Raw genomic sequence first — 57,671 nt, forward strand, 5'->3', positions numbered from 1 at the left:
TTCTAATTGCCTCGATGAGTAAATATTGCTCAAATAACCATAGATCAACACTTTTAAAAGCATTCTTGGATGGAAACTTGAGGTGCCCCCACCTTTATAGTTCTGCTCTAATTGGCTTAGTTCCAGCTTGTCTATGACCGAACTTACTACTCGAACTGGATGATTTTTATCTATCAATTCGTCTAAACTCGGTGGCAGAAGGCTTATTTGGTTGGGCGTATAGGGCTTAAATACCACCCGATTTCTTGAGTGTTTCATAGCCCTAATTTACAAAAAAATCTGCCCACAAAAAAGAGGCTGTCCCTTTTGAGACAGCCTCATTTTGGTATATATTTTAACCTTTGCTTTGTGCATTGGTAGGTCTCAATGATTATGAAAAACAAATGGAGCAACTGGACAAAATGGGGAGAGAAGTATCGTGGCTTTTTCTGGACAATCGCCCTCATTCTGTTTGTACTTTATCAAAGACTACCTTCTTTTAAAAGCAATATTTATACTCCAAACATCATACTTTCAGAAAAATTTGAACGACAAAACATAGGACTGAATGTACGTTATAGCCTTCGCTTCAACGAGCAGTTACTTCGACAGAAGCAAACTCAACAATTTATTAATCAACATTTTGCTACTAAATCATCTTCCGAAATACTTGTACTAGGCAAATCCTATCATCAATCCGAAGCGTGGATTTATTTTGAAATTATCAATCCTGTAGCTTCTACTCAAAAGCTGGTTGTAGATGCTAGTCATTTACGATGCGATGCGCTACAGATTTATACAATAGACGAAGGAATACCTACCCTTAGGGGGAGCATTGAGCGTGCTACTCCTCTCTCTGAGCGGGTCTATCCGTTTTATGAGTTTGCGCTTCCTATATCAAGCCCCCCAAACGATACCGTGCGAGTGATGCTTCGTTCGAGTAGATTTACTGGACTTCATGAATTGGATTTACAACTTTCGACCGAGAAGGAATTTAAAGAATATGCTCTGACCAAAAATCTTAAAAATACATTCACAGTTTATTGGTTTTTTGCCTTCGCTGTTTTCATGTTGGTGGTTGGAGGAATCTTTCGCCAAAAAAAACTGATTTATTTAGGGGGCTTTCTTTTTGGGCTTTGTATTATTTATCTCAATAGTGGCTACTTTGTAGATACTTTTCCTTTTGCTTCTCAATCTGCCTTAGGGCCTTCCAACGCAGGAAGTTTTTCGATATTTCTGACCAACGCCCTGTTTCATCCATTTGCTTATCAAATGATGATACACATACCTATTAATCTTCGACGTTATCGTTTTTGGGCTTGGTTTTTGGTGGGTTGTAATATTTCGATGATGTTTCTGATAGTAGCCATTCATGCTTCATGGGCAAATATCGTATATACCAATGCACTTCAGATACTTATCATTGCCAATATGGCGTGGGCACTTTATCATGCATATTTAGCTTATATTAGAGCCAATATTTCTTATTATTTGCTCGTAGAAGCCTTTGTGTTTGTCCCTCCGTTGATAGAATTATTGCTTCGGTATTTTAGATTTTTTAATTCTCCATCTCCATTTAGCGAAATCTTTTTCAACGCCTCGGCTGTGATTCTCTTGGTAGCATATCTTGCCCTCGAAGAACTCAAAAACGAACTTATCCTTAAGCAAAATCTCTTAGAGCGCTTAGATCAACTTCGGCAAAATACCGAAGCGCAACGAAAATCTGAAATAGAGGCAATCGGTCGCAATCTTCACGACCAAGTAGGCAATACCCTAGCTTCAGCACTTGGCTATTTGAATATGAAAAAAGTGAACGTTGCTACGGCCAAAACGCAGATCATGAATGCTCTTACCGAGTTGCGGTTTATTAGTCACAATCTCGTCAAAGATGATGACCGCCCATTGTCCGAAAAAGTAGAATCTTTGATAAGTCGATTCAATGATTTTTCCAGTACCAACTTTTACTTTCAAGATTATAGCGAAAAAAAAATGGATAAAATCCCTCAGCTAACCCAACAAAACATCTATAATATGATTGAAGAATTGATGACAAACATCATCAAACACGCTCAAGCTACTGAAGCACACATTCAGTTTTTTGCCAATGATTCTCAATGGCAAGTAAGCATCGAAGACGATGGCGTGGGTTTTGACACTAATCAAACCTACCAAGGGATTGGGCTTCAAAACATTTATAAAAGAGCCGAGCTAAGCTCCCTTCGGGTTTTGATAGACTCAACAAATGACGGAACTAGTGTAATCATCGAAACAAACCATGCCCACGACAGTACTCATTATTGACGATCATCAGCTTTTCAATGACGGTCTAAGCTTGATTTTGAAAGAATCTGCCTATTTTAAAGTAATAGGTCAAGTATATGATAGTAGGCAAGCGGTATATCAATGTCAGGCTCTGAACCCCAAACTCGTATTGGTTGATTTCAATATGCCTCATTTGGATGGGGTGGCCGTTGTTAGTGCCCTCAAAGCCCAAGGTTTTAAGGGTAAAATAGTAGTAATCAGTATGTATGCCGATACCAAAGAAATCGCCATATTCAAACAATTGGGCATAGACGGATACCTCCCCAAAACTACCCCCGCTTCTGAGCTAATTAAGATACTAAAAAAAATTATGGCTAATGAACGTATCTATGAATCTCTTAATCCTCAAAAAAAACGCTCTATCAAAGGTAGCGTTGCCTCAGAATATAAACTCACCAAGCGAGAAATTGATATTTTAAGAGCCCTGAAAAAAGGAATTACTACTGAGCAAGTAGCCCACGAACTAAACCTTAGTTACTATACCGTAGAAACACATCGCAAAAATATTAATCAAAAACTCAATTTAAAAAGCAAAATTGAATTTTATGAATTTTTACGAAACTTTGAGAGAGAAGACTAAAGAGGCTAAAAAACAACGTGCATAGCCTGTTGATTTTGGGTCATTTGCTTCTGAAATTGTTTCGGCGACTGACCTACTTGTTTTTTGAAAATACGCACAAAATACGCATCATCATCATATCCTAGCTGCTCGGCGACTTCGGCAATGGTGTTTTCTTTTTGAAGCAACAAACGTTTTGCTTCAATCATTACTCTTTTCAAAATCAATGCACCGGTGGTTTGGTGTTGGATTTCTTGGCAGATACGGTTGAGATGCCGGGGAGTCATGTGCATCAAATCCGCATAATCTTTAGGAAGCTTTTTGGTCTTAAAGTTTTCTTCGATCAATCGTTCTAATTTTTTTACTCTCAAAAAATTAAGGTGCGAAGACGGTACCCTTTCTTCCTGATAAATCCGCGTTAGATGAATATAAACCAAGTCAATCAAAGACGTGAGTTTGGGGTATTTTAGTGGCAATAGCTGCTGATATTCGTCATAAATAGCTTTAAACAAAGGGGTGAGCTCTTGAAGCTGAATTTCAGTGAGGTATATCACAGGGTAATTTATTTCCAAATAATAAAAAGGAAAATCACTGAGCCGTTTTGAAAGGTAAGTCTGATTATAGAAGGCTTCGGTATGAAAAAATACATAGCCGTCTACATCTTCCGAAAGTACCCAGCTATGTACTTGGCCAGGGGTAAGCAAAAACACACTACCCGGTCTAACATCGTAAGTATCAAAATCTATGTAATGAATGCCGCTGCCCCTCGTAAAAAGTACCGTGATATAAGTACTATGCTTGTGAGGGGTATTTACAAATTGGTGCTCCTCCAAATGTGGCCTAAGCGCATTGGCATACAAAGCATGAGCCATGCTATCTTCGGCGAATTCGGCTATGCCATAAATAGGGAAATTTTTCATGATACACGCTAATGTCCGTTTAGTACTACTTTTTGGCACTAAATGCCCTGTTTTATGAAGCAATAGGGCTCTATTTTTGCATTGTAAACATTCTCAATAAAGCAATGGCACTCTATCATATGATTCACAATAGATGTCCTAAATGTCATCAGGGACAAGTTTTTAAAACCAATAACCTCTTCAGCTTTCGTCCTACCAAAATGGAAGATGCGTGTCCGCATTGCCATCAAAACTTTGTCAAAGAGCCGGGGTTTTATTGGGGAGCAATGTACGTAAGCTATGCCTTGGCTACCGCCGAAATGGCCCTAGCCTACGTTACTGCCTTATTGTTGGGGGCAAGTCCTTTCGACTTTGTTAATTTGGGAATTTGTATTGCCGTTGTTATCTTTTTATTTCCTTTCAATTTCCGCATGGCTCGCCTGATATGGCTTTATCTGTTTACGGGTGTGGTTGAGTCGTAGCCTAAGAGTAGGCGTACTTTTCCCATTTGTCTATCACAGCTTTAAAGTCAGCCGGCAATTCGGAATCAAACTGAAGCCATTGTTTGGTGCGTGGGTGTTGAAACCCAATCGACTTAGCATGGAGGGCTTGCCGAGGCATGAGCTCAAAACAATTTTCAACAAAAGACCGATAACTACCGCTGGTGGTTCCACGGAGTATTTTATCGCCTCCATATACCGAGTCACTAAACAGCGGATGCCCTAAGTGCTGAAAATGCGCCCTAATCTGGTGAGTTCGTCCAGTCTCTAAATTACATTTTACGAGCGATACATACTTGTAAGATTGCAATACTTCGTAGTGGGTTACGGCATGCTTTCCTTGACTACCATCCACATACACCGACATCACTTTACGATCACGGGCACTTCTTCCGATGTGCCCTACTATCGTTCCTTTACTTACTTTTGGCTCTCCCCACACCAAAGCATAATAGGTACGCTCAGTAGTATGCTCAAAAAACTGACGTGCAATGTGTGCCATGGAGTATTCGGTTTTGGCAATCACTAAGAGTCCAGAAGTATCTTTATCGATACGATGAATCAAGCCCGGACGGGCTTCCCCGTTTCGTCCTGTGGGTAAATGCTGAAAATGATAAACTAGTGCATTGACGACCGTCCCGCTCCAATTACCGTACGCCGGATGTACTACCATACCAGCGGGCTTGTTGAGTACTAGTACTTCTTCATCTTCGTAGACAATATCAAGCGGAATATTTTCGGGGATAATCTCGGTTTCGCGGGGGGGGTGAGGCAGCGAAATCGTAATCACATCAAATGGTTTGACTTTATAGCTTGATTTTATAGCTTTATTATTAACTTTGACCGATTCGGTCTCAATCGCATTCTGAAGCTTAGTACGAGTGACACCAGAAAGATGATGTTTTAAATAATGGTCTATGCGCATGAGGGTTTGGCCTTTATCGGCTACTATTCTATGATGCTCATAAAGCTCTTCATCTTCTTCTGTCAAGTATGGGTTGTTTTCTTGCATTGAAATATTTTTTAAATTTCACAATAAAATTTTTAAGATTGCGTTTCTTGGGCTAATAACTAATCCTAACAATTATAAAAATCTTATGGACTACAATCAAGGACAAAAGAATGACCGTAAAAGCCTTCTCCTTGCTGCATTGGCTATTTTAGCGCTCCTCAACGTGGTGCTAATTTATTTTTTCTACAAAGAACGAGAAAAGAATAAAGAACAAGAAACAGTAATTGCAGCTAAAACGGAAGAGCTTGTCTCTACCAAGATGAAATTAGATTCTATTTCTGCTCAGTTGGATTCCAAAATTGCTGAAATCCAACAACTAGGTGGTCAGGTTGATTCTCTTATTGCTTTGAAACAACAAATTGAACGAGATAAAGCTGCCCTCAAAAGTGCCTCAACAGCTGCCTCGGTCGATGTCTCTAAATACAAACAAAAGATTCGTGAATATGAAGCGATCTTGAACCAAAAAGACCAAGATATTGCTAAACTCAAAGAAGAATTGGGAATTGTGACGGCCCAAAATCAAGAACTTGCCAGCAAAGTAACTGGCTTGGAAGGCGAAAAACAAACCTTACAAAAAAGCTTTGAAGATTCGGTCGGAACTTTGAGCAACAAAAACCGGGAATTGGCCGAGAAAGTTACGATTGCATCTGCTTTGAAGGCCGAGAAAATCGCCGTAAATGCCGTATCGGCTAAAGGGAAAGAACGCGACGGCGGTAGCTACCGTGCCAAGCGTATTGATAAGCTAAAAGTAGATTTTGACTTAGCCGCCAACCCTATCTCTCCCAATGGCGAGCGCGAAATTTATCTGCGTATCTTGGATCCAGAAGGAGCAGTGATGGCTGATATGGCTACTGGCTCAGGTACTTTTGTGTATCAAGGCAGAGAGACTGTTTATACCGCCAAACAAACGCTAGACTATAGCAACGAAGGCTCACAAGGCTCTATTATTTATTCGAGAGGTGGTATACCACTCAAAAAAGGCGAACATACTATTGAGCTTTACTGCCAAGGGTTCCGTATTGGGTCTACGGTATTTAAAGTCAAATAATTCCTTTGTGACTGTGATAGAGAGGATTAGAGTTTATTTTGGGAAATAAATAAAAACTTTTGCCCAAAAATGAACCTCTAGCCCTCTCTTTTTTTGTTATTTGTAAATAAAATAAACTTTTTTCCACGTTTTTTTGTAGAAAACTCAACTATTGATTAGTTTTCGCAGTAAACAAAATGTTACTATAATTTTAAGTACTGAATGGCTCAACAACAACGCAAACCTTTCCGCCCAGTAAGACAAGAAGAACCGTACCGTATCAATGATCGTATCCGTGTACCTCAAGTACGCCTCGTAGGTGAAAACATTGCTCCTGGCATCTATGATATTCAGCAAGCATTGCGCATGGCTGAAGAGCAAAACCTTGATTTGGTAGAGATTTCTCCTAATGCCGTTCCGCCTGTTTGCAAAGTGATTGATTATTCTAAGTTCAAGTATGAACAAAAGAAAAAGCAAAAAGAGATTAAAGCAAACGCCCAAAAAGTAGTCATTAAAGAAATCCGGTTTAGTCCAACTACCGACGATCACGATTATGAATTTAAGCTAAAACACGCCCTCAACTTCCTGAAAGAAGGAGCAAAGGTAAAAGCTTATGTACAGTTTTCTGGTCGGGAAATTGTATTCAAAGAACAAGGCTATAAATTGCTTGAACGTTTTGCCAAAGCACTCGATGAAGTAGGTAAAATCGAATTAGAGCCTAAGTTAGAAGGCAAACGTATGAGCATTATTTTAACGCCTAAAGCGCTCAAAAAATAAGCGCAAGAAGCATTTTATCTTGCATGATATATCGCAAAAGCTGCAAATATCCTTTGCAGCTTTTTTGTGTTGTATCTCATTTTTTATCTGAATAAAATAATCAAAGCAGCTCCTGCCACCATAATAGCAGCCCCTCCAAGTTTGCGCCAAAGCCTAGTTTCTTTGAAAAAATGTACCCCCAATAGTACACTTACCAGCGCCGAAATTTGAAACAATGCCAACGCATAACTCACCTGAATTCCCTCAAAAGCGTAATTGGTCGATAGTTGCATCACCCCTGTGGAAATGGCTAAGGCGAAAAAATGCCATTTATAGGTTCTGACGATTCTTATTTGTACTTCTAATTGGAGCTTTTGTGCAGTCAATAAGAGCAGCAACATCGATACTATAAACCCTCCCACACACCACGACACAAAAGCCACATTGGCATCGGTAAGCAAGATGATTTTTTTGAGAAATAAGGCATCAATCGCCGAAAAAATCAATGCCAAAAACCGATATTGAACTTCTTTTTTTTTGAAAATATCCCAACTAAATCGCTCCGAAGAACCCGATTGGCTCAATACAAAGTAACTTCCTGACACAATCAGCAGCATTCCGACTATGCCCCAAAGGTTGGGTATCTCACCCACTAAAAAAATGCCAAACACTAAGCTTACCAATGATTTATAGGCATTGATGGGGCCTAGTACCGACAGGTCTCCTTCTTGGAGCGATTTGACAAGAAAGAAGTTTCCAGTTACTGCCAATAAATTGAAAATGAGTGAATTGTACCAAAACTCAGCCGGGAGCTGAGGCAATGGATGAAGGAGGAGATACCCAAAACAAGCTACGCTAAGTAACGCGTAGGTAATCATCACCACAAACAATGGGTTGGATTGGCGCTGGGTTAGGTATTTTTGGAAAACGTTTGATAAAGGGTTTACCAAAATCCTAACCCCAATCGCCAATGTCGTAGTACTAAGAATCAGTAACAGCACCTAGTTTGTTACATCAGTTTTAAGTTTTTCGGATCCCAAGCGACCACTTTTTTCTCAAAATAGCTTTTGTTGCAAGCCAATACTGGCGCCGCAGCCCTAAAACCAAAAAGAGGGTCTTCAATCACGGGTTTTCCGGTGAGTATTCCTTCAAAAAAGTTGGCAAAATGGTTTTTGTGCGCATCATCATCGGCGGGCGCTTCAAATTTAATTTCTTGCACAGGCTCCACGGTACGTGTATCGGCAGGGTACTTAGCATCATAAGCAGCGAGGTATTCTTTTTGTTGGGCTTCCGTAAAAGTTCCAAAACTCTCTCCATTGCTATAACCCGGAGCCGCCGATAGCTTGCGTTTAGTCAGGGTAAGTGAATTTCCTCCAAAGGTGATTTCACCTTCATTTCCCACAATACGCGTCACATTTTTGATGGCACCTGCATTGGCAAAATTGACCCTCAATACCATCTGAAAAGGATCTAACTTACCCATAGCAGGGTACTCCATAGTAGCTACCATGACATCGGGTACATCGCGCCCGTCTTTCCAGTAGGCAAGTTGTCCCGAAGAAAAAATGCGATTGGGCCCCAATGAACCTGTTACAAAATGAACTCCCGTAATCAAGTGCACAAACAAATCTCCTGCAACCCCCGTACCGTAGTCGCGATAATTGCGCCAGCGGAAAAAACGAACCGGGTCAAAAGCCCGTTTGGGAGCATCTCCTAAAAAAGTCTCCCAGTCAATCGTTTTGGGAGAGGCATCTGTCGGAATCGAGTACTGCCATGCTCCAATAGCATTGAAGCGGTCGTTGGTAGATTCGATAAAATTAATCATTCCTATATCACCTGCTTCTACCAATCGCTTTGCTTCTTTGAAAGCCGCCCCACTGATACGCTGACTTCCTACTTGCATTACTTTGCCCGAAGCCTTGGCCGCCGCAATCACCGCCGCACCTTCTTCTATATTTTGAACCATTGGTTTTTCACAATATACGTGCTTGCCCTTTTTGAGAGCAGCAATCGATATACGATCATGCCAGTGGTCGGGAGTGACAATCAAAACCGCATCCACATCTTTGCGCTCTAGTACCTCACGATAGTCACGAGTAGTAAAGAGATGATTTCCAAAAACTTCTTTAGCATGAGCCAATCGACCATCATACAAATCCGCCACGGCTACCAGTTCACACATACCTGTCCGAAGGGCGGCATTGGTATCCGAAAATCCCTGTATGCCCATGCCAATGGTCGCAATACGGATTTTGTTGTCGTTAAGACTTTTGATGATATTAAAAGAGGGCGCTACAGCCGTCGAAGCTGTCACTGCTCCTAGTTTTTTGACGAAGTCACGGCGATTGGTTTTCATTTCTTGCATGTACAGGTGAGTCTTTGGTCATACTTTGTTCTAATGTTTTAAAGGCAACTAAGAGTTAGTCTTACTTTGTCGCTGGAGGATTTTACGGAGCAACCAAAAAATAAAAATCACCACCAACGAAAACGCAATAATCGGAAACCAAAAAGTGATAAAACTAAATCCAATAGACACTATATTTTCGACGGTAGCCACCACAGGATTAGCCACTCCTCCGCTTAGTTTGGTAGAAGCAAGCCGCACCATACTCGTTCCTGCTTGAATAAAACCAGCCGTTCCTCCTCCTACCATCAGCCCCAATCCCCATTGAAGCATAGGGTTATTGATTTCAATAAAAGAAGTCGTCAACAAAGTACCTGCCGCAAAAGCGGTAGGCAAGGCGATAGTGTCTAGGAGATTGTCAACCCAAGGAATATAATAACCACCGATTTCGAGAACCGTAGCCGTGCCAAGCAGCGTGATAGCCGTCCACGTACCCATCCATTCGAAGCCTGAGGCTACGGTGACCCAGCCAAAGTGAACCGCAATGCTACTTAGTAGTAAAGGTACAAATACCCTAAATCCCGAACAGGCCGCCAAGCCTATCCCCAGACATAAACTTAGAAAAAACTCCATGCTTAAGTGCTTTCGCACAGTTATTTGTTAACCGTTAATAAAGCCCAAATTTTAAACACTAAGGCACTAAGTACCACTAAGATTTAAATGGTTAACTTTCAGAGATTTATCGTTTATTTTATTTCATACGCAGTTACCATATTCTTGTAGAAATTGGGAACAAGCACTTTCTTTTGCTGAGGAATATACCCAAAATCAGCCGTGTTGATTTTAGCATCTTTGCTGTCGATGAGTTTCCAGGTTTTTCCGGAAGGAGAGACACAATAGATTTCGCCGTGCCAGCACGAAATCAAGTAATTGTCACCATGTCTCAAAATACCGTCGGCAGTTTTGTTGGTCATGGCCCAAGATTCGTATTTTTTGGTATTGTAATCCAACTTCCATAGATTTCCTGTGCCTGCCGAAGCTACTATGAGATAATCTTTTTCGGCAAAAACTCCGTTGGGTGCCTGAAGGTTGGGGTCATCCAAAAACAACTCCAATTTGCCATCTGCATAGCGATACAACTTATGCCCGCGCGAATCGCTCGCAAATACCTCTCCTTTGGGGCTAACGCTGACGTCGTTGAGCATGACGGCATTGGGGGCAGCGTGTCGTTTGATAATTTTACCCGACTTCAAATCTATTTCTACCAAATCTTTCAAATCCGCTACAAACAATGAGTTTTTCACTACTCCCATTCCTTTGGGGTCATTGAGTCCCTTTGCCCATTCTAAGGTTTTGATTTTGCCGTCGGTAGTCAGTACCGAAATAAACCCGTCGCCGTCAGGGGCGTCTACGTTCATTTTGTTGATGTTAGCCACCAGTAGGCGTTTGTTTTGGGCATCATAATACACTGATTCGGGCGTGCGCAAAGTGGTGTCAGATTGCCACACTTGGGTGAGCGATAGAGGTGAGCTATCTTGCGAATAGACAGCCGTTATGCTTCCCATGAGGAGAGCCGATGCAAGAAAAAAAGAAGTTTTCACGGTAAAAAATAGTTAAGAATTACTTAATTTGTCGAATTAAACACTTTCATATTTAAAAGCAATGAACACCATCAAACTACGCAATCTATTCTTCATTACTGCCTGTTGTACCTTTTTGGCCTTTTCAAGTTTTGCTCAAAAGAAAGAAAAACTATTTAATGGCAAAGACCTGAAAGGCTGGAAAGTATATGGTACAGAAAAGTGGTATGTAGAAAAAGGAGAGTTGGTATGCGAAAGCGGCCCTGATAAGGGATACGGGTATTTGGCTACCGAAAAAACGTATAAAAACTTCGAACTTAGCGTAGATTTTAAACAAGGAGCCAACGGCAACAGTGGGGTTTTTATCCGTTCAAACATCGCCGAAGGTAGCACCAAAATCAGTGGATGGCAGGTAGAAGTAGCCCCTCCAAACCACGATACGGGCGGGATTTATGAGTCTTATGGCCGTGGTTGGCTTATTCAAATCCCTGACGATAAAGAAGGGTTTTTGAAGTTTGGAGAGTGGAATACCCTCAAAATTAGAGCCGAAGGCTCACGCGTGCAAACTTGGCTCAATGGCCATGAAATGGTGGATCTAACCGACGAAAAAATCGGTGCCGGAAATGGCTCCATTGCCCTTCAAATCCACGACGGAGGAGGGATTAAAGTCAATTGGAAAAACCTAGTAATCAGGCCTTTGTAGATTACTTAGGTCACAAAAATTTAATCTCCATAAAAAAGCCGTATCTTTAGGCTCCATTGGTGGAGTTTGACCTTCCAGTTCTTGGCGAATTGGAAGGTTTTTTTATAACATTTTAATTAATGCTAGATAAACTAATTCGCTAAGAATCAGAATATCTATTTTTATTTTATGACATTTGATTCATTAAATCTGATTGACCCCATTCGCAAAGCCTTACAGGCTGAGGGGTATAGCACTCCTACTCCCATTCAAGCCCAAGCGATTCCGATAGTACTCGAAGGGAAAGACTTATTAGGCTGCGCCCAAACAGGTACGGGTAAAACAGCCGCTTTTGCGATTCCGATTTTGCAATTACTAGCTCAAAAGCCATCTCAACGGCGCGAACGGCGTACCATAAAAGCTTTGATTTTGACCCCAACTCGCGAACTAGCCATTCAGATTGGGGAGAGCTTTGCTGCCTATGGCCGCTTTACCAACCTCAAACATACCGTTATTTTTGGTGGTGTAAAACAGCTTCAACAGACCAACGCCCTCCAAAATGGCGTAGATATTTTGATTGCCACTCCGGGTCGGCTTATCGACCTCATGGCGCAGCGTTTTGTGAGTTTAAAACATTTAGAGATTTTTGTGCTCGACGAAGCCGACCGTATGCTCGATATGGGTTTTGTACACGACGTACGCCGAATCATTGCGGTATTGCCTTCTGAGCGACAATCTTTGTTTTTTTCGGCGACCATGCCTCCCGAAATCACCAAACTCGCCGATTCTATCCTTCACAATCCGGCCAAAGTAGAAGTAACACCCGTGTCTTCTACGGTAGATATTATCCAACAGTCGGTGTTTTTTGTCGATAAAGAAAACAAAAATGCTTTATTGCTGCACCTTCTTCAAGACAAAGGAATTGAAACAGTTTTGGTATTTACCCGTACCAAGCATGGCGCTGATAAAGTAATGAAAATGTTATTGAAAAATAACATCAAAGCAGAGGCAATTCACGGCAACAAGTCTCAAAATGCCCGCCAAAATGCGTTGAACAATTTCAAAACCAAAAGTACACGTGTATTAGTTGCGACCGACATCGCAGCGCGTGGTATCGATGTAGAAGAATTAGCGTACGTTATCAATTTCGAAATACCCGATATTCCTGAGACTTATGTTCACCGCATCGGTCGGACGGGTAGAGCAGGAGCCAAAGGTACGGCTTATTCTTTCTGTGATACCGAAGAGAGGGCCAACCTGAAAGACATCCAAAAATTGATCGCAAAAGTAATTCCGGTTATAGAAGAGCATCCTTTTCCGCTGACTCAAACACCCGGAAATGAAGCGCCTAAATCGCGTAGTAACACTCCTGCTCGCGGCAATCGTCCTCCTAAACCAAAACCTCAAGTAGGAGCTTCTTCGGCTCCAAAGCCCGAACGAAGCAAGAAACCTTGGTTCGCCAAAAAAAGATAAATGATTAAAAGCGCTCCTGAAGCGCTTTTTTATTTGCTACAGAGCGGGCAAGTACCTTGAATGAGTAAATTCATTTCAGTAGAAGAAAACCCTTGTGGTAACTGGACTGACGGAATGTGTATATCGTCCAAACAAGTAGTTTTACCGCACATTTGACATTTAAAATGTACGTGGTCGTGGTGATGTTCATGACTGTGACATACGCCTTTGCATAAAGCATAGCGAAGCCCTTCCTCGTCTAATACCTTATGAATGATGCCTTTATCAACAAAAGTTTTGAGGGTACGGTAGATCGTAACGCGGTCGTAGCGCTCTTGCAAGCCGCTTTCCAAATCTCCGTGCGAGAGGGCAGAATCTTGATGATGAAGTATATCTAAAATATCTTCACGGCAGCTCGTATGACGCAACTCGTGCAAACGTAGTGTATCTTTGGCGAATGTATTCATAATCGGTATCAGTTAACTTTCGAGATGTTATCTGTTACTGTTAAAATGCTTTAAACTTCGCGAAAGTTCGAGACTTTCGTGAAGTTATCAAAATTATCAAATTTAAAATCCAACGTTTCAGCGTTACTATGATTAAAATTGGTATCATCAACGTCTCCGACCGCGCTAGCGCGGGTATCTATGAAGATATTCCGGGCAAGGCCATTGTTTCTACCCTTCAAGAATACCTCATCAGCGAATGGGAACCCGTATATCGAGTTATTCCAGACGAGCAACACCTTATCAGTCAAGCCCTTGTCGAAATGGCCGACAAAGAAGACTGCTGCTTGGTAGTGACGAGCGGGGGCACAGGGCCTGCCCCGCGTGATGTCACTCCTGAAGCTACCGAGGCTGTTTGTCAGAAAATGATGCCCGGTTTTGGTGAACTCATGCGACAAGTAAGTTTGCAATATGTACCCACGGCGATTTTGTCGCGTCAAACCGCTGGTATCCGTCACAAAACCCTGATTGTCAATCTGCCCGGAAAGCCTTCTGCTATTCGTCAATGCCTCGATGCTGTTTTTCCAGCGATTCCTTATTGCATTGATTTGATTGGTGGGCCGTATTTAGAAACCAACGATGCCGTCATCAAAATCTTTAGACCCAAATCATAATTTTTAGCATTATGTTGTTCTGAAAAAAATCAATCTATTTCATCAAACAACACCCCTAACGATTAACGGTGCAGAAGCACCACTTTTCCATGAATCCCTCTGAATTAACTTCTATTTTCAACCATATCAAACATTTACGCGTAGGAGTGATTGGCGATTTTGCCGTAGATTTCTACTATAAACTTCAAACCCACACGGGAGAGTTGTCGGTCGAAACCCAAAAAGAAGTATTTCGGGCACAAAAACCTACCGCTTCTTTGGGAGGCGCAGGCAACGTAGTACAGAATATAGCCGCTTTGGGCGCTCAATCTATAAAAGTATTTGGTTGCATCGGAAATGATATTTTTGGACGAGAAATGTTGCATCTCTTTCAAAACCTTCGGGTAGATACGCAAGCTTTACAAATCATTGAGCAAGGTTGGGATACTTGCACCTACACCAAGCCCATGACGAGTAACGGAGAAGCAAATCGCCTTGATTTTGGAACCAATAATCAACTCTCCGAAACTCATTTCAATCAGATTGTCAGTGATTTAGAATCAAGTCTTCCTGAGCTTGACGTACTCATCATCAATCAGCAATTTGCCAATCCGCTCCTAAACGCCCCACGATTGACGATGCTCAATAGGCTCATTGCTCGCTTTCCGAAGTGTTTTATGTTGGCCGACTCCCGCGACTTCGGGGGGAGCGTCAGAGGAGCTACTCTAAAAGTAAATACCGACGAAATAGCCCGAATCCTGTCTTGCGCCGTATCTAATGATTTAGGAAGTTGTATCACCCAAAGCCGCCAACTCCAAGCTATCACCAAAGCACCCGTACTTATCACCCGTGGAGAGCAGGGGATACTGTACGTGGACAAAGACGAAACTTGTCAAGTAAAAGGTATTCCGTTGCAAGGCCCTCTTGATACCGTTGGAGCAGGAGACACGGTAGTAGCGGCATTTGCGTTGGCGAAGGGTGTTAGATGTAGCGACTTTGTGGCTTTACAAATTGCCAACTATGCCGCTGCCGTTACGGTTCAGAAACTCAACCAAACGGGTACGGCTTGTCTGGACGAAATATTGGCATTGAAAGCTAGCTTGTAAAGAATCGTATTTTCAAACCATTCAATATATATTATTTATCTTAGACCATGACCTCGGAAAAACTTACGGCGCTCCGCCAAGAAATTCAGACGTATCTTTCGGGTAGCTTACTTCCTTTTTGGATTCAACGTACCGTTGACAAGGAAAATGGCGGCTTCATTACTCATTTCGACCAATTTGGCAAGGATTCGGGCGAAGACGAAAAATCTTTGATTGCTCAATCTCGGTCAGTATTTACGTATTCGTCGGCGGTGCGAGCAGGCTATGATACCGACGGCACCCTTGCAGAGATGGCACGCCAAGGGGTGGATTATCTCATTGATAAAATGTGGGACAATGAATACGGCGGATTTTTTTGGATGACCAACCGCAAGGGAGAAGTTACGATTGACGAAAAAATCGTTTATGGGCTTAGTTTTTGTATTTATTCATTGAGCGAATACACCCTCGCTCTTGGCGACCCACGAGGCCAAGAATACGCCGAAAAATGTTTTGACCTATTACAAAAATACGCTGTAGATACGCACTACGGAGGGTATTTTGAGATGTTTACTCGCGACTGGACCCTCAAAGGCCCCGGCTCCGCTGGCGGCGACCGCAAAACCCTCGACGCTCATATGCACCTTATGGAAGCATTCACGACTTTGTATGAGTGTACGGGCAAAGAAATTCACCGCCGCAAGCTCCTCGAAATCATTGAGTTGTTGGTTTCGCGTATTATGCATCCTGAGTATGGCACGGGTGTGCCGCAGTTTTGGGCCGATTGGCGCGTGGCTCCTCAAATTAAATTTGACATCGTATGGGGCTGGGATCGCTTCACCGAAGACGGTCTGAAAGCCGCTGCCGAAGACAACACTAGCTATGGCCACAATGCCGAATTTGCGTGGTTGTTGATGCACGCTTTGGATATTCTAGGGCTTCCGTATGATACTTATGGTGAGCAAATTACCAAATCTTACAGTCATGCTTTGAAGTATGGTGTTGATTGGGAATTTGGCGGCGTGTATGTAGAAGGCTCTCATGCAGGTGAGGTATATGACCGTGAAAAAGAGTTTTGGCAGCAAGCCGAGATGCTCATCGGAATGCTCGATGCTTATCGCTTTTTGAAAGATGAAAAATACCTAGAAGCTTACGAAAACGTTCATCGCTTTGTATTTGACAAAATGATTAATCATGAGTTGGGTGAATGGTGGCCCCTTATGACCCGTGATGGCGCTCCTATTTGGAAGCACATGAGCCACTCTTGGAAAATCAATTATCATGATGTACGTTCGATGATTCAGTCGGCTATTCGCCTCGACAAAATCGTCAGAGGAGTCTAAATCCTTAGCTATAAGCAGTAAGCTTTTTAGATGCTCAATGGTTTTCTGTAGAGAAGACCTAAAAAATGCCTAAAGCATACTGCCAATTGCTACGTAGTTAGCGTTTTTTAATAGTCACGAATATTGCTCAAAACGGGGAGAACTTTCCCCGTTTTTGTTTTTTTTATAACTTGCTTTACAGAATAGAAAAAAGTCTAAAAATAAACTAATCTGTTCATTATCAAAACACTACTCTGGGATTTCTTGATTTTTAAATCTGTTCATTTACTCAGTGGATTGTTTTTTTAAATGACATATTCTAAAACTGTAATATACCGAAGGCGTTCAATCAATATTCATCCTAAAATCACAACTGCTCATATGAACAATTTATTCAGAGGTTTACTAGCTGGCTATGGTGCCAAAAAATTAGGAGGTGGATGCCTCAGTACTATCCTTATTTTCATTGTATTGTGGGTTATTTTGGGGCAGTGCCAATAAGGCCTCTACGCTAATCCATTAACAGATACTCATCAAAATCTTTCTGCTATTTCTACAAAAGCTCCAAATACGCATTGGGAGCTTTTTTTGTGGGTTTACCTTTCAATACAAAATGACAAATATCTTATACCCCATGGTGCAAAGGTCTACAAAGGCAATTTATTCAACAACACAAAGTTGATATTCTACACCGTGATCTGTATCCCAAAGACCTATTCGCAGAATTTGCTTTCTTGATGTTCGTTCACCATGTTAATCATTCTTAAATATTAAACTTGTACTCCACAACTTTTTTGAGTTTTATTTTTTAGGTCTAGGAAGACACGGGTTTGACGAGTGGTGATAAAAATTTATTGATTTAAAAATGTAATGGTACGCGGGCTAATGTCTTCAAATTTCCAGCCATCAGTTAATCCTGCCGCTTCCAATGCTTCTTTGAGCGGCTCGCTGACAACTTTGAATAATTCCCGACTGATGAAATAATCGTGGTATTTATCCAAAACAAAATCGTGAATATCTAATACAGAACCCTTATCAAAAAATTTTATCCTTGTCTTTAAGTAACCATCTTCATTATGAATGCCAAGTTCGGTGGCTGATTGTATAATACCACTTTTCCTATCAGCATAAGTACATTTTTCAAAAGTTATTTTGGTTTCTTCGCCTAACTGAAAAATATAATAGTCAAATTTTTTGCCTCTGTACATCAGTTTGGCGGGATAAAATTTATGAATAGGGAGATTGAAAGCAGCGATAGTTTCTTTGAACTGTTCTGATACTAAAAAGCAATAACTCATTGAGTAATGATTGACAACAAACTTATAAATATTGAGTTTTATCCAATCGAATTTCTTTTTTCTTTCGCCATACAATTCCTTCAACACAAAATGATCAAAAACAGGTACATCGTCAATAAGAGATGTATTATTGATAGATTTTTCGATGGGTTGTTTAAAAAAATTCTTCGTATCACCACCATCAGGGATAAACTCAGCCCCTTGCATTTCGGGGGATAAATAGGCAGAAGGATAAATTTTTTGCCCAGTTCCTATTTCGATTTTTAATTGATAAAATTTCATTGGCAATTGATAGTTAATGAATTGAGAGGATTACCATTTACGCCAGTGGCAGGTGTACCTGTTGCACAAACGCCTACTACCTGTCTTTTAAGGCAACTAATATACTTCTTTATGCTTTCGATAGCGTCAATTTTATCTTACGGCCTCGATAAAGACGAACCTAATCCGCCCCATTGTGGGTAGCAACCACAACGGAGGCGGATATAAAAAAGTAAGACCCTTAGGAGAAGTCAGTTATCAACCTAATCTATTTGTTGAATACTAGTCTTTAGATCAAGATTAGCTTATCTGTTTTGCGTCGGAAATGCAGTCGCTCCATTTTTAGTAAGGTTCATCGTAGCATCAAAGGTCTGGTGAACAAAACTCATTATTGGTAAATTAGTCGGTTTTACAAACCTTTTTCATGCACAGTTCGTTGTGAAGGTAGATAACAAACAGCCCTCAATAGCCGTTGTAACTATCTCCCAAAAGACAATCAATTGACATGGAAAAAGTCGAAAAAATTCGAAAAACATACGTTGAGTACGTACTCGAACAAGGGCAAGCTCCCGCTTCTTTTTATGCTTTCGCCAAAAAACTAAAAATGGCGGAAGGTGACTTGTACGAGTTTTATACTTCTTTTGAAGCCATAGAAATGGATTTGTGGGTTTCGTTTTTTACGCAAGCCCGCACCACTGCCGAGCAAGACCCTACTTATCAAAACTATTCGGTAAGAGAGAAGCTTCTTGCTTTTTACTACACTTGGGTAGAAGTATTAAAGTCAAACCGAAGTTTTGTGGTATATAGTTACCGCAAATTGCCTCAGCCTGTGGCACCCAAAAACCCCCAGCAACTTCGCCCTTTTAAAGAGGCTTTTCTGACTTATGCCCACGATTTGATGTACGAAGGTCGCGAAAGTCAGGAGATTATCGCTCGCCCTTATGTGTCTAATCGCTATCCAGAAGCCGTATGGCTCAATACCCTCTATATTTTAGATTTTTGGGTCAAAGATACAAGCCGTAATTTTGAACTAACAGACACCGCTATCGAAAAAACCGTCAATACAGGCTTCGATTTGATGGGCCGTTCGATTGTGGATACGGTCGTTGATTTGGCAAAATTTGTATACCAAAATCGATAACCATGAAACAACAAGATAAAATCCCCACCTCCAAAGTAGCCCGCGCTACGCAGTTTTTGAAGACAGGTGCCAAAATCGGTGGCAATTATCTCAAATACAACGTCAAAAAGATAATTGACCCTAGCATTTCTCGCGATGAGCTTCACCAAGACAACGCCACGGATGTGTATGCTTCGCTGAGTGAACTCAAAGGCTCAGCGCTCAAAGTAGCCCAAATGCTCAGCATGGATCGTAGCGTATTGCCTCGCCAATACGTAGACAAGTTTCAGATGTCTCAATACTCTGCGCCGCCACTTTCGGGGCCGCTGGTAGTCAAGACTTTCCGTAGTTATTTTGGCAAAGCTCCCCACGAACTGTACGATACTTTCGATATCAATGCTATCAATGCGGCCTCTATCGGGCAGGTGCATCAAGCGTGGAAGTATGGCAAGAAATTGGCGGTAAAAGTGCAATACCCAGGTGTAGCAGATAGCATTAGTTCTGACCTCAAAATGGTCAAACCTATGGCTGTGACGCTTTTTGGTCTTAACGAAAAAGATGTAGAACGCTATACCGAAGAAGTTGAAAGCAAGCTCTTAGAAGAAACTGACTATGAATTGGAATTGCGACGTTCAGTTGAGATTTCGGAGGCTTGTCAGCATATCAAGGGGCTTATTTTTCCGAAATATTATCCCGAATTGTCGTCCAAACGAATTTTGACGATGGATTGGCTCAGCGGGCAGCACCTCAAAGATTTTTTGCAAACGGATCCTTCCCAAGAAGTACGCAATCAGATTGGGCAATTGTTGTGGGATTTTTATGATCATCAGGTGCATCACCTCCGTCAAGTACACGCTGACCCTCATCCGGGCAATTTTCTGATGCGCGCCGACGGCACAATGGGCGTTATTGATTTTGGGTGTGTCAAAGTGATTCCTGATTATTTTTATGACAATTATTTCACCCTCATCAATCCCGATACTATCGAAGATGATGCCTTGGTTGAAAAGATATTTTATAACTTGGAATTTTTGGTCAAAGAAGATGCGCCACGCGAAAAAGCCCTTTTTACTAACTTGTTCAAGCAAATGATTCGTTTGTTAGGCAAACCATTTGCGGTCGATGAATTTGATTTTGGCGACCATTCTTACTTCGATACGGTTTATGCTTTTGCCGACGAACTCGCAAAAGTGGAAGAAATTCGCAATTCGAAAGTAGCGCGTGGTTCTAAAGACGGTTTGTATATCAATCGTACCTATTTTGGGCTTTACTCCATGCTCAACGAACTAGGAGCCAAAATACACACTACTCGCCCTGATTGGCTACGTAGCAAAAAACAATTGAGCTCTGTCGAAGCTTAATAGTCAGGAGATGAGTAGGTTTTTATTTTTCCTACTCATCTTTCCTTTAAGGCTTCAAAGACGGGATAAGTGCTGCCTGATTTGCTCATAATCCCCAACTCTCCGATCGTGCGGAACATCGTAACCGATGCCACTTCTGTATGTGCTAGGTGTGACAAAAGCTTGGCAGTCCATTCTTTGGCAAAAGCTGTAGATTGACGCTTATCTATCTGGTTTTCAATCGATAAAACCATGTCGGCGGCCTGAGTAGCGTAAGGGTTAGCTCTTCTGCAAAGGGCTATAAAAGAAATATGAACGGGTTTTTGATAAATGTTGTACGCACTCTCCACCAAGTATTTTACCGTTTCGGTGTTTTCGAGTAACGAGAGTTCATCAAACGCATGTTCTTGAGGGTCAAATGAGCAGCTCACAAAATCTGCTTCTCCTGCCTCAAATCGGTTACGATTCAATTCCGTAAAATTATAATCTGTCCCGATTCCGATTTTTACCCCAAAAAGCTGCGTTTTGAGTTGGGGAATGTAATCAATAAGTGATTGAGAAGTTACTAGTTTTCGTGCTGACAACAACAGCAAATGCTTGATATGTAGCCTGTTTTGCTGCATTACTCCTATAAAATCAGCCAGTTGAGATTCAAAATCCTCATTCAAAGTCACCACCACTTCCAGCGGCAACCCTAAAAGCAGCGCTTTTTCGGCTTGGTCTGAAAGATAAGAAATCCAATCTTTTTCAAAAAGAGTCAAATCAACCCGATAATGACTTAGCTTCAAAGTTTTGAGTAGTTCAACGCTCTCAGCCGACAATTCGTCTGTTTCGATAGCCGCTGCAATCCCCACATTCACCGCTTCTTGTCGTGACATTGATTTTTGAGGAGCGACCCCGCTTTGCGGTTGTTTGTTTTCTGTTGCCAACCGAAAACTAACGCGCTGCCATACGGTATCGCCTTGCTGCAATTGAACAGGAAATGGCTCAGACAAGGGTGTACAAAAAGTTTTGTAAGAAGCGTCACCCCAATTGCGCTGGTCTTCTGTCTGAAATATATCTCCCTCACAATCAACCTTATATACACACCCGTTGGCTGCTTGCCATTGCATGGATTGAATATCCAAAAAAGGGTCTTGTGGTGAAATGTAGCGCGGGAAATGAGTAGCTGTAGAAGCACCACTTGGGTGAAAAATCGTAACAGGTTGCTCAGCTATGCCTTCAATGGGATGGAGAATACAAAAACCGGCTCGATTTTTTCTTAGAGACTGTAAGGCTTTTCCTTCAATGTTGAATACAATAGTGCCATTTTCATGCCCTTCGATAATAGCTTTCCACTCAAAAACAGGCACTTGATTTTTATCTATATTGTAAGACAAGTAGGATATTGAAAAGTGATTTTCTTGAGTATCTATCTTTTCCTCAATGATTTGAGTCGCAAAAGTCCCCCAATTATGATCGCGTAAGGCAAAGTAAATCATTCTTAATACTTCAGTCCCTTCGTGGGTGATTTGCCGAACAAACCCGTTTTGGTAGAGAAGTCGAAAAGGCCCTGCTTGTAAAAATGGCATCGTAAAAAATTATTGGTTTAGATGCTGCGAAGATAAAAAACTAAAACGACTTCCAAGTTTTTATAAGCTAGACTTTCCAAGTTTTGAATTCGCAGTAACCAATCTTGGAAAGTCTGCGACCTTGACTGACTTTCCAAGTTTTGAATTCTGAGTAACCAAACTTGGAAAGTCTCTGACCCTGACCGACTTTCCAAGTTTTGAATTCTGAGTAACCAACCTTGGAAAGTCTCCGTCCCCTCACCGACTTTCCAAGTTTTGAATTCGCAATAACCAACCTTGGAAAGTCTCCGACCCTGACTGACTTTCCAAGTTTTGAATTCGCAATAACCAAACATGGAAAGTCTAAATCAGGGTTGTTCGACTCTGGTTTTGAGTGCTTGATTCATTTTGACAAAGTTGTTACGAGTCTCACTCCCGATTTGTTTCAAAATAAGCGAGCTCAATAAACCCGAAAAATTTTCGCCATGAACAAGATTTACTTGGTTTGGGGATATTTCTTCGATTTCGAAGTAATGATGCCCATCAAAAAGACCTTTTATCCAAAGCGATCCCAGCCAATCAAAGTATCGGTTGGGTATGACACTTAACACTTTCGGCGTAAACACGATGGTTTTTGCGCCATTTTGTAGGGTATTTTTGAGCTTTGTTCCCGCTTGAAGTTGTCCTTCACTTTGTACGATAAATGGATTCCAGACAGCGTAGTTTCCTAAATCAGAGAGGATATTCCAAACTTTTTCTTTGGAAGCATTGATGATGATTTCGGTTCTAATTGTGTGTTTCATGACTGCAACATTTTGTTTTAATGATGTTGCAAAAGTAGTGTGCCTTAGGCGCTCCTTCCATTAACAATTGTAAAGAAATGAGCCCTCCTAGCGTTTTTGTTGCGCAAGGCGATTGCGGATGCGGCTCATCGATACGGGCGTCATTCCCAAATAAGAAGCGATAATGTGATGCGGTACGCGAAGCAATAAATCGCCGTTTTGTTCGACAAACTTTGCGTAGCGTGCTTCGGGGCTATCTAATAGAAAGGAAGACAAAATCTGCTGCGCATTGATAAAACGCTGTTCGGCTATTTTACGAGTGAGGATATTAAATTTGGGTAGAGTTTCATACAATTCATTCATTTTTTGGTGGGTAATCACCAATAAATCAGTTTCTTCCAAGGTCTCTAGGGATTGAATACTCGGAGCTTGGCGTAAAAAACTGTCGTAACTACTCGCAAACAGGTTTTCGCGAAAAAGATAAGCCGTGATTTCGTCACCGTCATTTTCATAAAAAAGGCGCAACATCCCTTTGTTGATAAAATAAAGTTCGTTGGCTATTTGTCCGTGCTTGACAAGCGGAAACTTGCGGGGCACTTGTTTAAACACAAATGCACTTTCCAAGATTGATTTTTCGCGGTCGGAGAGCGTCACAAATTGAGCGACTAGATGATGTAAAGCGTCAAACATAGAAGGTTGTAAAGGGCATATGTATTTATTGCATCTTAAATGTAAGTGGTTTTAGATAAAGCCAAAATAAAAGCTTTTATTAGACCTCATTTTAGTCCTAAAAAAGTGATATTGTTGATAATCAATACATTATACTTTTTAAAGAACTTGCTGTATTCCCTCAACAAATTTAGGGGGTTTGTAGCACTTCTATTCTCTAAAATTGTACTATTTTAAGTGTGTATTTGGTCTATTGTTGTATTATTCCGAACTTTGCATAAATTTATTAACCAATTACGACCATGAACACACTTAATTTTGAGCATATTATTGGTTATTTTCATAACCTCAAATTGTCGAGCTTATTCCGACATATCAACACCTTCATAGCACGTCACCCCACCATCTTTGAAGCCTTGACTCGCACGGGTCAGCCTTTTGGAGGTAAAGTTTGCTAATGCTTTGCAGGAATTTAGACATTCTAAATTGTCAAAAAATTTAGAGTGTCTAATCCTATAGTTAATCATCGCTACTTATTGGCTCACAAGATAAACCCTACCTATCTAAGAGCAAAGAACTGGTTTTCAAAAGTCGTGATACTATTCCGACATTTTTTTGATGTTTTTCTGGCTTATATTTCAAACTTCCACCAAAGGCCAGGTTAGAAAAAGAGTAGACATCACTTTTTTTAGTCTATCTTCTTCACTCTTTAATTTATGAAATCCATTTCTACAGTACTTCTACTGTTTTTATTAAAGCAGTTTTGTTTCGGCCAAAGCAATGATTTTGTCACTATTAAACAGCGGATTGTCGGGGATTTGATGGCCGTCAAGGTCAGTGATCAAAGTGTCGAGACAATTATGGCTAAGATAAACGACGACGGAAGTTTTCAGGGTATCAATTACACCGATCTTAGTCGTACAGCGAGTTTTCCGCACGGAGGTCATACGCGTGACTTGGTGGTTTTGGCAAAAGCCTACAAAACCCCTTCTTCCAAATTTTATAAAGACAATAAAGTAAAGGCACTGGTGGTCAAAGGATTAGAGTTTTGGGTCAAAAATGACTTTGTAGGGGAAAATTGGCATGACAATCAAATCACTACTCCTACTAATCTTGGAAATTTGATGTTGGTGATAGGGGAGGAGCTACCCAAAGAACTCATCGAAAAGGCCCAACCGATGATTGGGCGCGCCAACATGAGCGCTTCGGGGGCACGCCCTAGTGGGGATAGAATAGTGATTGCAGGAATTTTGGCTAAAAACCTGATTTTTAGGGAGAATTATGAAGAATTTGATAAAATCATAAAAATCATCGAAGGCGAAATCAAGTTTTCGACCGGAGAGCGTGGAATGCAGCATGACTATAGTTTTCATCATCGAGTAGATAGGGTCAACAACACCTCCTCCTATGGATACGGCAAATACGCCAATGCCTATGGCGAATGGTCGTATTATGTAGCAGGTACGCGCTACGCTTTTTCTAAAACTAAAATAAATCAATTGGTAGATTATTATCTTGATGGTATCTACAAACAAATGGTGTATGGCGTATATGAAGATATTAGTGTCAAAAACCGTAGTATTTCCCAAAAAGCAGCCTCTTTTCAACCTTATGGTACCCTCGAAATCGAACGGCTTTTTGTAAGTACAGATTACCGAAAAAAAGAGTTGGAAGAAATCATCAAGCTACGCAAAGGAGAAGCGCAACCTTCGACCTCTTTTGCGAAGTTTTTTTGGCAAACCGAACACTTTGTCTTCCAAAGACCTCATTTTTATACGACGGTCAGAATGTTTTCGAGCCGGAATAGGAATATGGAAGAACCCTACAACGGCCCTGGCAAAACGACTCATCATCGGGCTGATGGCACCAACTACCTGATGCTCAAAGGAGATGAATATCATAATATATGGGCGGTGTATGATTGGCAAAAAATATCGGGTACTACCATTCTTCAGAAAAAACAACTTCCCAGCCCTGAAGAAATTCAGAAAGACGGACTTACTGATTTTGTGGGAGCTGTGACAGACGGGATGTATGGTGCCGTCGTGTTTGATTTTAAAAGTCCTCATGACGGGACTGAGGCCAAAAAATCATGGTTCTTTTTTGATGAAGAGTACGTCTGCTTGGGCACAGGTATCAAGGCCAAACCAAACTTGCCGGTGGTAACCACTCTCAATCAAACCCTGATGCGTAGTGAGGTGAAGATAGCTCAAAACGCAACGGTCAGCACGTTGCCCAAGGGGAATCGTACAGTTGAAAATGTAAAGTGGATTTTTCACGATAAAGTGGGGTATCTATTTCCAGAATCAGCGACTGTACAGGTTTCTAATCAGTCCGAAACAGGAAGGTGGTCTGATATCACTGACCAAAAAAATATCAGCAAAGAACTCGTAAGTGAAGATGTATTTAAGGTGTGGTTTGACCACGGCTCTAAACCTACCAATGCTTCTTATCAGTATATCGTGGTGCCGGGTGTGACGGCGCAGCAGCTAGAGGCGAGTAGTAGTAGCAATCGGGGTATTGAAATTCTGGCAAATACTGCTGATTTACAGGCCGTCAAGCATACTCAATTGAAAATAGTGCAATCTACTTTTTATAAAGCTGGAGAAATAGAAATAGAGAAAGGGCGTAAACTAAAAATGGATAGCCAAGGTATGGCATTGTTGAAGATGAAAGGTGAGCGGCTTCAAGAACTTACTGTAGCAGACCCTTCTCGTAAGCTTAGTCGTATGGTGGTGACCGTATCGGGTATTTACAAAAACAAAGGAGAAGGTTTTATAGCGCTTCCTGATATTTCTCAAAACCAAACCATTTTTTTGATTGACCTGCCACAAGGCGTGTATCTTGGAAAAAGCCTGACAGTGAAGTTATAGAGAAGTAAGATTACCTAACACCAACTCTAAAAAGCGAGAATTCCCAGCCAAAAACGTCGGGAGCTCTCGCTTTTTAATTTACTGATGTCATGAGCTTGAAATTATTTATAATTATTTCAAAAATAAATTGTACTTTATTTTTATTTTATATTTTATTTTTTTAAATTAAACGACAATCATAGAAGCAGGTCAACAGACCATGACTATGGAAAATAACAAGGGTAAGTTCACATTTATTTCATCTAAAACATCTAGATTTATGAAAACTACGTTGTTTGCCCTGTTGATGATTATCGGTGCTTTCAGTGCTTGTAAAGAGGCCGATAGTAAAAATACTTCCTCAATGACCAAAATTGATGAAGAACGTGAAACCAAAGCGATTATGCAAACCATTGAAAACGAAACGGAGTGTTTCTTCAAGGGAGATTACAATTGCTGGAAAGAGAGTTTTGTTCATGCCAACTATGCTTTTCAAGTTTGGAGCAAAGATGGTTATTTTGACCCCAAAATAGGCTGGAATGAGGTAGATGATAAGATAGGACGCTATATTGAGGACAATAAAATAGGAGTAGGGGGAAGCAACAATCCCAAGGTAATTCGAAAGGATATGATTGTGAAGTTTTTTGGCGACGATGTAGCGTATCTCATTTGGAATCAGTACAATAGCGACAAAAAAAAGACACACTATACCCATAGTACCGAAACTCGAATCATGGAAAAGCAAGACGGTAAGTGGAAGATTGTAAACGTGACGGCCTTGTGGGACAGAAATCAGCCTATTCCCTTTGATAGTTTACAGTGAGGAGGCTGTCCAAAAAGTAACAGGTTACAAAATATTCTTTGGTTTCAACCTCACGGCAGCGGCCGACCGTCCCCTAAATCCCCCTCACGGTACGCCGTCGCGGCCTTTCTGGAGAGGGGGACTTTGAAAGCCCTTCTCCTGCCAGGACAGGGCCGCCTGAGCGGAAGGGTTGGGATGAGGTTGAACAGACGCCGAAGATAATTTGGTGATACCAGACTTTTTGGACAGCCTAATTATCTAGCTAGGCTAGTTCTTGGGCCGTAGCGCGGTATTTGACCTCTACATTGTGTAACTCAATAAGAGGCTTTAAAAATTCTTCTAAGTAATTGATGTCAAGCTGACTAGCGGCATCACAGAGGGCTTCTGAAGGACAAGTGTGAGCTTCTACAAACAAGCCATCTACTCCCGCTGCCACGCCTGCACGAGCAAGTACGGGCAGGTATTCTCTTGCGCCACCTTTGCTGTCTTTGGAAGGAATCCCGTATTTACGGATAGCGTGTGTTACGTCAAATACTACCGGATACCCCGTTTTGTTCATATGATAAAAACTGCGAGGGTCTACGATAAGGTCGTTGTAGCCAAACGTATAGCCGCGTTCGGTTAAGATGATTTGGTCGTTGCCACTATCTTCAATTTTTTTGACAGGGTGCTTCATGTTTTCGGGGGCCAAAAACTGTCCGTGTTTTAGGTTGACCACTTTGCCTGTCTTGGCGGCTGCTACCACAAGGGTAGTTTGCATACACAAATAGGCTGGAATCTGTAGCACGTCCACTACCTCGGCTACGGGGGCGCATTGGTCGGGATAATGAACATCCGTGAGTAGGGTAAAGCCGAATTGCTCTTTCACTTTTGCCAAAATTTTCATTCCAGCCTCAAGCCCTGGTCCCATATAATAATCAAGACTGCTGCGATTGTCTTTCATGAATGAAGATTTATAAACAATCTTGATATTTAAGCGCTCTGAGATTTCTTTGAGACGCTCTGCTACGGTCATCATGATTTTTTCGTCTTCAATGACACAAGGCCCCGAAATGAGAAACAACTCATCTGAACCACATTCAATATCGCCTACGCGAACGATTTTCTTTTGCATTGTATTTGGATATTTTGGACTACAAAGTTCGTTTTTTAGGCGTTAATACCGCCAATTTATCCCGAAAAATTATACCTCTCTACTGGTCTTCCCATTTGGATTTGATGCCTACTTTTTCAAACAATTCCGACAAACTTAGCTGCGTTTGACGGATGTCTTGCCAATCTTTTAGGATCACTCCTAAGGTAGATTCAACGAGTGATTGGTCGAGGTAGGTAATGTGCATTTCGGCCAATGCTTGTGCCCAATCCAGAGTTTCGGCAATGCCCGGCACTTTGTTGAGGCGTTGTTGGCGAAGTTGTTGCATAAAACCCGTGATTTGACGCGCCAAAGTAGCATCAATCTGCTCCACTTTAGATTTGACAATGGCCAGTTCCTTATCAAACGGCGGATAGTCAATCCACAGATACAAACATCTCCGTCGAAGTGCTTCTGACAATTCCCGCGTGCGGTTGCCAGTCAGAATGACGTAGGGAATATGAGTCGCTTTGATGGTGCCGATTTCGGGAATAGTGATTTGCCAATCCGACAGCATCTCTAGCAAAAAGCTTTCAAACTCTTCGTCGGCGCGATCTATTTCATCAATCAACAAGACGGGCGCTTTTTCTTGAGTAATGGCTTGTAAAAGAGGACGTTTTAAGAGAAATTTTTCGCTAAATAAGGTTTGTTCAATAGTGGCGGCGGCTGTCTCATGGGTGGTACTTTCTGTCATTTTGAGATAAAGCAATTGATGTTGATAATTCCATTCATAGATAGAATGGTTGGCATCTAATCCTTCATAACATTGCAGCCGAATCAAATTGGTACGGAGTGCTTCTGCCATCACTTTGGCTATCTCTGTTTTGCCGACACCTGCGGGCCCTTCGATAAGCAAAGGCTTGTGAAGCTGCATTGCCAAAAAAACGGACATCGCAATGTATTCGTCGGTGATGTAGCCACGATTAGCTAAAAGTGCTTGTACGGATGATAGGGTATGAGACATGACAAAAACTATTGATAAATCCTATGAGGCTAAACAGACTCCTACTGCGGAAATTGGGACTTGTCGATACCCGGAATGATTCTCAAGGCATTTTTATAATATACTTTTTTGAGAATATCATCGGGTAAGCCCATGCCATACATACGCCAAAAGGCGTGGTATTTTTTATGATAAGGGAAATATTCATCCTCAGTTTCGAGCACTCTAAAGTAAGTGGCGTATTCGGATGGAACCCAACTATCTTTTCCAAACAAAATACGGTCTTGCCATTTTGTGAAAAACTTTTTGGAAGCCCGTGGTTGACGTCCTAATTCGGCAATAACGGCTCCAATTTCGACATACATATTGGGGAATTTGGTCATGAGGCTATCGAGCTTTCGGAGGTCGTTGGGATACCACCCCATGTGGGCATTGATGAAGGTAGTTTTGGGATGACGTGCAAACACCGCGTGCTGTTCACGAATAAGCGAATCAAAAGGTACCGGGTCGGTATCGGTACGTTTGCGACCTGCGTGGGTTTTGAGTTCAAGCCAGCGTTCGTTGTAGCGATCAAGTGGGTCCCAAAAAGACTTTGGATCAGCAGTATGAATAATGACTGGAATACCTAACTCTCCGCATTTGGCCCAAACAGGGTCGAGGCGAGGGTCACTTACGGCCACCCGTTTGCCATCGGTGTCTTTTATACCACTAAAACCAAGGCTTTTATAAACTTTCATGCCTACGGCGCCCGCTTTTACGTCATCTTCGATTTGTTTGGCGGCGCGCTGCCCCCATCCCGGCGAACCAATGCCTTTTAGTTCGGGATTGGTAAAGACCATAAAACGTTTTGGATAATTTTTACGGACATTGGCAATAGCACCCGTAATGGTAGCGGTGCCGTCTTCCCATTGTTGTGAAAAACCTCGACCACTCAAATTGACCATAATACCCATGTTGAGTTTGTCCATTTCACTGATAAGCTCACCCAGATTTTGGCTATCCATCCGATATTGATGATTATGAACATCAATAAAGGGGAATTTGGCCCGGGTCACTTTATGTTCTTCTACTTTTAGGGTAGATACAGGGTCATATTCCTCAAAACCAAGCGGCTGCGTAATGGGGCCATTTGAGAGATTTTGGCCACAAGCTGCTAAGGCAATCAGGCTGGCTAAAAAGGTAAGAGAATGTTTCATGAGAATAGGTTAAAAGGTCAGACAATGAGGTATTTATTTGTAAATTAAAGCTACACAGTGAGCGGCGATTCCTTCTTTTCGTCCCACAAATCCGATATGCTCAGAGGTGGTAGCTTTGATAGATACATCCCCCACATCTATCTGCATTACGCTCGATAGACATTCTTTCATTTGGGGAATGTGGGGATTGAGTTTTGGCTCCTGAAGTACTACTGTGACATCCACATTGCCTACTTCATAGCCTGCTTCTCTAATCATTTCGATTACTTTAGAAAGCAAAATTTTGCTGTCAACTCCTTTCCATTGAGGGTCTTTGTCCGAAAAATGGTAGCCAATATTACGCATATTGGCGGCTCCGAGGAGCGCATCACAAATGACATGGCAGACCACATCAGCATCCGAATGCCCCTTGGCACCGTGGGTATGTGGAATTTGGATGCCCCCTAGCCAAAACGGACGACCTTCTTCGAGCTGATGCACGTCATAGCCAAGGCCAATTCTAAATTTATTCATGTTTTACAGAAAATCGGATTGCTATTGTTTATATGGATTTGGCTAGGCCAATGCTCGGTAATACATCGTTGAGCAATTGGTCTCTTTTAAGATATTTTGTGCTTGCTGTTGGACATCTTCGGTTTGAATCGCCTGAATCTTCTCGGCTTCGTAGTTTACAAGTTCGGGGTTTCCGGCATTTGCGGCATAGGCTAAGTTCATGGCACGGTTGAGAAGTTCGACTTCAGAAAAAGCCAAGGTAGATTCCGCTTGGTTTTTTACTTTTGAGAGTTCTTCTTCAGCAAGTTTGGTTTCCACTAGCTCTTGCAGTATTTCTTTAACCGCCGCATCGGCTTCTTCAAGCGACACATTCGCATTGAGATTGCCTTGTATTACTATTAGTCCTGGGTCGATAGACGCGGTGTTGTAAGCATTGATGTTAGCAAAAAGTTTACGCTCTTTCAGCAGTTTTTGATATAAACGCGCCGATTTTCCTCGCCCCAAAATATCACACATAAGATCGGCGGTATAATAATTATCCTCAAATCGGCCTGGCATATGATAGGCTTTATAGAGCGCATTGAGGGGTACTTTGGCTTCAGTTTCCAAAAATCGTGAAGCGGTTTGAAGTGGTTCTTGGGGCAAATTTCTTACGTATTTAGGCCCGGCAGGGATGTTCCCAAACCATTTTTCGGCAAGGGCTTTGACTTGCGGCACTGTCACATCGCCTGCCACCACCAAAATGGCGTTGTTTGGGAGATAATATTTATAAAAAAAGTGCTTCACATCCTCCAAAGTAGCCTCTTCGATATGGCTAATTTCTTTGCCGATAGTAGCCCAGCGGTACGGGTGCGTGGTGTAGGCTAAGGGGCGCAACTTCAACCATACGTCGCCGTAAGGTTGATTGAGGTACCGTTGCTTAAACTCCTCAACGACCACTTTTTGCTGTACCTCAAGTACTTTGGGGTCGAAAGAAAGACTCAACATTCGGTCAGATTCGAGCCAAAAGGCCGTTTCGAGATTGACAGAAGGAAGGGTAATATAATAATTCGTAATGTCGGGAGAAGTGAAAGCGTTGTTTTCACCGCCTACTTTTTGAAGGGGTTCATCGTAAGAAGGAATGTGTTTTGACCCCCCAAACATGAGGTGCTCGAAAAGATGGGCAAATCCGGTTCGGTTTTCTTCTTCGTCACGAGAGCCTACATTGTACAAAATATTGACGGCTGCCATCGCGGTGGAGTGGTCTTCATGAACATATACTTCTAGGCCATTGTCAAGAATAAAGTGCTCGTAATGAATCATATAGGTTGGTCAGTGAATTTGAATCTCAATCAAAAAGAGTGAAAATACCTCAAAATTGATTTTGATTACAGGGGTAAGTCATTGTTAGGATTGTAAAAAAAAGCTATTTATTAAACTCTTTACTGTTTTTTTAACGTTAAGAACAAAGCTAAAGGTTTCAACCTGAATGCCCAAAAAATTGCAGAATACAGTCTATTTACTTTTTTAGATTACTAGTATTGACAGCCTGAATCCATGAGAAAATTTTTGTTATTTGTTTTGTTTTGTACACCATTTATTTCAAAATCTCAAGTTTTATATGATGCTCCTACGCAGGAGATAGTCTTGAAGGCGATAGATCATATCTATGATTTTGAGTTTGCAGAAGCCGAGCCTTTGATGAAACAAATCAGGGCTAAGTATCCCAATCATCCCCTTAATTCTCTCCTGAAAGCACTTCAGCTACAGTGGCAATACTTGCCCGTAAAAGATAATAAAACCATGAGTGCGCAGTATTTGGCGCTTCTTCAAGATTGTATCAATAAAGCCAAAGCGCTTGAAAAAGATGAGAAGACGCGCCCCGAAGCGGCTTTTTTTTCGATGGCAGGGCATGGGTATATCGCTCTGGTGCACAACTACAACGATGATAAAATGAAAGCCGCCGCCGAAGGCAAAAAAGCCTATAACTATGTGATGGAAGGCTTTAAATACATGGAGCGCAATCCTGAGTTTTATTTTTCCTCAGGTCTCTATAATTATTATGTGATACGCTATCCAGAAGACCATCCAATTGTGAAACCTTTGGTACTTTTTTTTAAAGACGGAAACAAAGAAGAAGGCCTTCGACAAATGGATGTAGCAGCTCGTAAAGGGATGTTTACCCGCACAGAATCGGCCTATTATCTTGCCCGTATTTTGTTAAAACATGAACTTCGCTATGAAAAAGCCAATCAATATTTGACTTCTTTGACCCATAAATATCCCAAAAACCCCATTTTTTTGATGAAACAAACAGAGTCTTTATTGCTTTTGGGCAAGTACGAACAAGCGGAGGATTTGTTGGAGCGTTTCAAGAAGTATAATACCCACTTCTTCCCGATTGCTTGGCATACTTTTGAGGGACTCTTGCAAGAAAAACACCTTAAAAACGATGCGGAAGCTACTAAATCTTATATGGCAGCTCTTCGGCAACCTTTTGATAGTGAATATACAAAAGAGTATCATGCTTTTTCGTATATAGGGCTTGGACGCATAGCAGCTCGCTCCGGCGATCGCCGTAAAGCAATTGCCTATTATAAAAAAGCAGAAGAACTAGCCGAGTACAAAGGGCTGATGAAAGAAATAAAAACGTATTTGAAATAAAAGGCTTAGGGAGTTTGAAGAGCTACCAAAGCGTCAAAATCCTCGCTCAGTTTATAACTCAATCTTTCAAAAATCTCCGCAAAGCGACCATAACGTTCATGGTGCGTAAGATTAGGCTGGTAGGTTTCGACCGACCGAATGGTACGGGCGGCATCTTCCAAGTCTTTAAAAATGCCCAAATGAGTCAATCCCAGCAGTGCTGCGCCTGCACTTGCACTATCATGTTTATCGTTGATATACACCGTTTTTCCGAATACATCCGAAAGCACCTGCGCAAACAAGGGTAAAGTGGCATATGCTCCGTTTATATAAAGATTTTGGATAGAACGATACTGCTGTAGAAGTTTTCCGATACTGTATATCTCATATACAATACCTTCTACGGTCGCACGGATAAAATGACGCCGTTCGTGGGTAATATTGGCTCCAATGTAAGCGCCGCGCGCATTGGCGTTCCAGAGAGGCGCACGTTCTCCGAGCAAATAAGGCAAGAACAAAAGGCCTCCCGCGCCGGCTGGTACTCGCTCGGCTTCCATTAAGAGTTGCTTAATGGTGTAGTCCATATCTAGGTGGATTCCCGATGTACCAAACTGCTGTACAAACCACTCAAATACCACACCGCCATTGTTGGTAGGGCCTCCCGAAATGTACTTTCCTTTGGTAAGTAAATAATTAAAGAAGCGCTGTTGAGAATCTTGGATTACTTGGTTTCCTGCTACCCGCATCGCTCCACTTGAGCCGATGGTGATGGTAGCGTCGCCTTCCGTCACTACGCCAGCTCCTAGGGTAGCTAAGCAGCCGTCACTTGCGCCCACAATTACCTTTGTAGCACTTGTGAGCCGAAAAAGCCTGACATATTCTTTTTTGAGTTTTAGTTCGCCAAAATCAATAGGAACTAGCTCAGAAAGTTGCTGAGGTTTGATACCTGCAAAATCAAGGGCTAGTTTTTCCCACGTAAGCGTATGAATATTAAACAAACCCGTCGAAGAAGCGATACTATGATCAATCACAAGTTGGCCAGTAAGTTGATAAATGACGTATTCCTTGATAGAAATAAATTTATAAACTTTCTCAAACCAAGTGGGGGGGGTATGATTGTGAAACCAGCATATTTTGGCTAGAGGCGACATAGGATGTAAAGGCGTCCCCGTAGCTTCATAGATAAGTTTTCCTTCAGGAGCTTGCTTGAGGGCATTGGCTTCGTTGCGCCCGCGATTGTCGGCCCAAATAACGGCATTTCGGAGCGGGACTCCCTGCTTGTCGATAGGGAGTACACTGTGCATAGAAGCCCCAAATACCAGGGCTGAAGGGTGGTATTTTTTTCCTAATTCATCATTGAGTAAACTTTTGAGAGCATACAATACAGTCAAGAAAATCTGCTCAGAGTCTTGTTCGCTATAATCGGGCTGTGGATGAAAAGTCGGATAAGTGCCTTGGCGCCATCCGATAAGATTGGCTGACATGTCAAAGGCCGAAGCTTTGACTTTGGTAGTACCGATGTCGAGGGTTACAATGCAATCCATTCGTTGAATGAGTGACCGGGTCGCCGGTTCGAAAACATAATAAGTAATTTTAACGTATATTCTACCTTAGGTCTATTATTTCCGTATTCTTTTACTCTTGGCCGCGTTTCCTAAATTGCCCTGGCGTATAGCCGGTCAGTTTTTTAAAGGTAGTAGAAAAATGTTGGGAAGAGTAAAAACCCGTATCAAGGGCAATGTCGGTAAGACTTTTTTGACTTTGCCGAAGCTGCTTCATTGCTTCAGCGATTCGGATATTGATTAAGTAATTAAGAGGCGAAAAACCCGAGAAAGCTTTTACTTTTTCAGTAAAAGCCGTACTTCCTAATCCTACCACGGCGGCCATTTCCTCTACTGTCCAGGGGTGGTCGAGGCTATCGCGGAGCATTTGTTCGAGCTGTGCAAAAGCTTGTGGGAAATCTCGACGCTGGTTTTGTTGCTGACTTAGCTGACGAACGATAGTCACGATAAGCTCGTCAATCAATTGATTGACACGTACTTGATACGCAAATTCTGTTTGTTTGATTTCGTTTTCAATACGTTGAAGCAATTCGTAGGGTTGTTTGAGATTGTTGAGTACTACGGGCGAATGAGATACCAACAATCTCCCCAAGAGTTTTTGGTCGTTGTCGTTGATAGCCGACCACTTTCCCAATGCCAGCTCTTTATGAAGCTCAAAACTTTCGGGCTGAAGCGTAATCCAAGCAAGGCTACCAATCTCCAAAGTACCCGAAGGACTACCGAGCGATTGGCCGGGGCACAATACCACCACATCGTTTGGGTATAAAAAATGGAGTTTGTTTTCGATAATCCATTCAAACTTCCCCTCCAACACGCATAAGACCTTGATTCCGGATTGAATCCTAACAGGCCATTCAAGAAGCTTCACAATAGGATTTTTGAGACGTATCAATTCCTTGATGTGCGTGAATTCGGCCAAAGACGTAAGCTGTTGCACAAAAGGACTCATGGAAGGTAAAGTAGGTTATTAAATTTTTTTAAGAAAATATAAAAATATTGCAAAATTCTACATCGTCTATTCGTAGAAGTTTTTAGAACAATATTGTGTTTTTTTTGCACTTGTTAAAACCCAATTATCTTATCATCCTTATCATAACTAATCATTTAAAGATGAAAAAACGTTTATTCTTGCCAAGAGCTACCCTACTCATGATGGTCTTTTTGGCAATTCAAAGCACTCTTTGGGCGCAGAGCCGCATCAGCGGAACTGTCACCAATGATAATGACAAGTCGGCTTTAGCAGGTGTCTCCGTAGTTGTAAAAGGAACTAACACGGGTACATCTACCGACGGAACTGGAAACTACTCTATCAATGCCCCTTCTGGATCCACATTGGTTTTTAGTTTTATAGGATATGGCACCAAGGAAGTGGCCGTCGGAAATCAGACTCGTATCGACATTGCTTTGGCCGAAACAAGCGAAGCCTTGCAGGAAGTAGTAGTAACGGCGCTAGGGATTAAAAAAGAATCTAAAAAGCTTGGATACGCTACCACTACTATCAATGCCGACGCTCTTACCGAAAACCGTACCCCCAATTTTATGAATACTTTGCAAGGAAAAATAGCAGGGGTCAATATTTCTGGTTTGGGAACAGGGCCGGCTGGTACTTCTAAAATCAGGATTCGGGGACAGTCTTCTATTTCGGGGCAAAACAATCCACTCATTGTAATCAATGGGGTGCCTATCGATAATACAAACTTCGGAACCAACCCCAACAACGCTGGCGCTGATAACTCAATCGCGGTGAGAGGTGGAGGAAATACGTCAGACGGGGGAGATGGTCTTTCAAGTATCAATCCTGATGACATTGAGAGTATGACAGTCTTGAAGGGCGCTACAGCGGCGGCTTTGTATGGTTCACGTGCCAAAGACGGGGTATTGATGATCACGACCAAGACCAAAGGTACAGGCCGTGGGATTGGAGTGACTTTCAACAGTAACTATACCAACGAGACTCCTTTGGATTTTACTGATTTTCAATATGAATATGGTCAAGGTGAAAACGGCGTCAGACCTACAACCGCCAATCCTACTTCTGGCCAATGGTCATTTGGAGAGAAGTTTCAGCCAGGCATGACCCAAGTATTATTTGACGGTGTTACGGTGCCGTATGAGCCTGTTTATAATCGTATTCGTAAGTTTTTTAGAAATGGCTCCAATTTTACCAACACCGTAAGTTTGTCATCTGCTAGTGACAAAGGGGGCTTCAATCTGTCGTTTTCTAATTTGGACAGTAAGGGTATTGTTTCAAACAATAGCTTCAATCGCAAAACTATCAACTTAGGTTTTGCCTATGATTTATCTAAAAAATTGAGCTTTTCGGGCAATGTCAACTACTCTAATGAGTATAACAAAAACCCACCAAACATCGCCAACCAAGACAACTCTATCCCTACCGCTATCTACAACATGGCCAACTCTATGCCGTTGGATTTGCTAGATGCTAAGAAATACGATGCGGCTGGAAATGAGTTTGTTTATTCAAGATTTAGAAACCGTACCAATCCTTATTGGGTATTGGCGGAGCAGTTTCAGAATATTCGCCGCGACCGTATCTTTGGTAACATTTCGGTCAAATACAATCTCTTACCTTGGTTGTTTGTGCAAGCTAGGGTGGGGCAAGACTACTGGTCTCGTGACCAAGATTTCAACAACTTCCCTACCGGCCACGCTTCTTTGGCGGCGGCACCTGCCGGTTTTGTCAACGGAACTTATACCCAAGAATCGCGCAGATTTAGAGAAACCAACGCCGACATCTTGATTTCAGGAACGCAAAAATTCGGTGATTTTGGTTTAGATTTCAATATCGGGGGCAATCAAATGTACCGCCGTTCGGATTTAAACAGTGTATTGGTACAAGACTTTGTGGTAAGAGGACTTTATACGGTCATGAATGGCCGGGTTAAAGATCCTATCTATGGTTTGTCAGAAAGAGCCGTAAACTCAGTGTATGGTTCGGCAGAGTTTTCGTATAAAAACTTCTTGTTTTTGAATGCCACTGCTCGTAATGACTGGTTTTCGACGCTCTCTCCTGAAAACAGAAGCATTCTATATCCTTCAGTATCGGGAAGTTTTGTGTTTTCGCAAGCATTTGATGCCATGCCTAGTTGGTTGAGCTTTGGTAAAATCCGTGCCGCTTATGCGCAAGTAGGTAGTGATACTGACGTTTCTCCTTATTCCAACAACTTGTTTTATGGTATCAATGCCAACCTTTTTGGCGGACAGCCCGTGGGTGGTTCGCAAGGAACAACGGTACCAAACGCTGGTTTGCGACCTATGCGTACCGAAGAAACAGAGCTGGGCTTGGAGTTGAAATTGTTTAACAACAGAGTATCACTTGATGCAGCAGTGTATAACAAAATCACGACTGACCAAATCGTTTCGGCCCAAATCTCCGACGCGTCGGGCTTTGTAACTACGCTGATCAACAGTGGTAAAAGCCAAAACCGTGGTTTTGAAATGTTACTGAATTTGGTGCCTGTCAAATCGACGGATTTTCAGTGGGATTTGACGTTCAATGCTTCTTATAACAAAACCAAAGTAATCAGTTTGATTACTGATACTCCTGGTGAAAGAATCACCGTCGGAACTCACGTGTTCAATGGTGAGCTACGCCAAGTAGTAGGCCAAGAAATGGGACAAATCTACGGATTTGGCTATCGCAGAGATGCACAAGGACGTAAAATCTACGGCGGTAACGGGATTCCACTACGTACTACCGACCTGATTTCTTTTGGCAGTGCTCTTCCTAAATGGATAGGTGGTATCAACAATGCATTTAATTATAAAGGCGCGAATCTATCGTTCTTGATTGATTTCAAACTAGGTAATAAAATGCTTTCAGGAACTAACTTCAACCTCGTACGTCATGGCCTTCATAAAATGACTTTACCGGGTCGCGACGCGGGCGGAATTGTAGGAGAAGGTGTAAACGAGCGTGGTGAGCCTAATACCGTGAAAGCCAATGTGCAACCTTACTGGGAAGTAGTACGCTCATTGGCCTTGGTGGAGCCCGTGATTTATGACGGAGGTTATTGGAAACTTCGTCAGATTACGGCAGGTTATGATTTTGGCAGATTCTTACCAGCTAAGTCGCCCGTTAAAGGTTTGAAATTGAGCTTTGTCGCCAACAATGTTTTGATGCTGAAAAAATGGGTTGACAACATTGACCCCGAGTCTTTTGGGTACTCTTCTGACAACCTCGTAGGGATGGAATCTACTGGTTTGCCTACCACTCGTAGTATGGGCTTTAACTTGAATGTCAAATTTTAGCGAATGAAAAAGAAACGAATGGTAAATGACTGACATTCTTAACAAGAAAAAACACATGAAAAAAATTCTTAAATATACATTAGTGGTCACGGCAATGCTCGGAATGGCGAGCTGTGACAAAGGGTTTGACGAGCTAAATGTCAACAAAACCGCAGCGACGGCAGTTGATCCAGCCTTTATTCTCAACAATGCCCTTATCAATGCTTCTTTTCCGGCGGGTATTGTGCAGTACGAAATGGGGGTTGTTCAGCAGATGGTATCCCCAAACTCGGGGGTTTTGTTGGGGGCCAATTTCAACCAAGACAACCGCGATGCTACTCAGCAAACTTGGCAACGCTATTATCGTAACGTAGTTAGAAATACCGCCGATGCTATTTTATTGGCCAAAGCTAATCCTGCGCGTACCAATTTGTTGAGCATGGCACGTATCACCCAAGCTTATGCTTTTATGGTACTAACAGATACCTACGGAGATGTTCCGTATTTGCAAGCGGGTAAAGGTTTTACGGACCAAATCGTACTTCCCAAATACGATACGCAGCAGGCTATCTACACAGATATTATCAAAGAACTCACCGAAGCATCGGCGGTATTGGACGCCTCCAAGACGATTGAAACCGCCGATGTACTTTATGCAGGTGACGTTGCTAAGTGGAAAAGACTGGGCTATTCGCTCTTGCTCAGAGCAGGGATGCGATTGAGTAAAGTAGATGCAGCGCAAGCTCAGTCTATTGTCCAAAGAGCGGTACAGGGTGGAGTGATGGCTTCTAATGCCGACAATGCCTCTATCAAACATGACCCTAACTATGTAAATGGACCCGGGCAGATGTTGAACTCAACCGAGGCAAACAACTTCTATTTAGCGGCACCTTTTGTGGATTATTTGAAGAAAACCAATGATCCCCGTCTTACAGCTATAGCGCTACGCTATGTAGGAGCGGCTTCTGGCTCAGAGCAAGTGGCTGCGCGCGGCTCCAAAGATCCTGCGCTACAAATTGGAATGCCTTTTGGGTACGACAACAACTCTATCGCTCCCGTAGCGGCAGCGGCTAAGTTGGCAAGTTTTTACGATTATTCTCAGTTGGACCGTACTCGTATGGGAAAAAATACCGCGCCTATGTTTTTGGTAACTTACGCCCAAACCCAACTTTTGCTAGCAGAAGCTGCTCAAAGAGGCTGGACTACTGGTGCAGTGGCCGATTTTTATAACAGAGGCGTAAGAGCTCACATGGAGCAGCTTGCTTCGTATGACGTAAACTCTACCGTGCCTACGGCTGCTATTGATACCTACCTTGCCGCAAATCCGTTGGTGGCTGCTACGGCTTTGGAGCAAATCAATACTCAATATTGGATTGCTTCTTTCTTGAATGGCCCTGAAGCTTTTGCTAATTTTAGAAGAACAGGTTTCCCTAAGCTGACTCCTAATCCCTTTCCAGGCAAAGGAATCAAGGGCGATTTCATTCGCCGCTTGACTTATCCTAACTCTGAGATTTCGGTCAACAGCACGAATGTAAAAGAAGCAATCAGTCGCCAAGGGGCTGATGATTTGGATACTAAAGTCTGGTGGGATAAGTAAATTTAGCTAGGAGTCAAAAGTATTGAGTATTGAACGTTACCTTTGTGTAAACATTCAGTACTCAATATCAAACACCAACCATACACACTAAAATGCAAATTGGATTCGTAGGCCTTGGTAAAATGGGCTACAATTTGGCACTTAACCTACATCGCCACGGTTATGAAGTAGTAGCATATGATGTTGCTACCGACAATATCAAAAATATTTCGCTCGAAGGCGTGTCTCCTGCTTATAGTTTGGAGGAGTTGTGTCAGCAGCTAGAAGGTCGAAAGGTCGTTTGGCTTATGGTACCCGCTGGCAAGCCCGTGGATGATTGTATAGAAGCTCTAATCCCTCATATGGAGCAGCATGATATTATCATTGATGGTGGAAACTCTAACTTCAACGATTCGGTGCGTCGTAGCAAATACCTCAAGTCTAAAGGCATTGACTATCTCGATTGCGGCACGAGCGGTGGCGTAGAAGGAGCGCTGTATGGAGCTTGTACGATGATTGGGGGTGAGGCAGAAGCATTTAACTACTGTGAGTCAGTATTTCGCGATATTTCGGTCGAAAACGGATATTTGTATGCTGGTGGGCCAGGTAGCGGGCATTTTGTAAAAATGGTACACAATGGCATAGAGTATGGCATGATGCAAGCCATCGCAGAAGGCTTCGAAGTAATGGAGAAGTCCTCTTACGGGCTTGATTTACAGCAAGTAGCGCGGGTGTTTAATCATGGGTCGGTTGTAAGGAGCTGGTTGATGGAACTAACCGAAAGTGCCTTTTCTAAAGACCCTAAACTAGAAGCGATTAAAGGCGTAATGCATTCGTCAGGCGAAGGCAAATGGACCCTCGAAACAGCCCTTGACATGGGCATTCCTACCCCTGTCATTGCCCTATCATTATTGATGCGTTATCGTTCTCAACAAGATGACACTTTTACGGGAAAAGTAGTGGCAGCTTTAAGAAATGAATTTGGAGGGCATGCGGTAGAGAAAGCGGTCTCCTAAATTGGTATACTATAGGTGTTGAAAACCCACAAATTTGTTTGTGGGTTTTTTTATTTGTAAATGCCTGAAAAAAAATAATTATTTTGAAGAAACCAAAAACTCAAATAAGTACTAAATTAGAAGGACAATAATACCATTTTTTTTGCTGCTTAAATGAGGCTAAATAATTGATATTCAGGTGATTGTTTCCTGAAAAATCAAAACTTTGAATAATTTGACTCTTTGAATAGTGTATAATTTTTACGATTATGCAGAATCAGAGTTTAAAGAAAAATTTATGAAATAGAATCATTTTTAAGTAATAAGTCGTAATTTTACCGAGGCTAGTTGCCATTTTTTATCAATATTTTATTTTTTCAATGAACACAGGAACAGTAAAGTTCTTCAATGAAACAAAAGGATTTGGTTTCATCGTAGACAGTAACACAGGCGAAGACATTTTTGTACACGTATCAGGTCTAGTTGATAATGTTCGCGAAGGTGACGTAGTTACATTCGAAACAGCTCAAGGCAAAAAAGGCTTGAATGCAACCAAAGTGAAACGCGCGTAACGAGCAAACAACTCGAAAGACATTTCACGTCGACGTAAGGCATATATTTTGTGTCAAAAGTGACGGTGTAAAACAAGGGCAAACGATTCAAATCGTTTGCCCTTTGCTTTGTTTGACATTCTGTAAATACCTTGAAGGCATTATTGGTGTTCAAAACTACTGCTCAAAAGCTGAAGTTTTCCATGAGGTGCCATTCTGTTCTAAAAGCCATACTTGAACATCTTTTAGTTTTTTTACCACTTTAGCGCCTTCTATTACACCAAGTACACTGAAAGCAGTCGCTAAGGCGTCGGCATCAGTACCATTGGGAGCAATCACGGTGGTGCGGGTATGATTGACCAAACCTATGCCAGTTTTAGGGTCTACGATGTGTGAATATCTAATGCCATTATGCTCAAGATAACGATAAGTTTGGCCCGAAGTGGCAATGCCGCAGTTGTGTAAAAACATGACTTTTCGATAGGTTGTATCAGTACCACCAGTATTTATTTCGATACTCCATCCTTCTTTATGGGGCGGGGCATCGCCGATGGTTAGGTCTCCTCCTGCATCTAAGAAGGCTTGGGTGATGCCATAGTGGCGCAATATCAAAAGAGCCCGATCGGCAGCGTAGCCTTTTCCAATACCCCCAAAATCAAGCCTCATCCCTTTTTGTTTCAATAATATCTCTTTAGAATGTGGCCTTAATTTTACCTTTTGATAACCTACGAGTTTTTGGGTGGTCTTTATTTCGGCTGAATCAGGAAATAAACTCCGTCTTATCGCTCTTCTCCAAAGCTGAATCACCGGGCCTATGGTGGCATCAAAGGCACCGTTGGTTTGTTTACTCACTCGAAGGGATTGTTGGACTACTTCAAAAAGGATAGTACTTGCTTTAAACCATTGGTTAGTGCCAGCAGTTGCCGACAATCGATTGGCCTCACTACCATCTAGGTAATCGCTTAAAATAGTATTGAGATAGTCTATTTGTTTAAAAACACTATCGGCTGCGATTTGGGCAATTGAATCGCTAGGAGCATAAAAGATGAGATTAAACTTAGAGCCCATCGCTGTTTTACTGTAGGTATAGCGCGATTGGGCATGTAGCAAAAAAGGAAATAATACTAAACAAAAAAAAAGACTTCTGCTCTTTGTACCATTAATTAAATACATAGTTGTTTGAAATGAAATTAATATTTATTCTTTGAAGGCGCAATTTGAAGGAATTTTAGGTGTCTTTCTGCGTTTTTTTGCAAATTAACAATAACTTTTATTTGTAAAATGAACCTTTTTGCACGGTTTTTGGTAGAAAAGGTATAAAACCCGTCCCATGATTTCCTTGTATTCTGTTTCTGCGGTAGGTTGTTGTTGCTGTTGCCTTGTTGTGTAAGGGTGATAGGTATTTTTATGTATTTCTAATTGAAAATCCAGCTGCCCTTTCCTGTCGGAAGGGCTTATTTTTTATCAATCCATTGAGTGCCATGACATTGACCAAACAAGACAAAACAGCTGCTTTTTTTGAGCGACTTTCTAGCCAAAATGCTCAATATCAGTATTTTTTGCCTTCGCGTGCAAACGTAGGCAAGTTTGTAGAAGAAATGATGGGATTTTTGTTCCCAATCTCGCAAGATTGTGGACATTTGTCTCGCAATGTAGCAGATGCTTACCTGCATCTTCAAAATCGTTTGGTTTGTTTGTTGGAGCCATTAGAAAAAAAACTACCACATGACAAGAACGAAACGGCGGCTCAATTTTTAGCGCAAATACCCTCTATCTACGAAAACTTGCTTCTTGATGCACAGGCTATTACGGACAATGACCCTGCTTCGGTAGGAATAGAAGAAGTGATTGCGGTATATCCAGGTTTCTACGCAATTGCCGTTTATCGGATGGCGCATGCACTTGTAGATTTGGAGATACCTTTGCTACCACGCATGCTTACCGAGTATGCTCATGGTTTAACAGGTATTGATATTCACCCTAAAGCCAATATAGGTAAGTCATTTTTTATTGATCATGGCACAGGGGTGGTGATTGGGGAAACCACCGATATCGGCTGTAATGTCAAAATCTACCAAGGAGTGACTTTGGGAGCTTTGAGTGTCTCTAAGTCGCTGGCCGAAACCAAACGCCACCCTACCATCGAAGACAATGTGGTGATTTATGCCAATGCGACGATTTTAGGCGGAAAGACGGTGATAGGTAGCAATTCCATTATTGGAGGTAATGCTTGGCTAACTGCGAGTGTACCGCCTTTTTCGCAGGTGTATCATAAAAGTGATGTTAAGATAAGACATACCTCCAATTAGCGGCAAGCCATGCAATGTGTAGTAGGCATGGCTTATTAGCGATAAAGACTAAGGTTTATTAAACATCAGTAAACCTCAAAATTTTAGCTTTTCTTCCATGATGTCGAGCTGATGAAGGTGCTTTTTGATGATTTCTTCGTCAAATCGGTCGTCCATTTTGTTGGTTTTGAGGAGCCATTCTCTTTGGAGATTCAAAATTTCTAGGTGCAATACTTTGGTTTTAGAAGTAAGCTCTTGAATATCTTCTGATTGATTTTTTGCTTCCCATTGCTGAAATACACTCTTCCATATTGACGGCTGACTACCTGAGTCTCGGTATTTGGTTTTGATGTGATTGAGTGCATTTCCTGCTAATTCTCTTTGAATGATTCCATGAGCTTCTTCTTCCTCTATATAATCGTTGAAGTTGGGAAGTCCTATTTTTTTGATGAGGGTAGGTAGGGTTAGACCTTGTAAAAGCAAAGTAGTAAGAATAACCACAAAAGTGATAAACAAAATAAGGTTACGTTGGGGAAAAGGACTGCCATTGTCTAGCTGTACAGGGATAGACAAGGCCGCCGCGAGCGATACTACCCCACGCATCCCTGTCCAGCTCATAAGTATGGGAGCTTTGAAGCCAGGATTACGGTCGGCCACTTGAATAAATCTTCCCATAAACATACTCGTAAATACCGCCCCAAAAGAGGAAAGAAACCTAACAACAATAAGAACAGCCGTAATGAGCAGGCCATATCCTATGGCCGACGAAAACGCGATGCCTTCTTGTTTGAGGCCTTCGGTGATTTCGGGCAAATCTAGCCCAATCATTAAAAATACCAAGCCATTTAAAAGAAATACGAGGCTTTCCCAGACATTGTAGCCGCGTAGGCGTGCCGAACTACTCAGAAACTCATACCTCCTTACCGACAAAAACAGTCCTCCACTTACGACTGAAAGTACCCCCGAACTATGAACATCTTCGGCAGCAATGTACATAATGTAAGGAGTAACAAGGGTAATGATAATATCAATATTGGCATTGGTGGGCAAGAGTTGGTGCATTTTCATGATTATCCAGCCTAACGCTAGTCCGATACCTACACCGCCCGCCACCATCCACAAAAAACTCAAAGTTGCTTGTTGTAAGTCAAATTGCCCAGTAGCTACGGCAATCAGTGCAAAACGAAAGATAATCAGCGACGAAGCATCATTGAGTAAGCTTTCTCCCTCTAAAATAGAAGACATACGTCTTGGCACTTTTACAAATTTCAGAATCGCACTTGCACTTACGGCATCAGGTGGAGAAATTATACCACCCAACAAAAAACCTAAGGCTAGCGTAAATCCTGGAATGAAAGAATTGGCAACTATCGCCACACAGAGTGCCGTGAAAAACACTACTAAAAAAGCAAAGCTGCAAATGATGCGTCTCCATCGCCAAAGTTCTTTCCACGAAATAGCCCAGGCCGCTTCGTAGAGTAAAGGCGGTAAAAATATGATAAAAATAAGCTCAGGCTCAATGTGTAAGACAGGAATGCCGGGAATAAAACTGATCAATAAACCTGCTACAACCAATAAAACAGGATACGCTACTTTGATTTTTTCGGCCAACATAATGAGCAGTACAATGGCCACAATCATTGTAAGCAAGTAGGGGAAATTTTCAATCATGGTTTTTTTGAGGGTTCAATCTAGTTTTAGAAAGAAGAAAGGATTCACGCAATACAAATCACTAAAATCTAAAACAAAGTATTTTGGATGATAAACAAATATAAATAAAAAGAGCTGACGTACAAATAAGCACATCAGCCCGATTTTGGCAAAACATATTTTTGTCTATTTCTTATCCCGGAATTTGCTCTACCAATATCGCATTACCTGTACAGTCAAAGTAAGTGCAGGTCATTTTATCGATACAAACGGCCCATTTTTCGATGCCTGTTTGGGCGCACATTTCCACAAATGTCATGTAGTCAGTTTTGCCTTGTTGGTGCTCTTTGAGTTGCATTTGAAACGATTCTTGATGGGTTTGAGAAGCTACCGTAAGCGGCTCGTATTTTGGATAAGTAGAGGTTTGATAGTCGTTTATGCCCCAATAGGTAGTATGACCATCAGATACATACGTCTCATAAAAAGTGACGCCCAATGCCTTGATTTCTTGAATATAAGCCGGAAAATCGGCACCTGATTTTACTTTACTGTGGGCTTCTTTGATTTGGTCTATGCTAAACATTGTTTGTAGATTTTGTTTTTACGGTTACAAAGTTCGCAAGAGACGAAGATGCGGAATTGTAAAAAATCGTTTTTCTACAAGAAGCGTTTAAAATGCTCGGGCGTATCGCCCGTGTATTGTCTAAAATCTTTGATAAAGTGCGCTTGGTCAAAGAAATTGTTTTCATAACAAATCTCAGTCAAAGACTTAACTTGACCAAGCTGGTCTAAAACGGTATTGAAGCGCACAATAGACGCAAATTTTTTGGGAGAAGTCCCTACTATCTTTCTAAACCGTTTTTCAAAAGGACTTTGACTAATGGCCAATTTTTCGTTGAGTTCTTTGATTTTAATGGTGCCTTTGGATTGATAAATCATCCTCACTGCTTCTATTATCAGCTTATCGATTTGTATGTCTTTGAGTTGAGTCAATAAAAACTGCTCGATTATCTCAATTCTTTTTTGGTCTGAATGTACATCAGACAGTCTTTCTTCGGTTTCGTTTACTTTGTTTTTGTCGAAGATATAATCAAGCGAAACACTCTGGTTAAACAACTCATGCGCTGGATGAGCCGCAAAATGAGTAAATCCAATTTCGGTAAAATACACTAAAATAGTGCCGATATGAGGAGCATTTTTAAATAATTTATAACTATCGGTGATACCCGTGACGCCCGCCGAGGCCAATGGGTGCTCTACTTCATTATGAATCGTAAATAATTGTCCTCGATACTGAAATCCTACCACAAGCCCCGAAGAAGGAAATACTTTGTATTCGGATTCCGTCTGATTTTCCGAAATTATGAAGTACTTCACAAAGGGCTTTAATGTATCGATTGGAATGATTTTCTCGAATCTCATGACGATGCTTTTAAAATTACTTGTAAACGGACAGCGGGGTGACGGTATATCCGAGTTTGCGGAGTTGTTGAATCAAGCCTTGTTGATAACACAAATGTCTGAAACCTACCGCCACAAAGCAATTATTGGCTACCAATGCTTTGCTGAGTATTTGTAGCCATTTGGTATTTCGTTCAATTAATAAGGGCGCAGAGATCGTGTTGGTAGAAATATCTTTATCTAATTCGTAATCAATCTCAAGCTTTTTATAGGTATGGATGAAGGTGCAGCCTGAGAGGTCATTGTGGAGCATATTTTTCATGAAATCAATACAATAAGAAGCGTATACGGAGTCTTGAGAATGACTAAAGTTTTGGGAGGCGTGGTTGAGTAATGCCTGTTGTGGGCTGTCTAACGAATACGTTTTTTTGTGTAGATTGAGCGCCGATTTTTCGATATAATGATCCATTAATTCCGTAAAAGGAGTTTCGGTCTCACAAAAGTTGGTCAAGTACAGCCTTGACGTGGTGATGGTAAGAAGCAATGGACTGAGCGTATAATAAGCACTATCATCGGCTTTTTTGATAAAATCCTTGAATATCTTTTCTTGTTTATCATCCAAAATAGCACGCCATTTCTCCGCATTCCACGGATTTTGTGTATGCTGTGAGGCATTGGTAGCTACCGCCGCTTTCTCCTCTACATATACAATATCCGATTGTTGGAGCTTGCTTACAGCATTGGAGAGGGATTGAAAAAAAGAAGGGCTTACTTCATGAAAAGTACCAAACAAAAAAGAGGTATGTGGACTTCCTGATTTGGTGACTTGCCAAAGGAGTGTTTTGGGGGTATTTTGGCCGTGAAGAGCGATTGCTGCCCACAGGTAGATACCCATCAAGATAACTTTTTTCATGTGTGGAATAAATACTAAAAGTATTGTCTGTATTTTCTAACTGTCAAAATGTAAGCTGATTATTAGTTGCTTATGGCATTTTCAAATTCTTTAATTCATACCTTCTAGTTAGACTCAAACGGAAATTTACAAACGCTTTAAAAAACAATTTTCTCCTCTTTGCCCTCCAACCACGTATTGCGTACCGCGCCCGTTCCGTTGAAGCGGTATTGAACGCCGATGATGTCTGTAGGCGCATTCTCAATTTTGGCGGTATAGGCCACTTTATTATTGACAAACAGTTTCATTAGCCCTTGTTTACATTCAATTCTGAGCTTGGTCCAGTCGCTGGGCGTACAGCCAAAACCGCTCAAATCAGCCTTTTTGCTTTCTACATAGTACCCAAAAGCAGCCAATGAAATATCACCAACGCAACCAACGCTCGTAAGGGGTATGATCATAATGTCGTTTTTTGCTTGCAGCAACACCGTTATCTTTTGACAAGCATTACTTCCTTCAGGAGGGCCGCTTTTGAGTTCGGTTTCAAAGGTAAAATTATCCGTCATTATACCCTTAATGTCTTTTTGATTGAATATCCGAACCTTGGGAGGTGTTGGGTGAAGCGGGACATTATACTTTCCCAGCAGTTCTTTGTTGACCTCAACGACGGGCGTTTTTACGATGTCAGATTGTTTAAAATACAAAGGTTCTACGCCCCAATCGGCCTCAACGACGCCAAGCCAGCCGTCGGTTTTGATTTGAATGTCGTGTTCTTTGATGATTTCTTTTCCGATCATCAATTTTGCTCTAAAATAGCCTGGATAATAGTAAATAGACGAATGATGTTTGTGGTTTTTGTTGACCCATACTTTGCGCCGCACGTCCCACGATTGAGAAATAAAAATAGAATCTTGAGGGTTAGCATTGGAAGCATCAAAATCAAAAATCACCGAATTGGGCAATCCTTCCGTAAGTATGGTTTTAGACGAAAAGCTAAAATCGTCAGGGTTGTATTTAGGTTTGCTCGAAAGAAAATAGAAACCAAAAATGCTTAACGAAACAACGACCAATGCCACTAACGCCCACCGTTGACGATTCCAAAAACTTGGTTTTTGAGAAGGCAAAGTCGGTGTCGAAACGGGTGGTATTGCTATAACTTTTGAGGGCGAAGCCTCGTCGGTATTTTCGGTGTTTTTGACCAAAAAATCGCGCCAATCTTCGTAGTCCAGAAACTGTGCAAGGGCGTTGAGGGTAGTCATGGAAGGCTCGCTTTTGTAGCTTACTTTTCCAAAAATTCGTTTCAAGGTCGATACGCTCAACGATACGCCTGTTTTTTCAACAATCTGCTCACTGAGTTTTTCAAAATCATAGTTGTTCCAAATACTGCTTTCGCCCCATTGAAGGCATGCTTCGATTTGGGATTTGAGCTTAAGCATCGGGGGGTGAATGGCTGTTGCGTTCATAAGTAGCAAAAATAAGTCAAAACGGCAATGAAATGAACTTGAACCTAACTTGACACAAGTTTGAACCTTCTTTTATGGCCTCAATCGCAGACTTTTGGAAGTCTTTTTGGCTATCGTGCCCACATCAGAAACTCTGCTTAAAATTTATTCAAAACTAAACAGCTATAGTTACATGAAAAAATTACTTTCATTTATGTTAATGATTGTGTCACTTCAAGGAGTTACACAAAAAAACAAGAATGTTTCTTCTTTAAAAATAACGGATAATTCGAATCTACTGATACCCGAACGCTGGGATTTTCAGGAAGGGAAAGTCACATTTATGGATTATAAGGGTAAAAAGTCCATGAAAATAGGCTCTAGGTCAGGGCAGGTGGTGTTGAAAGACGTGGTTTTCAAGGATGGCACGATTGAATTTGACGTAGAACCGCACCCTGCCGAGTTTGCATCGTCGGTTTATTTTCACCGAAAAGATGCCAAAGAACAAGAAATTGTTTATCTACGTGTACCCCGAATCGGGAGTAAACTAGCCAATCAAGGCATTCAATACGCGCCCTATTTTGATGGAGTCAACATGTGGGATATTTACCCACAATACCAAGCTCCTGCCATGGCAAAGGCGAGTGAATGGAATCACATGAAGTTGGTGATTTCGGGTAAACAAATGAAGGTGTATGTGAACGATATGGTCAATACGGTATTAGAAATTCCGAAATTAGAAGGGACAATCGCTGAAGGTAGCGTCGCTTTTGAGGGAGAAGGTTACATTACAAACTTACAAATTAAGCCCAATGAAACGGAAGGGTTGGCGAGTTATGAAGGCACCGATATGACCAAGCATGATGGGCAATACCTCCGTAAATGGGCCATTACTTCCCCCATTTTATTTCCAAAAGGTACCGAGACGTTTGCCGAAAACTTGCCTGACGCGGAGGCATTTTCTGAAAGTATCGACGCCGAAACAGCGGGTCTGGTCAACCTAACTCGTCGTTTCGGAGCCACGCCTCAGCGAAAACTCGTTTGGCTCAAAACGACGCTCACTGCTTCTGAACCCACTTTTACCAACTTGCAGATAGGCTTCAACGACGAAATTTGGGTGTATCTCAACAATGAAATGGTTTTGGTAGATAAAAACTTGTTCCAACAAGTAGGAATGCGGAAAAAACCAGGGGGAAGGCTTTCTATTGATAATACGGTCGCTAAACTCCATTTGAAAAAAGGTGAAAACGAGCTGCTTATTGCAGTAGCTAACGATTTTTATGGCTGGGGACTGATGGCTCGAATTGAAAATGCCGAAAAAATTGAACGCACCGATGAGGTTTCAAGCATCCTTAATTTAGCGGAAGAGATTAAAAATACACCCCTTGAACCCTACGTAGGGGTATATGCCCAGCCCGCAAGCGATTATAAGTTGACGATTGTACAGAAAGAGGGAAAACTTGTGGCAAAGATGGTAAATTCAGATACAGAATTTAAGATGAAATACATTGGTAATCATACTTTTTCTATTCCTCAGGTTTTTGCCACGATACAGTTTAGACCAACCGAAAATAAATTAAACCTGAAACAAGGCGTGGATGTGAAGGAGTTTGTGAAGCAGTAACGAGAGTTGTAGACTTTCCAAGTTTTGGGTTCTTGTGAGTATAAACTTGGAAAGTTTACTGAAAAAAACACGGGGATAGCAAAACTAATAAACCTAAGAATTATGAAATGCTTTTGTAATGTATTCTACTTCCTAATAGGATTATCTTCTTTGACAAGTTGGTCGCAACAGTCAACCACAGCCTCAAAGCCTAGCTATATTGTTTACAATCGGACTATTGAGCAGATTTTTGAAAACGAAAAGAAAATCGTGCGATTGAGTGAAGGCGCAGGTGCTGGGGTGGCTTGGGTCGAGGGATTGGAGTTTTCTGAGGGAGAAATAGAGTTTGAGGCCAAAGGCAGAGATGTTTTACAAAAAAGTTTCATTGGAATTGCCTTTCACGGGGTAGATAATGAAACGTATGAGACGGTTTATTTTCGCTCTTTCAATTTTCAATCTACCGATTCTGTACGTAAAATACACGCCGTTCAATACGTATTTGAACCCAAATACGGCTTTCAACAACTAAGAAATACCCGAAAAGATGAATTTGAGTCAGCTATCAAGCCCTCGACAATTCAGGCTACAGATTGGTTTCGTGTAAAAGTAGTAGTAAGGGCAAATAAAATTACCGTATTTGTTAATAACTTTAATGAACCGTGTTTGGAGATTCCCTCGCTCAACCTTTCGCCAATTGGCAAAAAAATTGGATTTTGGGTGGGAAATAATTCAAATGGCGATTTTGCGAATCTTAAAATAAAACGAGATTAGGGTGAGGTTATCCCATTACTCAAAACTGATTCCAATGAGAATACTACTTGCTTTGTCTTTTCTTTCACTCTCATTGTTTGGACAAGAGAAGTTGGTGACTGTCAACGGTACCAAGTTTAATGTGTTTGTAAAAGAGTTAGAAAATAGAAAAGAAAATACGCCAATCATCATCTTTGAAAATGGCATGGGCGTTGATTTGGGGAACTGGAAAAAGATTGCCGAGCAAGTTGCAGCTTTTGCTCCTGTGATGACTTATGACCGGGCGGGAATAGGGAAGTCTGAAAAAGTTTACAAAATGCCCACGCCAAAATTAGTAGCTGAAAATCTGCATGAACTCCTTACTAAACTTCAAATAGCGCCTCCATACGTTTTAGTCGGTCATTCCTTAGGTGGTGTTTACAGCAGGGGATACGCGGGCTTTTATCCCAATGAAGTGGCTGGTTTGGTTTTTATTGACCCTGCTGACTTTACAGAAACTAAAAATGACTGGAACAATATTTTTAGAAAGATGGGAGTTCCAGAAAAAAAGATAGATGAGATGTTACAAAATCGTCTTTACCAACCAAGGCCCAAAGTAGATTCTTTGCATTATGGCCCGTGGAGTGAAAGACAAGTTTTGAATGATTTGAGGAAAACAGATTTTGCTGAAATCGCTTCTTTGCCGTTACCCAACGTGCCGATTTACTTTTTTGTGGGTGGTAAATTTGAAGTGCCTATTGAACAAAGAAGCAAAGACTATGACCATGAAACCTTCTTTCATATAAAAAATAATTCTAACATGGAGCGTTGGAAAAAGTTGATTTATTCATCAACCAAAGGGGGAACACTCATTTATCTCACCAATGCAGGACATTATATCCATTGGAATGAGCCTAAATCGGTGGTTAACAACCTCAAAATTTTGATTGAAAGCCTAGAAGAATAAGACTTACCAAGTTTTGGGTACTTGTGAGAATAAACTTGGAAAGTCAGTTTGAGAAATTTGGTTAGCCTTTCCAAGTTTTGGGTACTTGTGAGAATAAACTTGGAAAGGCTATCACAATCTATTTTTTGTCGGTCACTGTTCGGTTGGGGTCGATGGTTTTATCTTTTTCTTGCGAGCCGTTGAGGACGTGAATTATATAATCCGAATCTTTGAAATCATGGCCGATGAGTTCTTTTAAGTTTACTTCAAGGGTATGTTCGTGCAAGCTAGCATCGCAAACTAAATCTTTGGGTCTGTTATAGGCTATTAAAAGGTTGATTTGCATTGGAAATGACTCCATGACGGCACCATCCCACACTACTTTATAATGTTCTTTGTCACAATCTCCCAAAATCTTAATGGTGAGGATTCCGTTTTCGCGCTTTATTTCTTTCAGCTCAAAATAGGAAGTCTGAGTGGCAGAGGTGCGTGCCTTCATGTAGGAGTCGAAAAGCGTTTTGTCTTTAAGAATCTGTTGATTTTCAGGGTCTGTAATGACTTCTTTGTCTTTTGAGCAGGATATAAAGAAGTGGGCTAAAACGAAACTGACAATCACGAAAATGAGACGAGTTTTCATAATATGTATGGCTTTAATAAATGTTTTTTTGTGAAGACACATTTAAGGGAGGATTGGTTGGAGAGCTTACAAAAATTATTAGGTAGACTTTCCAAGTTTTGGGTTCTTGTGAGTATAAACTTGGAAAGTCTGTTTGGGAAATTTAGGTAGGCTTTCCAAGTTTTGGGTACTTTTGAGAACAAACTTGGAAAGTTTATTTCGTCAACAACTTACTTTTAACGACGACCTCCAATACCCTTTCACGTAGGTTGCGGCTGATGGGGATGAACTGATTCTGAATAGAAAGTTCATTGTTTTCGATACTTTCAACCTTGGAAATAGCGACAAGATAAGACTTATGAACGCGTAAAAACGTGCTTGGGTTGAGGTATTCTTCTACCGTTTTGAGGGGTAATAAGGTCATAAATTTTCCCCGAAGGGTATGAATAATGACGTAGTTTTGAAGGGCTTGTACAAATAGAATTTCATCCACCAAAATTTTCTCGTATTTACTTTCGCATTTGATAAACAAATAATCGGATTCAGAATTTTTAAGGGCTTGATTCTTTAATAAATACAAGTCTTTGGCTTTGTTTGTTGCTTTGAAAAAACGATTGAAAGTGATGGGTTTTAGCAAATAATCGACTGCATCAAACTGAAATCCTTCTAAGGCGTAGTTGGGATAGGCCGTTGTCAAAATAACCATGGGGAGATTAGGCTTGATTTTAAGAAAGTCCAAACCTGTCATGTGGGGCATTTGAATATCAAGAAAGATAAGGTCAATGGGTTGATTCTCAATTAATTTGTTGAGTTCGAGTGGATTTTCGGCAATAGCGATGAGTTCGAGGTAATCAATCACCTCAACGTATTTTGCCAAACCCTCGCTTGCCAAGGGTTCGTCGTCTACTATGACACATCGTAATTTCATCGTAGGCTGTCCAAGTGATGGGTTTACAGGTTAATTTTTAAACTAACTTTGAAAATAGCTATTTCTCGTTCTATTTCTAAAGTATGTCGATTGGGATAAATCAAATTGAGTCTCCTTTGTATATTTTTTAATCCAATTCCTGAATTCTCAGTACTTATTTTTTCGTCTCTGCTGTTTTTGATGTACAGATGAAGTACGTTTTCAGGGGTGACGAAAAGGATTAATTTTATAAAATTCGCTTGGGTTTTTCCCTTTGATACGTGTTTAAAGGCATTTTCGACAAAAGGCAACAAAATAAATGGCGAAATCTGATGACCTCGAGCCGACTCATGGTTCAATTCAAACACCAATTCAGTTTGATTTTCGTTCAAACGTAAAGTTTCCAGTTCGATAAAGTTTTCCAAAAATTGAAGGTCTTTGCTCAACAAAATCTTCTCGTCATTGCATTCATATAGTTGATAACGAAGCATTTCTGAAAATGAAGCCAACGACTCCGACGCCAAATCGGGATTTTTGTGAATCAGGACAAAAATAGAATTGATGGTATTGAACAGAAAATGAGGGTTTATCTGCGATTTTAGGTATTTGAGCTCGGTTTCAAGCTGGTCTTTTTCGATTGCAATTCGTCTTTTTTCGGCTTCAAGCCAGTTTTTGCCAAGTTTTATGCTCATTGCCAAAGTCATCGAACCTACGGTAGAAGGAAAAGCCGCCGTAGAAAAAATGACAAACCATTGGTCAGGACGTTTGTTGAACAACTCAAAAAATGTCAGTTTTGAATAATAAGCGTTCAAAAAATAACCTGCCGTAATGAACGCCGTACACACCAAAACGGTGAGGAGTACCGCCAAAATATAGCTGCGATACTTGCCCACATACAAAAACTTAGGAATCAGATAGTATAGAATAAAATAAGCTCCCGCTGCTTGAAAAATAATGTATCCGATGAATTTGACAGGCAATTCTCCTTTAAAAAGATAATTAATTACGCCTTCAAAACTACCCACATTAATCATCATCCAAGCCAGATGGTTGGCAATCCAAAAGGGAATGTGATGAAGTTTATATTTGAAAAACCAATGAGACATTTGAACCATTTTTAGGGCTGAAAATTAGCACTTTATGGTGTACAAATGCCTCACAGATTGATGTAGTGTCGAAAATAATTGACGAAAAGGGTCTATTTTTCTGCTAAGTATAGCTCTAATTGCAGATACAGACTATCACGGTCACTTGGCCTCTTGGCGTTTACTTCTACTATTTTCCCTTTTTTATTGATGATTAAATAGCGCGGCATCAGTATCGTACTATCTTTGGTAGATTGTCGATAGAGGTTGGCGTACTGGTCTTCCCCAATAAAAATATGATTTCCCTCTACGTTGTATTTTTTGATTTGCTCACGCCAGAGGTATTCGTTTCCCTGTGCTACATAGAGGTATTTAATGTCGTTTCTTGTTCGATACTTCTCTTTGAGGGGTTTGGTAAAATTCCTAAATTCTTGTAAGCAAGGTCCACAAGTAGTACCCCAAAAATCCACATAGACAACGCTTCCTTTAAAATGATTGTTATAAACTTCCTCAAACGATGAGGTATTTGGATTGATGGAGATAAGTCTCACATTTTCATTGGAATGGAGTCTATTTAATACAAAGATTTTTATTGATAGCAAACAAGCCACCATTCCAATCGTATAAAGCAAAGGTTTCCAGAGTTTGGGTTTTTCTTGTTTTTGATAACGCCAGAAAAAATAACTACTCCCTCCCATGAAAAGCAAAATCACAAAGCTTTTGAAGTACATAAGGAACATCAAAGTTTGGTTTCGTTCAAAAACTCGGTCTAAGATGTTGGCTTTTTGGGCTTTAGTGAAAGTGTATAGGTTTTGTACAACAATGATTAGTTCTTCTCTTACTTCTTTTTTCCAATCAAGATAGTGGTGTACAATGTCGATTATGAAAAAGGGGATGAGAGCAGCCATAAGGGCAGCTAGCCAGAAATAGGGGGATTTTATCATGAGCGTGTTAAGGTTTTGAAACGCAAGTTTAGCGCAAACAACTCTCGTGAAGTAAAAAGTGGTTTCAAATACCCCAAAAATGGGATAAAATAGGCTAACTCACCATTTTTTACATTTTATCAATCAATTTTGACAGTTAGTCAATCGCTCCATTTTTCAAATAAGCGTCTCATTTTCTTTGAAGAAAAAACAGAAACATGAAAACGCTATTGATTATCCTTCTTTTTTCAAATTTCGCTTTCGCACAAATTACGGGGAAAGTCATTTCCTCCAAACGTGAATCCGTGCCGTTTGTAAACGTTACGCTTTACCAAGTTTCAGATAGCATCTTAGTTACAGGAACCACTACGAATGAAAACGGAAAATATGAATTGTCGAACCTTAAATCAGGTAGCTATTATCTGAAAATCAGTGGAATTGGTTACCAAACGCTTTGGAGTGAACCGTTGGAAGTCCAAACCTCAGCACGAGAATTGATTCTTCCCGATTTGACACTTTTAGAAGAAAACAACACCCTTGAAGAAGTACGAGTATCAGCCAAAAAAGAACTGATTCA

General features: G+C 41.3%; 55 protein-coding genes (1 of these 55 running past the window's edge). 26 read left to right on the forward strand and 29 right to left on the reverse strand.

Going from position 1 to position 57,671, the window contains the following annotated elements; all coding sequences use genetic code 11:
• Nucleotides 1–258, reverse strand: a 258-nt coding sequence (locus G563_RS0114475; RefSeq protein WP_037326525.1) for an IS1182 family transposase, incomplete at its 3' end; no start/stop codon positions are given.
• A 114-nt stretch (nucleotides 259–372) separates the two neighbouring features.
• On the opposite strand from G563_RS0114475, the gene G563_RS0114480 reads away from it, so the two are divergent.
• Both G563_RS0114480 and G563_RS0114485 read left to right on the forward strand, forming a co-directional pair.
• On the forward strand, nucleotides 373–2,280 hold the full coding sequence (locus tag G563_RS0114480; RefSeq protein WP_028665949.1) for a sensor histidine kinase: 1,908 nt from the start codon (nucleotides 373–375) through the stop codon (nucleotides 2,278–2,280).
• Nucleotides 2,255–2,881 (forward strand): response regulator, encoded by a 627-nt coding sequence (locus tag G563_RS0114485; protein ID WP_028665950.1) that lies wholly within the window; start codon nucleotides 2,255–2,257, stop codon nucleotides 2,879–2,881. Before G563_RS0114480 ends, G563_RS0114485 begins: the two co-directional genes overlap by 26 nt.
• 5 nt (nucleotides 2,882–2,886) lie before the next feature.
• Here G563_RS0114485 and G563_RS34770 read toward each other — a convergent pair whose 3' ends face one another.
• A complete protein-coding gene (locus tag G563_RS34770; protein ID WP_051210983.1) occupies nucleotides 2,887–3,780 on the reverse strand; it encodes a helix-turn-helix domain-containing protein in 894 nt (297 codons plus the stop codon).
• A 104-nt stretch (nucleotides 3,781–3,884) separates the two neighbouring features.
• Here G563_RS34770 and G563_RS0114495 point away from each other — a divergent pair, with 104 nt between their 5' ends.
• Nucleotides 3,885–4,241 carry a hypothetical protein gene (locus tag G563_RS0114495; RefSeq protein WP_037326962.1) on the forward strand — a complete coding sequence of 119 codons (357 nt, stop codon included), beginning with the start codon at nucleotides 3,885–3,887 and terminating at the stop codon, nucleotides 4,239–4,241.
• Between the two features lies 1 nt (nucleotide 4,242).
• Here the strand turns inward: G563_RS0114495 and G563_RS0114500 are convergent, their stop codons facing one another.
• On the reverse strand, nucleotides 4,243–5,271 hold the full coding sequence (locus G563_RS0114500) for an RluA family pseudouridine synthase (RefSeq protein ID WP_028665952.1): 1,029 nt from the start codon (nucleotides 5,269–5,271) through the stop codon (nucleotides 4,243–4,245).
• Nucleotides 5,272–5,356: 85 nt separating this feature from the next.
• On the opposite strand from G563_RS0114500, the gene G563_RS0114505 reads away from it, so the two are divergent.
• Nucleotides 5,357–6,319 carry a DUF8428 domain-containing protein gene (locus tag G563_RS0114505; protein WP_028665953.1) on the forward strand — a complete coding sequence of 321 codons (963 nt, stop codon included), beginning with the start codon at nucleotides 5,357–5,359 and terminating at the stop codon, nucleotides 6,317–6,319.
• A gap of 201 nt (nucleotides 6,320–6,520) precedes the next feature.
• Nucleotides 6,521–7,075: a translation initiation factor IF-3 gene (infC, locus tag G563_RS0114515; RefSeq protein WP_028665954.1), complete on the forward strand. Its 555-nt coding sequence runs from the start codon at nucleotides 6,521–6,523 to the stop codon at nucleotides 7,073–7,075.
• Between the two features lie 83 nt (nucleotides 7,076–7,158).
• Here infC and G563_RS0114520 read toward each other — a convergent pair whose 3' ends face one another.
• The 4 genes from G563_RS0114520 to G563_RS0114535 form a co-directional block, all read right to left on the reverse strand.
• On the reverse strand, nucleotides 7,159–8,055 hold the full coding sequence (locus G563_RS0114520; protein WP_028665955.1) for an EamA family transporter: 897 nt from the start codon (nucleotides 8,053–8,055) through the stop codon (nucleotides 7,159–7,161).
• 8 nt (nucleotides 8,056–8,063) lie between these two features.
• Nucleotides 8,064–9,410 (reverse strand): Gfo/Idh/MocA family protein, encoded by a 1,347-nt coding sequence (locus G563_RS0114525; protein ID WP_028665956.1) that lies wholly within the window; start codon nucleotides 9,408–9,410, stop codon nucleotides 8,064–8,066.
• A gap of 57 nt (nucleotides 9,411–9,467) precedes the next feature.
• Nucleotides 9,468–10,031, reverse strand: a complete 564-nt coding sequence (locus G563_RS0114530; RefSeq protein ID WP_028665957.1) for a DUF4126 domain-containing protein — start codon at nucleotides 10,029–10,031, stop codon at nucleotides 9,468–9,470.
• Nucleotides 10,032–10,144: 113 nt separating this feature from the next.
• Nucleotides 10,145–10,999 carry an SMP-30/gluconolactonase/LRE family protein gene (locus G563_RS0114535; protein WP_028665958.1) on the reverse strand — a complete coding sequence of 285 codons (855 nt, stop codon included), beginning with the start codon at nucleotides 10,997–10,999 and terminating at the stop codon, nucleotides 10,145–10,147.
• Nucleotides 11,000–11,060: 61 nt separating this feature from the next.
• On the opposite strand from G563_RS0114535, the gene G563_RS0114540 reads away from it, so the two are divergent.
• Both G563_RS0114540 and G563_RS0114545 read left to right on the forward strand, forming a co-directional pair.
• On the forward strand, nucleotides 11,061–11,681 hold the full coding sequence (locus tag G563_RS0114540; protein WP_084650864.1) for a 3-keto-disaccharide hydrolase: 621 nt from the start codon (nucleotides 11,061–11,063) through the stop codon (nucleotides 11,679–11,681).
• A gap of 168 nt (nucleotides 11,682–11,849) precedes the next feature.
• The gene (locus tag G563_RS0114545; protein ID WP_028665960.1) at nucleotides 11,850–13,133 is read left to right on the forward strand and encodes a DEAD/DEAH box helicase; all 1,284 of its coding nucleotides are present in this window, start codon (nucleotides 11,850–11,852) and stop codon (nucleotides 13,131–13,133) included.
• A 29-nt stretch (nucleotides 13,134–13,162) separates the two neighbouring features.
• Here G563_RS0114545 and G563_RS0114550 read toward each other — a convergent pair whose 3' ends face one another.
• Complete coding sequence (locus tag G563_RS0114550) at nucleotides 13,163–13,579, reverse strand: Fur family transcriptional regulator (protein ID WP_028665961.1); 417 nt, start codon at nucleotides 13,577–13,579, stop codon at nucleotides 13,163–13,165.
• A 128-nt stretch (nucleotides 13,580–13,707) separates the two neighbouring features.
• Between G563_RS0114550 and mog the strand changes: the two genes are divergently transcribed.
• The 3 genes from mog (at nucleotide 13,708) to G563_RS0114565 (ending at nucleotide 16,639) form a co-directional block, all read left to right on the forward strand.
• Nucleotides 13,708–14,232, forward strand: coding sequence for a molybdopterin adenylyltransferase (mog, locus tag G563_RS0114555; protein ID WP_028665962.1), 525 nt, complete (start codon nucleotides 13,708–13,710; stop codon nucleotides 14,230–14,232).
• An 89-nt stretch (nucleotides 14,233–14,321) separates the two neighbouring features.
• Nucleotides 14,322–15,317: a bifunctional heptose 7-phosphate kinase/heptose 1-phosphate adenyltransferase gene (locus G563_RS0114560; protein ID WP_028665963.1), complete on the forward strand. Its 996-nt coding sequence runs from the start codon at nucleotides 14,322–14,324 to the stop codon at nucleotides 15,315–15,317.
• 47 nt (nucleotides 15,318–15,364) lie between these two features.
• Nucleotides 15,365–16,639 (forward strand): beta-1,2-mannosidase, encoded by a 1,275-nt coding sequence (locus G563_RS0114565; RefSeq protein ID WP_028665964.1) that lies wholly within the window; start codon nucleotides 15,365–15,367, stop codon nucleotides 16,637–16,639.
• An 830-nt stretch (nucleotides 16,640–17,469) separates the two neighbouring features.
• Here G563_RS0114565 and G563_RS0114570 read toward each other — a convergent pair.
• Nucleotides 17,470–18,198 (reverse strand): hypothetical protein, encoded by a 729-nt coding sequence (locus G563_RS0114570; RefSeq protein ID WP_028665965.1) that lies wholly within the window; start codon nucleotides 18,196–18,198, stop codon nucleotides 17,470–17,472.
• A 484-nt stretch (nucleotides 18,199–18,682) separates the two neighbouring features.
• Here G563_RS0114570 and G563_RS0114575 point away from each other — a divergent pair, with 484 nt between their 5' ends.
• Nucleotides 18,683–19,318 (forward strand): TetR/AcrR family transcriptional regulator, encoded by a 636-nt coding sequence (locus G563_RS0114575; protein WP_028665966.1) that lies wholly within the window; start codon nucleotides 18,683–18,685, stop codon nucleotides 19,316–19,318.
• Between the two features lie 2 nt (nucleotides 19,319–19,320).
• Nucleotides 19,321–20,658 (forward strand): ABC1 kinase family protein, encoded by a 1,338-nt coding sequence (locus G563_RS0114580; RefSeq protein ID WP_028665967.1) that lies wholly within the window; start codon nucleotides 19,321–19,323, stop codon nucleotides 20,656–20,658.
• 35 nt (nucleotides 20,659–20,693) lie between these two features.
• Here the strand turns inward: G563_RS0114580 and G563_RS34775 are convergent, their stop codons facing one another.
• The 3 genes from G563_RS34775 to G563_RS34780 form a co-directional block, all read right to left on the reverse strand.
• The gene (locus G563_RS34775) at nucleotides 20,694–22,208 is read right to left on the reverse strand and encodes a D-apionate lactonase family protein (protein ID WP_051210986.1); all 1,515 of its coding nucleotides are present in this window, start codon (nucleotides 22,206–22,208) and stop codon (nucleotides 20,694–20,696) included.
• 347 nt (nucleotides 22,209–22,555) lie between these two features.
• Entirely contained in the window at nucleotides 22,556–22,990 is a 435-nt protein-coding gene (locus tag G563_RS0114595; RefSeq protein WP_028665969.1) for an SRPBCC domain-containing protein, read from the reverse strand.
• Between the two features lie 87 nt (nucleotides 22,991–23,077).
• Nucleotides 23,078–23,659 carry a Crp/Fnr family transcriptional regulator gene (locus G563_RS34780; RefSeq protein ID WP_051210987.1) on the reverse strand — a complete coding sequence of 194 codons (582 nt, stop codon included), beginning with the start codon at nucleotides 23,657–23,659 and terminating at the stop codon, nucleotides 23,078–23,080.
• Nucleotides 23,660–23,940: 281 nt separating this feature from the next.
• Between G563_RS34780 and G563_RS38075 the strand changes: the two genes are divergently transcribed.
• The 4 genes from G563_RS38075 (at nucleotide 23,941) to G563_RS38080 (ending at nucleotide 27,440) form a co-directional block, all read left to right on the forward strand.
• Nucleotides 23,941–24,096: a hypothetical protein gene (locus G563_RS38075; protein ID WP_157585337.1), complete on the forward strand. Its 156-nt coding sequence runs from the start codon at nucleotides 23,941–23,943 to the stop codon at nucleotides 24,094–24,096.
• A 258-nt stretch (nucleotides 24,097–24,354) separates the two neighbouring features.
• Nucleotides 24,355–26,511 carry a polysaccharide lyase family 8 super-sandwich domain-containing protein gene (locus G563_RS0114605; RefSeq protein WP_028665970.1) on the forward strand — a complete coding sequence of 719 codons (2,157 nt, stop codon included), beginning with the start codon at nucleotides 24,355–24,357 and terminating at the stop codon, nucleotides 26,509–26,511.
• Between the two features lie 259 nt (nucleotides 26,512–26,770).
• Entirely contained in the window at nucleotides 26,771–27,313 is a 543-nt protein-coding gene (locus G563_RS34785) for a nuclear transport factor 2 family protein (protein ID WP_051210988.1), read from the forward strand.
• Nucleotides 27,297–27,440: a hypothetical protein gene (locus G563_RS38080; RefSeq protein ID WP_157585339.1), complete on the forward strand. Its 144-nt coding sequence runs from the start codon at nucleotides 27,297–27,299 to the stop codon at nucleotides 27,438–27,440. The genes G563_RS34785 and G563_RS38080 overlap by 17 nt, the downstream gene beginning before the upstream one ends.
• 114 nt (nucleotides 27,441–27,554) lie before the next feature.
• Here G563_RS38080 and kdsA read toward each other — a convergent pair whose 3' ends face one another.
• From kdsA to G563_RS0114635, 5 genes are all read right to left on the reverse strand, one after another.
• A complete protein-coding gene (kdsA, locus tag G563_RS0114615) occupies nucleotides 27,555–28,406 on the reverse strand; it encodes a 3-deoxy-8-phosphooctulonate synthase (protein WP_028665971.1) in 852 nt (283 codons plus the stop codon).
• A 79-nt stretch (nucleotides 28,407–28,485) separates the two neighbouring features.
• Complete coding sequence (locus G563_RS0114620; protein ID WP_028665972.1) at nucleotides 28,486–29,388, reverse strand: AAA family ATPase; 903 nt, start codon at nucleotides 29,386–29,388, stop codon at nucleotides 28,486–28,488.
• Nucleotides 29,389–29,429: 41 nt separating this feature from the next.
• Nucleotides 29,430–30,563 (reverse strand): amidohydrolase family protein, encoded by a 1,134-nt coding sequence (locus G563_RS0114625; RefSeq protein WP_028665973.1) that lies wholly within the window; start codon nucleotides 30,561–30,563, stop codon nucleotides 29,430–29,432.
• Between the two features lie 33 nt (nucleotides 30,564–30,596).
• Nucleotides 30,597–31,076 (reverse strand): 2-C-methyl-D-erythritol 2,4-cyclodiphosphate synthase, encoded by a 480-nt coding sequence (gene ispF, locus G563_RS0114630; RefSeq protein WP_028665974.1) that lies wholly within the window; start codon nucleotides 31,074–31,076, stop codon nucleotides 30,597–30,599.
• Nucleotides 31,077–31,118: 42 nt separating this feature from the next.
• Nucleotides 31,119–32,357, reverse strand: coding sequence for a M16 family metallopeptidase (locus G563_RS0114635; RefSeq protein ID WP_028665975.1), 1,239 nt, complete (start codon nucleotides 32,355–32,357; stop codon nucleotides 31,119–31,121).
• Between the two features lie 234 nt (nucleotides 32,358–32,591).
• Here G563_RS0114635 and G563_RS0114640 point away from each other — a divergent pair, with 234 nt between their 5' ends.
• A complete protein-coding gene (locus G563_RS0114640) occupies nucleotides 32,592–33,698 on the forward strand; it encodes a hypothetical protein (RefSeq protein WP_037326939.1) in 1,107 nt (368 codons plus the stop codon).
• A 5-nt stretch (nucleotides 33,699–33,703) separates the two neighbouring features.
• Here the strand turns inward: G563_RS0114640 and G563_RS0114645 are convergent, their stop codons facing one another.
• Nucleotides 33,704–35,221, reverse strand: coding sequence for a gluconokinase (locus G563_RS0114645; protein WP_028665977.1), 1,518 nt, complete (start codon nucleotides 35,219–35,221; stop codon nucleotides 33,704–33,706).
• A gap of 91 nt (nucleotides 35,222–35,312) precedes the next feature.
• Nucleotides 35,313–36,188, reverse strand: a complete 876-nt coding sequence (locus tag G563_RS0114650; protein ID WP_028665978.1) for an AraC family transcriptional regulator — start codon at nucleotides 36,186–36,188, stop codon at nucleotides 35,313–35,315.
• Between the two features lie 161 nt (nucleotides 36,189–36,349).
• Between G563_RS0114650 and G563_RS0114655 the strand changes: the two genes are divergently transcribed.
• The 4 genes from G563_RS0114655 (at nucleotide 36,350) to G563_RS0114670 (ending at nucleotide 42,633) form a co-directional block, all read left to right on the forward strand.
• Nucleotides 36,350–39,511 carry a SusC/RagA family TonB-linked outer membrane protein gene (locus tag G563_RS0114655; RefSeq protein ID WP_028665979.1) on the forward strand — a complete coding sequence of 1,054 codons (3,162 nt, stop codon included), beginning with the start codon at nucleotides 36,350–36,352 and terminating at the stop codon, nucleotides 39,509–39,511.
• Between the two features lie 55 nt (nucleotides 39,512–39,566).
• Nucleotides 39,567–41,087 (forward strand): SusD/RagB family nutrient-binding outer membrane lipoprotein, encoded by a 1,521-nt coding sequence (locus G563_RS0114660; protein WP_028665980.1) that lies wholly within the window; start codon nucleotides 39,567–39,569, stop codon nucleotides 41,085–41,087.
• Nucleotides 41,088–41,179: 92 nt separating this feature from the next.
• Entirely contained in the window at nucleotides 41,180–42,082 is a 903-nt protein-coding gene (gene gnd, locus G563_RS0114665) for a phosphogluconate dehydrogenase (NAD(+)-dependent, decarboxylating) (protein ID WP_028665981.1), read from the forward strand.
• A 359-nt stretch (nucleotides 42,083–42,441) separates the two neighbouring features.
• Entirely contained in the window at nucleotides 42,442–42,633 is a 192-nt protein-coding gene (locus G563_RS0114670) for a cold-shock protein (RefSeq protein ID WP_028665982.1), read from the forward strand.
• A gap of 156 nt (nucleotides 42,634–42,789) precedes the next feature.
• On the opposite strand, the gene G563_RS34790 is transcribed toward G563_RS0114670, so the two are convergent.
• Nucleotides 42,790–43,680 (reverse strand): FAD:protein FMN transferase, encoded by an 891-nt coding sequence (locus G563_RS34790; protein WP_037326975.1) that lies wholly within the window; start codon nucleotides 43,678–43,680, stop codon nucleotides 42,790–42,792.
• Nucleotides 43,681–44,093: 413 nt separating this feature from the next.
• On the opposite strand from G563_RS34790, the gene epsC reads away from it, so the two are divergent.
• Nucleotides 44,094–44,921: a serine O-acetyltransferase EpsC gene (gene epsC / locus G563_RS0114680; protein ID WP_028665983.1), complete on the forward strand. Its 828-nt coding sequence runs from the start codon at nucleotides 44,094–44,096 to the stop codon at nucleotides 44,919–44,921.
• A 75-nt stretch (nucleotides 44,922–44,996) separates the two neighbouring features.
• Here epsC and G563_RS0114685 read toward each other — a convergent pair whose 3' ends face one another.
• From G563_RS0114685 to G563_RS0114705, 5 genes are all read right to left on the reverse strand, one after another.
• The gene (locus G563_RS0114685; protein WP_028665984.1) at nucleotides 44,997–46,571 is read right to left on the reverse strand and encodes a Na+/H+ antiporter; all 1,575 of its coding nucleotides are present in this window, start codon (nucleotides 46,569–46,571) and stop codon (nucleotides 44,997–44,999) included.
• 172 nt (nucleotides 46,572–46,743) lie between these two features.
• Nucleotides 46,744–47,133, reverse strand: coding sequence for a DUF1398 domain-containing protein (locus G563_RS0114690; protein WP_028665985.1), 390 nt, complete (start codon nucleotides 47,131–47,133; stop codon nucleotides 46,744–46,746).
• Nucleotides 47,134–47,207: 74 nt separating this feature from the next.
• Nucleotides 47,208–47,972, reverse strand: coding sequence for an AraC family transcriptional regulator (locus tag G563_RS0114695; RefSeq protein WP_028665986.1), 765 nt, complete (start codon nucleotides 47,970–47,972; stop codon nucleotides 47,208–47,210).
• A 16-nt stretch (nucleotides 47,973–47,988) separates the two neighbouring features.
• Nucleotides 47,989–48,864 (reverse strand): TraB/GumN family protein, encoded by an 876-nt coding sequence (locus tag G563_RS0114700; protein ID WP_028665987.1) that lies wholly within the window; start codon nucleotides 48,862–48,864, stop codon nucleotides 47,989–47,991.
• A 137-nt stretch (nucleotides 48,865–49,001) separates the two neighbouring features.
• Nucleotides 49,002–50,279 carry a hypothetical protein gene (locus G563_RS0114705; protein ID WP_051210990.1) on the reverse strand — a complete coding sequence of 426 codons (1,278 nt, stop codon included), beginning with the start codon at nucleotides 50,277–50,279 and terminating at the stop codon, nucleotides 49,002–49,004.
• A gap of 199 nt (nucleotides 50,280–50,478) precedes the next feature.
• Here G563_RS0114705 and G563_RS0114710 point away from each other — a divergent pair, with 199 nt between their 5' ends.
• From G563_RS0114710 to G563_RS37020, 3 genes are all read left to right on the forward strand, one after another.
• On the forward strand, nucleotides 50,479–51,909 hold the full coding sequence (locus G563_RS0114710) for a 3-keto-alpha-glucoside-1,2-lyase-like domain-containing protein (protein ID WP_028665989.1): 1,431 nt from the start codon (nucleotides 50,479–50,481) through the stop codon (nucleotides 51,907–51,909).
• Nucleotides 51,910–52,011: 102 nt separating this feature from the next.
• Nucleotides 52,012–52,659: a family 16 glycoside hydrolase gene (locus G563_RS34795; RefSeq protein WP_157585342.1), complete on the forward strand. Its 648-nt coding sequence runs from the start codon at nucleotides 52,012–52,014 to the stop codon at nucleotides 52,657–52,659.
• A 121-nt stretch (nucleotides 52,660–52,780) separates the two neighbouring features.
• Nucleotides 52,781–53,584: an alpha/beta fold hydrolase gene (locus tag G563_RS37020; protein WP_169579763.1), complete on the forward strand. Its 804-nt coding sequence runs from the start codon at nucleotides 52,781–52,783 to the stop codon at nucleotides 53,582–53,584.
• A 118-nt stretch (nucleotides 53,585–53,702) separates the two neighbouring features.
• Here G563_RS37020 and G563_RS0114725 read toward each other — a convergent pair whose 3' ends face one another.
• From G563_RS0114725 to G563_RS0114740, 4 genes are all read right to left on the reverse strand, one after another.
• Nucleotides 53,703–54,200 carry a hypothetical protein gene (locus tag G563_RS0114725; protein WP_157585344.1) on the reverse strand — a complete coding sequence of 166 codons (498 nt, stop codon included), beginning with the start codon at nucleotides 54,198–54,200 and terminating at the stop codon, nucleotides 53,703–53,705.
• A 193-nt stretch (nucleotides 54,201–54,393) separates the two neighbouring features.
• Nucleotides 54,394–55,107 (reverse strand): LytR/AlgR family response regulator transcription factor, encoded by a 714-nt coding sequence (locus tag G563_RS0114730; RefSeq protein ID WP_028665992.1) that lies wholly within the window; start codon nucleotides 55,105–55,107, stop codon nucleotides 54,394–54,396.
• A gap of 23 nt (nucleotides 55,108–55,130) precedes the next feature.
• Entirely contained in the window at nucleotides 55,131–56,192 is a 1,062-nt protein-coding gene (locus G563_RS34805; RefSeq protein WP_051210993.1) for a sensor histidine kinase, read from the reverse strand.
• A 92-nt stretch (nucleotides 56,193–56,284) separates the two neighbouring features.
• A complete protein-coding gene (locus tag G563_RS0114740) occupies nucleotides 56,285–57,115 on the reverse strand; it encodes a TlpA family protein disulfide reductase (RefSeq protein ID WP_037326941.1) in 831 nt (276 codons plus the stop codon).
• Between the two features lie 197 nt (nucleotides 57,116–57,312).
• Between G563_RS0114740 and G563_RS0114745 the strand changes: the two genes are divergently transcribed.
• On the forward strand, nucleotides 57,313–57,671 hold the beginning of the coding sequence (locus tag G563_RS0114745) for a TonB-dependent receptor (protein WP_028665994.1). 2,065 nt of this gene lie beyond the right edge of the window; 359 of the gene's 2,424 nt are visible here — the first part of the coding sequence; its start codon is at nucleotides 57,313–57,315; its stop codon lies off the right edge, out of view.

Origin of the sequence: Runella zeae DSM 19591 (genome assembly GCF_000423565.1) — a bacterium.
Taxonomy (GTDB): domain Bacteria; phylum Bacteroidota; class Bacteroidia; order Cytophagales; family Spirosomataceae; genus Runella; species Runella zeae.

Excerpts from the sequence above, each read along its gene's own strand:
- G563_RS0114560 (WP_028665963.1), top strand. The coding sequence starts at position 14,322 with ATGAATCCCTCTGAATTAACTTCTATTTTCAACCATATCAAACATTTA.
- G563_RS0114540 (WP_084650864.1), top strand. The coding sequence starts at position 11,061 with ATGAACACCATCAAACTACGCAATCTATTCTTCATTACTGCCTGTTGT.
- G563_RS0114550 (WP_028665961.1), bottom strand. The coding sequence starts at position 13,579 with ATGAATACATTCGCCAAAGATACACTACGTTTGCACGAGTTGCGTCAT.
- infC (WP_028665954.1), top strand. The coding sequence starts at position 6,521 with ATGGCTCAACAACAACGCAAACCTTTCCGCCCAGTAAGACAAGAAGAA.
- G563_RS0114580 (WP_028665967.1), top strand. The coding sequence starts at position 19,321 with ATGAAACAACAAGATAAAATCCCCACCTCCAAAGTAGCCCGCGCTACG.
- G563_RS0114690 (WP_028665985.1), bottom strand. The coding sequence starts at position 47,133 with ATGTTTAGCATAGACCAAATCAAAGAAGCCCACAGTAAAGTAAAATCA.
- G563_RS0114570 (WP_028665965.1), bottom strand. The coding sequence starts at position 18,198 with ATGAAATTTTATCAATTAAAAATCGAAATAGGAACTGGGCAAAAAATT.
- G563_RS0114705 (WP_051210990.1), bottom strand. The coding sequence starts at position 50,279 with ATGCTTAAGCTCAAATCCCAAATCGAAGCATGCCTTCAATGGGGCGAA.
- G563_RS34795 (WP_157585342.1), top strand. The coding sequence starts at position 52,012 with ATGAAATGCTTTTGTAATGTATTCTACTTCCTAATAGGATTATCTTCT.
- G563_RS0114655 (WP_028665979.1), top strand. The coding sequence starts at position 36,350 with ATGAAAAAACGTTTATTCTTGCCAAGAGCTACCCTACTCATGATGGTC.
- G563_RS0114495 (WP_037326962.1), top strand. The coding sequence starts at position 3,885 with ATGGCACTCTATCATATGATTCACAATAGATGTCCTAAATGTCATCAG.
- G563_RS0114650 (WP_028665978.1), bottom strand. The coding sequence starts at position 36,188 with ATGAGTCCTTTTGTGCAACAGCTTACGTCTTTGGCCGAATTCACGCAC.
- G563_RS0114670 (WP_028665982.1), top strand. The coding sequence starts at position 42,442 with ATGAACACAGGAACAGTAAAGTTCTTCAATGAAACAAAAGGATTTGGT.
- G563_RS0114530 (WP_028665957.1), bottom strand. The coding sequence starts at position 10,031 with ATGGAGTTTTTTCTAAGTTTATGTCTGGGGATAGGCTTGGCGGCCTGT.
- G563_RS0114500 (WP_028665952.1), bottom strand. The coding sequence starts at position 5,271 with ATGCAAGAAAACAACCCATACTTGACAGAAGAAGATGAAGAGCTTTAT.
- G563_RS34785 (WP_051210988.1), top strand. The coding sequence starts at position 26,771 with ATGAAAACTACGTTGTTTGCCCTGTTGATGATTATCGGTGCTTTCAGT.
- G563_RS0114605 (WP_028665970.1), top strand. The coding sequence starts at position 24,355 with ATGAAATCCATTTCTACAGTACTTCTACTGTTTTTATTAAAGCAGTTT.
- G563_RS34775 (WP_051210986.1), bottom strand. The coding sequence starts at position 22,208 with ATGCCATTTTTACAAGCAGGGCCTTTTCGACTTCTCTACCAAAACGGG.
- G563_RS0114695 (WP_028665986.1), bottom strand. The coding sequence starts at position 47,972 with ATGAGATTCGAGAAAATCATTCCAATCGATACATTAAAGCCCTTTGTG.
- G563_RS0114505 (WP_028665953.1), top strand. The coding sequence starts at position 5,357 with ATGGACTACAATCAAGGACAAAAGAATGACCGTAAAAGCCTTCTCCTT.
- G563_RS0114645 (WP_028665977.1), bottom strand. The coding sequence starts at position 35,221 with ATGGATTGCATTGTAACCCTCGACATCGGTACTACCAAAGTCAAAGCT.
- G563_RS0114685 (WP_028665984.1), bottom strand. The coding sequence starts at position 46,571 with ATGATTGAAAATTTCCCCTACTTGCTTACAATGATTGTGGCCATTGTA.
- G563_RS0114660 (WP_028665980.1), top strand. The coding sequence starts at position 39,567 with ATGAAAAAAATTCTTAAATATACATTAGTGGTCACGGCAATGCTCGGA.
- G563_RS0114710 (WP_028665989.1), top strand. The coding sequence starts at position 50,479 with ATGAAAAAATTACTTTCATTTATGTTAATGATTGTGTCACTTCAAGGA.
- G563_RS0114575 (WP_028665966.1), top strand. The coding sequence starts at position 18,683 with ATGGAAAAAGTCGAAAAAATTCGAAAAACATACGTTGAGTACGTACTC.
- G563_RS38075 (WP_157585337.1), top strand. The coding sequence starts at position 23,941 with ATGAACACACTTAATTTTGAGCATATTATTGGTTATTTTCATAACCTC.
- G563_RS34770 (WP_051210983.1), bottom strand. The coding sequence starts at position 3,780 with ATGAAAAATTTCCCTATTTATGGCATAGCCGAATTCGCCGAAGATAGC.
- G563_RS0114625 (WP_028665973.1), bottom strand. The coding sequence starts at position 30,563 with ATGAAACATTCTCTTACCTTTTTAGCCAGCCTGATTGCCTTAGCAGCT.
- kdsA (WP_028665971.1), bottom strand. The coding sequence starts at position 28,406 with ATGCAAAAGAAAATCGTTCGCGTAGGCGATATTGAATGTGGTTCAGAT.
- G563_RS0114620 (WP_028665972.1), bottom strand. The coding sequence starts at position 29,388 with ATGTCTCATACCCTATCATCCGTACAAGCACTTTTAGCTAATCGTGGC.
- epsC (WP_028665983.1), top strand. The coding sequence starts at position 44,094 with ATGACATTGACCAAACAAGACAAAACAGCTGCTTTTTTTGAGCGACTT.
- G563_RS0114525 (WP_028665956.1), bottom strand. The coding sequence starts at position 9,410 with ATGAAAACCAATCGCCGTGACTTCGTCAAAAAACTAGGAGCAGTGACA.
- G563_RS0114545 (WP_028665960.1), top strand. The coding sequence starts at position 11,850 with ATGACATTTGATTCATTAAATCTGATTGACCCCATTCGCAAAGCCTTA.
- G563_RS0114725 (WP_157585344.1), bottom strand. The coding sequence starts at position 54,200 with ATGAAAACTCGTCTCATTTTCGTGATTGTCAGTTTCGTTTTAGCCCAC.
- G563_RS0114565 (WP_028665964.1), top strand. The coding sequence starts at position 15,365 with ATGACCTCGGAAAAACTTACGGCGCTCCGCCAAGAAATTCAGACGTAT.
- G563_RS0114700 (WP_028665987.1), bottom strand. The coding sequence starts at position 48,864 with ATGAAAAAAGTTATCTTGATGGGTATCTACCTGTGGGCAGCAATCGCT.
- G563_RS34790 (WP_037326975.1), bottom strand. The coding sequence starts at position 43,680 with ATGGGCTCTAAGTTTAATCTCATCTTTTATGCTCCTAGCGATTCAATT.
- G563_RS0114595 (WP_028665969.1), bottom strand. The coding sequence starts at position 22,990 with ATGAAACACACAATTAGAACCGAAATCATCATCAATGCTTCCAAAGAA.
- G563_RS0114635 (WP_028665975.1), bottom strand. The coding sequence starts at position 32,357 with ATGATTCATTACGAGCACTTTATTCTTGACAATGGCCTAGAAGTATAT.
- G563_RS0114730 (WP_028665992.1), bottom strand. The coding sequence starts at position 55,107 with ATGAAATTACGATGTGTCATAGTAGACGACGAACCCTTGGCAAGCGAG.
- ispF (WP_028665974.1), bottom strand. The coding sequence starts at position 31,076 with ATGAATAAATTTAGAATTGGCCTTGGCTATGACGTGCATCAGCTCGAA.
- G563_RS0114480 (WP_028665949.1), top strand. The coding sequence starts at position 373 with ATGAAAAACAAATGGAGCAACTGGACAAAATGGGGAGAGAAGTATCGT.
- gnd (WP_028665981.1), top strand. The coding sequence starts at position 41,180 with ATGCAAATTGGATTCGTAGGCCTTGGTAAAATGGGCTACAATTTGGCA.
- G563_RS0114740 (WP_037326941.1), bottom strand. The coding sequence starts at position 57,115 with ATGATAAAATCCCCCTATTTCTGGCTAGCTGCCCTTATGGCTGCTCTC.
- G563_RS0114640 (WP_037326939.1), top strand. The coding sequence starts at position 32,592 with ATGAGAAAATTTTTGTTATTTGTTTTGTTTTGTACACCATTTATTTCA.
- mog (WP_028665962.1), top strand. The coding sequence starts at position 13,708 with ATGATTAAAATTGGTATCATCAACGTCTCCGACCGCGCTAGCGCGGGT.
- G563_RS0114485 (WP_028665950.1), top strand. The coding sequence starts at position 2,255 with ATGCCCACGACAGTACTCATTATTGACGATCATCAGCTTTTCAATGAC.
- G563_RS34805 (WP_051210993.1), bottom strand. The coding sequence starts at position 56,192 with ATGTCTCATTGGTTTTTCAAATATAAACTTCATCACATTCCCTTTTGG.
- G563_RS34780 (WP_051210987.1), bottom strand. The coding sequence starts at position 23,659 with ATGTTTGACGCTTTACATCATCTAGTCGCTCAATTTGTGACGCTCTCC.